This window comes from Nocardia sp. NPDC058499, assembly GCF_042719915.1.
GTDB lineage: Bacteria > Actinomycetota > Actinomycetes > Mycobacteriales > Mycobacteriaceae > Nocardia.
In genome coordinates this window covers 1-46,127 of the sequence record NZ_JBHXMZ010000017.1, presented here as the reverse complement: position 1 = coordinate 46,127, position 46,127 = coordinate 1, and the positions used below count along the sequence as shown (strand labels likewise).

General features: G+C 67.2%; 50 protein-coding genes. 23 read left to right on the top strand and 27 right to left on the bottom strand.

The features are described from left to right. Nucleotides 1–72: 72 nt before the first annotated feature. The 8 genes from ACFWPH_RS32240 to ACFWPH_RS32205 all read right to left on the bottom strand — a co-directional run bounded on the left by ACFWPH_RS32240 (nucleotide 73) and on the right by ACFWPH_RS32205 (nucleotide 14,325). Nucleotides 73–315: a phosphopantetheine-binding protein gene (locus ACFWPH_RS32240; RefSeq protein ID WP_280413931.1), complete on the bottom strand. Its 243-nt coding sequence runs from the start codon at nucleotides 313–315 to the stop codon at nucleotides 73–75. A 90-nt stretch (nucleotides 316–405) separates the two neighbouring features. Then, entirely contained in the window at nucleotides 406–1,242 is an 837-nt protein-coding gene (locus tag ACFWPH_RS32235) for a siderophore-interacting protein (RefSeq protein ID WP_378756072.1), read from the bottom strand. Then, nucleotides 1,242–2,546, bottom strand: coding sequence for an enterobactin transporter EntS (gene entS, locus ACFWPH_RS32230; protein WP_378756037.1), 1,305 nt, complete (start codon nucleotides 2,544–2,546; stop codon nucleotides 1,242–1,244). The genes ACFWPH_RS32235 and entS overlap by 1 nt, the downstream gene beginning before the upstream one ends. Next, the gene (locus ACFWPH_RS32225; RefSeq protein ID WP_378756036.1) at nucleotides 2,543–3,541 is read right to left on the bottom strand and encodes an ABC transporter substrate-binding protein; all 999 of its coding nucleotides are present in this window, start codon (nucleotides 3,539–3,541) and stop codon (nucleotides 2,543–2,545) included. The genes entS and ACFWPH_RS32225 overlap by 4 nt, the downstream gene beginning before the upstream one ends. 78 nt (nucleotides 3,542–3,619) lie before the next feature. After that, on the bottom strand, nucleotides 3,620–11,200 hold the full coding sequence (locus ACFWPH_RS32220) for an amino acid adenylation domain-containing protein (RefSeq protein ID WP_378756035.1): 7,581 nt from the start codon (nucleotides 11,198–11,200) through the stop codon (nucleotides 3,620–3,622). Nucleotides 11,201–11,350: 150 nt separating this feature from the next. Beyond that, on the bottom strand, nucleotides 11,351–12,139 hold the full coding sequence (locus tag ACFWPH_RS32215) for an ABC transporter ATP-binding protein (RefSeq protein ID WP_378756071.1): 789 nt from the start codon (nucleotides 12,137–12,139) through the stop codon (nucleotides 11,351–11,353). Between the two features lie 81 nt (nucleotides 12,140–12,220). Further along, the gene (locus tag ACFWPH_RS32210; protein ID WP_378756034.1) at nucleotides 12,221–13,297 is read right to left on the bottom strand and encodes a FecCD family ABC transporter permease; all 1,077 of its coding nucleotides are present in this window, start codon (nucleotides 13,295–13,297) and stop codon (nucleotides 12,221–12,223) included. 2 nt (nucleotides 13,298–13,299) lie between these two features. Then, a complete protein-coding gene (locus ACFWPH_RS32205; protein WP_378756033.1) occupies nucleotides 13,300–14,325 on the bottom strand; it encodes a FecCD family ABC transporter permease in 1,026 nt (341 codons plus the stop codon). 496 nt (nucleotides 14,326–14,821) lie between these two features. On the opposite strand from ACFWPH_RS32205, the gene ACFWPH_RS32200 reads away from it, so the two are divergent. Both ACFWPH_RS32200 and ACFWPH_RS32195 read left to right on the top strand, forming a co-directional pair. After that, complete coding sequence (locus tag ACFWPH_RS32200; RefSeq protein WP_378756031.1) at nucleotides 14,822–15,469, top strand: MspA family porin; 648 nt, start codon at nucleotides 14,822–14,824, stop codon at nucleotides 15,467–15,469. A 66-nt stretch (nucleotides 15,470–15,535) separates the two neighbouring features. Then, nucleotides 15,536–16,198 (top strand): MspA family porin, encoded by a 663-nt coding sequence (locus ACFWPH_RS32195; RefSeq protein ID WP_378756030.1) that lies wholly within the window; start codon nucleotides 15,536–15,538, stop codon nucleotides 16,196–16,198. A gap of 100 nt (nucleotides 16,199–16,298) precedes the next feature. Here ACFWPH_RS32195 and ACFWPH_RS32190 read toward each other — a convergent pair whose 3' ends face one another. From ACFWPH_RS32190 to ACFWPH_RS32175, 4 genes are all read right to left on the bottom strand, one after another. Continuing rightward, on the bottom strand, nucleotides 16,299–17,102 hold the full coding sequence (locus ACFWPH_RS32190; protein ID WP_378756029.1) for an ABC transporter permease: 804 nt from the start codon (nucleotides 17,100–17,102) through the stop codon (nucleotides 16,299–16,301). Further along, a complete protein-coding gene (locus ACFWPH_RS32185) occupies nucleotides 17,099–17,839 on the bottom strand; it encodes an ABC transporter ATP-binding protein (protein ID WP_378756028.1) in 741 nt (246 codons plus the stop codon). Before ACFWPH_RS32185 ends, ACFWPH_RS32190 begins: the two co-directional genes overlap by 4 nt. Before the next feature lie 15 nt (nucleotides 17,840–17,854). Continuing rightward, nucleotides 17,855–18,337 carry a hypothetical protein gene (locus ACFWPH_RS32180; protein ID WP_378756027.1) on the bottom strand — a complete coding sequence of 161 codons (483 nt, stop codon included), beginning with the start codon at nucleotides 18,335–18,337 and terminating at the stop codon, nucleotides 17,855–17,857. A 165-nt stretch (nucleotides 18,338–18,502) separates the two neighbouring features. Then, the gene (locus ACFWPH_RS32175) at nucleotides 18,503–19,153 is read right to left on the bottom strand and encodes a transcriptional regulator (RefSeq protein WP_378756026.1); all 651 of its coding nucleotides are present in this window, start codon (nucleotides 19,151–19,153) and stop codon (nucleotides 18,503–18,505) included. Nucleotides 19,154–19,230: 77 nt separating this feature from the next. On the opposite strand from ACFWPH_RS32175, the gene ACFWPH_RS32170 reads away from it, so the two are divergent. From ACFWPH_RS32170 to ACFWPH_RS32155, 4 genes are all read left to right on the top strand, one after another. Then, nucleotides 19,231–20,025: a class I SAM-dependent methyltransferase gene (locus tag ACFWPH_RS32170; protein WP_378756025.1), complete on the top strand. Its 795-nt coding sequence runs from the start codon at nucleotides 19,231–19,233 to the stop codon at nucleotides 20,023–20,025. Beyond that, a complete protein-coding gene (locus ACFWPH_RS32165) occupies nucleotides 20,022–20,381 on the top strand; it encodes a cupin domain-containing protein (RefSeq protein ID WP_378756024.1) in 360 nt (119 codons plus the stop codon). Before ACFWPH_RS32170 ends, ACFWPH_RS32165 begins: the two co-directional genes overlap by 4 nt. A 189-nt stretch (nucleotides 20,382–20,570) precedes the next feature. Further along, nucleotides 20,571–21,113, top strand: coding sequence for a YaeQ family protein (locus ACFWPH_RS32160; protein ID WP_378756022.1), 543 nt, complete (start codon nucleotides 20,571–20,573; stop codon nucleotides 21,111–21,113). 45 nt (nucleotides 21,114–21,158) lie between these two features. Beyond that, on the top strand, nucleotides 21,159–21,599 hold the full coding sequence (locus tag ACFWPH_RS32155) for an SgcJ/EcaC family oxidoreductase (RefSeq protein WP_378756020.1): 441 nt from the start codon (nucleotides 21,159–21,161) through the stop codon (nucleotides 21,597–21,599). 93 nt (nucleotides 21,600–21,692) lie between these two features. On the opposite strand, the gene ACFWPH_RS32150 is transcribed toward ACFWPH_RS32155, so the two are convergent. Further along, nucleotides 21,693–22,352, bottom strand: a complete 660-nt coding sequence (locus ACFWPH_RS32150; protein WP_378756019.1) for a response regulator — start codon at nucleotides 22,350–22,352, stop codon at nucleotides 21,693–21,695. After that, a complete protein-coding gene (locus ACFWPH_RS32145) occupies nucleotides 22,349–23,362 on the bottom strand; it encodes a histidine kinase (RefSeq protein WP_378756018.1) in 1,014 nt (337 codons plus the stop codon). Before ACFWPH_RS32145 ends, ACFWPH_RS32150 begins: the two co-directional genes overlap by 4 nt. Before the next feature lie 174 nt (nucleotides 23,363–23,536). Here ACFWPH_RS32145 and ACFWPH_RS32140 point away from each other — a divergent pair, with 174 nt between their 5' ends. From ACFWPH_RS32140 to ACFWPH_RS32130, 3 genes are read left to right on the top strand one after another with little or no spacing between them, the layout of a single operon-like run. After that, the gene (locus ACFWPH_RS32140) at nucleotides 23,537–23,812 is read left to right on the top strand and encodes a hypothetical protein (RefSeq protein ID WP_280414665.1); all 276 of its coding nucleotides are present in this window, start codon (nucleotides 23,537–23,539) and stop codon (nucleotides 23,810–23,812) included. After that, entirely contained in the window at nucleotides 23,809–24,306 is a 498-nt protein-coding gene (locus ACFWPH_RS32135; RefSeq protein ID WP_378756017.1) for a CBS domain-containing protein, read from the top strand. The genes ACFWPH_RS32140 and ACFWPH_RS32135 overlap by 4 nt, the downstream gene beginning before the upstream one ends. 28 nt (nucleotides 24,307–24,334) lie before the next feature. Beyond that, the gene (locus ACFWPH_RS32130) at nucleotides 24,335–25,618 is read left to right on the top strand and encodes an SLC13 family permease (protein WP_378756016.1); all 1,284 of its coding nucleotides are present in this window, start codon (nucleotides 24,335–24,337) and stop codon (nucleotides 25,616–25,618) included. Nucleotides 25,619–25,666: 48 nt separating this feature from the next. On the opposite strand, the gene ACFWPH_RS32125 is transcribed toward ACFWPH_RS32130, so the two are convergent. Together ACFWPH_RS32125 and ACFWPH_RS32120 are read right to left on the bottom strand one after the other, a co-directional pair. Then, on the bottom strand, nucleotides 25,667–26,815 hold the full coding sequence (locus tag ACFWPH_RS32125; RefSeq protein ID WP_378756015.1) for a serine hydrolase domain-containing protein: 1,149 nt from the start codon (nucleotides 26,813–26,815) through the stop codon (nucleotides 25,667–25,669). Beyond that, on the bottom strand, nucleotides 26,815–28,185 hold the full coding sequence (locus ACFWPH_RS32120; protein WP_378756013.1) for a flavin-containing monooxygenase: 1,371 nt from the start codon (nucleotides 28,183–28,185) through the stop codon (nucleotides 26,815–26,817). The genes ACFWPH_RS32125 and ACFWPH_RS32120 overlap by 1 nt, the downstream gene beginning before the upstream one ends. Nucleotides 28,186–28,301: 116 nt before the next feature. On the opposite strand from ACFWPH_RS32120, the gene ACFWPH_RS32115 reads away from it, so the two are divergent. The 4 genes from ACFWPH_RS32115 to ACFWPH_RS32100 all read left to right on the top strand — a co-directional run bounded on the left by ACFWPH_RS32115 (nucleotide 28,302) and on the right by ACFWPH_RS32100 (nucleotide 32,278). Next, nucleotides 28,302–28,967 carry a TetR/AcrR family transcriptional regulator gene (locus ACFWPH_RS32115; protein ID WP_378756011.1) on the top strand — a complete coding sequence of 222 codons (666 nt, stop codon included), beginning with the start codon at nucleotides 28,302–28,304 and terminating at the stop codon, nucleotides 28,965–28,967. Nucleotides 28,968–28,998: 31 nt separating this feature from the next. Beyond that, entirely contained in the window at nucleotides 28,999–30,153 is a 1,155-nt protein-coding gene (locus ACFWPH_RS32110) for a polysaccharide pyruvyl transferase family protein (protein ID WP_378756010.1), read from the top strand. A 196-nt stretch (nucleotides 30,154–30,349) separates the two neighbouring features. Then, nucleotides 30,350–31,333 (top strand): NAD-dependent epimerase/dehydratase family protein, encoded by a 984-nt coding sequence (locus ACFWPH_RS32105; RefSeq protein ID WP_378756009.1) that lies wholly within the window; start codon nucleotides 30,350–30,352, stop codon nucleotides 31,331–31,333. 12 nt (nucleotides 31,334–31,345) lie between these two features. Continuing rightward, nucleotides 31,346–32,278: a PfkB family carbohydrate kinase gene (locus ACFWPH_RS32100; protein WP_378756007.1), complete on the top strand. Its 933-nt coding sequence runs from the start codon at nucleotides 31,346–31,348 to the stop codon at nucleotides 32,276–32,278. Here the strand turns inward: ACFWPH_RS32100 and ACFWPH_RS32095 are convergent. From ACFWPH_RS32095 to ACFWPH_RS32085, 3 genes are all read right to left on the bottom strand, one after another. Further along, nucleotides 32,235–32,903: a nucleoside triphosphate hydrolase gene (locus ACFWPH_RS32095; RefSeq protein WP_378756006.1), complete on the bottom strand. Its 669-nt coding sequence runs from the start codon at nucleotides 32,901–32,903 to the stop codon at nucleotides 32,235–32,237. The two genes, ACFWPH_RS32100 and ACFWPH_RS32095, sit on opposite strands and share 44 nt — an antisense overlap. After that, entirely contained in the window at nucleotides 32,900–33,118 is a 219-nt protein-coding gene (locus tag ACFWPH_RS32090) for a MerR family transcriptional regulator (protein ID WP_378756005.1), read from the bottom strand. Before ACFWPH_RS32090 ends, ACFWPH_RS32095 begins: the two co-directional genes overlap by 4 nt. Before the next feature lie 622 nt (nucleotides 33,119–33,740). Beyond that, a complete protein-coding gene (locus ACFWPH_RS32085; RefSeq protein WP_378756004.1) occupies nucleotides 33,741–34,397 on the bottom strand; it encodes a TetR/AcrR family transcriptional regulator in 657 nt (218 codons plus the stop codon). Nucleotides 34,398–34,521: 124 nt separating this feature from the next. On the opposite strand from ACFWPH_RS32085, the gene ACFWPH_RS32080 reads away from it, so the two are divergent. Next, nucleotides 34,522–35,451 (top strand): zinc-binding dehydrogenase, encoded by a 930-nt coding sequence (locus tag ACFWPH_RS32080; RefSeq protein WP_378756003.1) that lies wholly within the window; start codon nucleotides 34,522–34,524, stop codon nucleotides 35,449–35,451. 33 nt (nucleotides 35,452–35,484) lie between these two features. Here the strand turns inward: ACFWPH_RS32080 and ACFWPH_RS32075 are convergent, their stop codons facing one another. After that, complete coding sequence (locus ACFWPH_RS32075) at nucleotides 35,485–36,405, bottom strand: MerR family transcriptional regulator (protein WP_378756002.1); 921 nt, start codon at nucleotides 36,403–36,405, stop codon at nucleotides 35,485–35,487. Nucleotides 36,406–36,475: 70 nt separating this feature from the next. Between ACFWPH_RS32075 and ACFWPH_RS32070 the strand changes: the two genes are divergently transcribed. Together ACFWPH_RS32070 and ACFWPH_RS32065 are read left to right on the top strand one after the other, a co-directional pair. After that, nucleotides 36,476–37,108, top strand: a complete 633-nt coding sequence (locus ACFWPH_RS32070) for a maleylpyruvate isomerase family mycothiol-dependent enzyme (RefSeq protein WP_378756001.1) — start codon at nucleotides 36,476–36,478, stop codon at nucleotides 37,106–37,108. A 10-nt stretch (nucleotides 37,109–37,118) separates the two neighbouring features. Continuing rightward, entirely contained in the window at nucleotides 37,119–37,667 is a 549-nt protein-coding gene (locus ACFWPH_RS32065) for a nitroreductase family deazaflavin-dependent oxidoreductase (RefSeq protein ID WP_378755999.1), read from the top strand. A 152-nt stretch (nucleotides 37,668–37,819) separates the two neighbouring features. Here the strand turns inward: ACFWPH_RS32065 and ACFWPH_RS32060 are convergent, their stop codons facing one another. Further along, the gene (locus ACFWPH_RS32060; RefSeq protein ID WP_378755998.1) at nucleotides 37,820–38,140 is read right to left on the bottom strand and encodes a hypothetical protein; all 321 of its coding nucleotides are present in this window, start codon (nucleotides 38,138–38,140) and stop codon (nucleotides 37,820–37,822) included. A gap of 184 nt (nucleotides 38,141–38,324) precedes the next feature. Here ACFWPH_RS32060 and ACFWPH_RS32055 point away from each other — a divergent pair, with 184 nt between their 5' ends. The 7 genes from ACFWPH_RS32055 to ACFWPH_RS32025 all read left to right on the top strand — a co-directional run bounded on the left by ACFWPH_RS32055 (nucleotide 38,325) and on the right by ACFWPH_RS32025 (nucleotide 42,198). After that, nucleotides 38,325–39,086 (top strand): helix-turn-helix transcriptional regulator, encoded by a 762-nt coding sequence (locus tag ACFWPH_RS32055; protein WP_378755997.1) that lies wholly within the window; start codon nucleotides 38,325–38,327, stop codon nucleotides 39,084–39,086. Between the two features lie 35 nt (nucleotides 39,087–39,121). Next, entirely contained in the window at nucleotides 39,122–39,430 is a 309-nt protein-coding gene (locus tag ACFWPH_RS32050) for a hypothetical protein (protein WP_378755996.1), read from the top strand. A gap of 495 nt (nucleotides 39,431–39,925) precedes the next feature. Beyond that, a complete protein-coding gene (locus ACFWPH_RS32045; RefSeq protein WP_378755995.1) occupies nucleotides 39,926–40,111 on the top strand; it encodes a hypothetical protein in 186 nt (61 codons plus the stop codon). A 2-nt stretch (nucleotides 40,112–40,113) separates the two neighbouring features. Next, the gene (locus ACFWPH_RS32040) at nucleotides 40,114–40,272 is read left to right on the top strand and encodes a hypothetical protein (RefSeq protein WP_378755994.1); all 159 of its coding nucleotides are present in this window, start codon (nucleotides 40,114–40,116) and stop codon (nucleotides 40,270–40,272) included. Between the two features lie 94 nt (nucleotides 40,273–40,366). Beyond that, nucleotides 40,367–40,786, top strand: a complete 420-nt coding sequence (locus tag ACFWPH_RS32035; RefSeq protein WP_378755993.1) for an RDD family protein — start codon at nucleotides 40,367–40,369, stop codon at nucleotides 40,784–40,786. Nucleotides 40,787–41,125: 339 nt separating this feature from the next. Further along, complete coding sequence (locus ACFWPH_RS32030; protein ID WP_348538049.1) at nucleotides 41,126–41,227, top strand: DUF397 domain-containing protein; 102 nt, start codon at nucleotides 41,126–41,128, stop codon at nucleotides 41,225–41,227. Between the two features lie 737 nt (nucleotides 41,228–41,964). Then, nucleotides 41,965–42,198: a hypothetical protein gene (locus ACFWPH_RS32025; protein WP_378755992.1), complete on the top strand. Its 234-nt coding sequence runs from the start codon at nucleotides 41,965–41,967 to the stop codon at nucleotides 42,196–42,198. 92 nt (nucleotides 42,199–42,290) lie between these two features. Here the strand turns inward: ACFWPH_RS32025 and ACFWPH_RS32020 are convergent, their stop codons facing one another. The 6 genes from ACFWPH_RS32020 to ACFWPH_RS31995 all read right to left on the bottom strand — a co-directional run bounded on the left by ACFWPH_RS32020 (nucleotide 42,291) and on the right by ACFWPH_RS31995 (nucleotide 46,015). Beyond that, nucleotides 42,291–42,674 carry a hypothetical protein gene (locus ACFWPH_RS32020; RefSeq protein ID WP_378755991.1) on the bottom strand — a complete coding sequence of 128 codons (384 nt, stop codon included), beginning with the start codon at nucleotides 42,672–42,674 and terminating at the stop codon, nucleotides 42,291–42,293. Between the two features lie 412 nt (nucleotides 42,675–43,086). Beyond that, on the bottom strand, nucleotides 43,087–43,368 hold the full coding sequence (locus ACFWPH_RS32015) for a hypothetical protein (protein WP_378755990.1): 282 nt from the start codon (nucleotides 43,366–43,368) through the stop codon (nucleotides 43,087–43,089). 17 nt (nucleotides 43,369–43,385) lie between these two features. Beyond that, nucleotides 43,386–44,879, bottom strand: a complete 1,494-nt coding sequence (locus ACFWPH_RS32010) for an ADP-ribosyltransferase (RefSeq protein WP_378755989.1) — start codon at nucleotides 44,877–44,879, stop codon at nucleotides 43,386–43,388. After that, entirely contained in the window at nucleotides 44,876–45,199 is a 324-nt protein-coding gene (locus tag ACFWPH_RS32005; RefSeq protein WP_378755988.1) for a WXG100 family type VII secretion target, read from the bottom strand. The genes ACFWPH_RS32010 and ACFWPH_RS32005 overlap by 4 nt, the downstream gene beginning before the upstream one ends. 19 nt (nucleotides 45,200–45,218) lie before the next feature. After that, nucleotides 45,219–45,557, bottom strand: a complete 339-nt coding sequence (locus ACFWPH_RS32000; protein WP_378755987.1) for a WXG100 family type VII secretion target — start codon at nucleotides 45,555–45,557, stop codon at nucleotides 45,219–45,221. A gap of 281 nt (nucleotides 45,558–45,838) precedes the next feature. After that, nucleotides 45,839–46,015 carry a hypothetical protein gene (locus ACFWPH_RS31995; RefSeq protein ID WP_378755986.1) on the bottom strand — a complete coding sequence of 59 codons (177 nt, stop codon included), beginning with the start codon at nucleotides 46,013–46,015 and terminating at the stop codon, nucleotides 45,839–45,841. Between the last annotated feature and the right edge of the window lie 112 nt (nucleotides 46,016–46,127).

Sequence of the window (46,127 nt, the reverse complement as noted above, 5' to 3'; positions counted from 1 at the left end):
GGGGGGAGACACGCGCCAGGGGGTCCTCCCGGTACCCACCCCGCCTCCTCCTTTCCTCTCCCCGGTGCCCGGTCACGGGCACAGCACCTCCAGCCAGGACTCCAATACGGGGTCCCCGGCCAGCATCATCGGATCGACGGTCTCATGACCCTCCGACCGCCATTTCTCCACCAGCTGCATGATGCGCACCGAATCCAGCCCGGCGTCGAGCAGATTGGTATCGGTGGACAGTTCCGCGGCAGGTACGCCCATCACTTCGGCGACATCCTGGATGAAGCGGTCGCGCCCGGTCACGGCCGCTGCGTCGTTCGTCATGCTGTGTCCTTTCGACATCATCGGGAGCGCTGCGTGGTTACGCTGCGCTGCCTCCTCCGCGCTCGACCCGATCGTGTCGGGTCCTCTTTCTTATTCCTCGCCGTCGAAATTCGCGATCCCGTGTTTCCAATAGCCCGCGATCAGGCAGTCCTTCGACCCGACACCGAGTTCGCTGCGGACCCATTTGCGGATCGGGCGCAGCTGCCCGGCCTCACCGGCCACCCACGCGTACACGTTCTGCCCGTCGGGCACGGTGACCGTGCGAATCGCCTTCTCCAGCAGATCCCCGGTCCCCGGGGCGGCCTCGCCGCGGTGCAGCCACTGGATCTCGAACCCGGCCGGCGCATCGATCTCGATTTCCTGGCTCGCGTCGGTGACCTCGACGAACACCCAGCCCTTGGTCTCGCGCGGCAACCGTTCCAGCCACCGGGCCATCGCGGGCAGCGCGGTGATATCCCCGGCGAACAGGTAGTTGTCGTAGCTTTCCGGCACCACCACACCGCCGGGCGGGCCGGCGATATGGATACGGTCCCCCGGTTCGGCGGCCAGTGCCCAGTCGGAGGCGAGCCCGCCGGGGTGCAGCGCGAATTCGATATCGAGTTCGCCCGCATCGGCGTCGTAGCGGCGCACCGTGTATTCCCGCGAGATCGGCCGCGGTGCGGGCCATTCCAGCGAGAGACCGTCTTTCACCGGCAGGCGCAGGGCGCCGTCGGTATCCGGGAAGACCACGCGGACGTGTTCGTCTGGCACATAGCTGTGGAATCCGGTGAGCTGCGGACCGCCGAAGGTGACCCGGAGCAGGCCCGCACCCACCTGTTGCGTGCGGATCACCTCGAGTTCCCGCAATTCGATCGGATAACCGACCTTGGCCCCGTGCGAGCCGGCCATGACCTCGGCGATCCGCTCACGGTAGGCACCGCGATCCATCACACACCGTCCTTTCCTTTGTCCGCGATTCCGGTGGGCTCCACCGGCGGTTTCACCGGTGGCCCGGCGGGTTTGCCGGGCGCGGTGAGCCGGGCCAGCGGCGCCAGGAACACCATGGTGGGTACGAGCAGTACGAGCACCGCACCGCCGTAGACCACCAGGGCGGCACCCGGTTCCACCAGACCGCCGATCACACCGGCCGCCATCGACCCGAGCGCTGTCCCGGTAACCGATTGCACCAGTTGCAGACTCGACAACCGGCCGCGCATATCCTCCGGCGAATGCTGCTGCAGTACCGCGTACCGCAGGATGTTGTTCACGGCCCGGGCGATACCGAACGCGGCCAAGCCCAGGAAACTCCACGCCACCTGCGGCCAGACACCGGCCATGATCAGGCCCAGCGGCATGAGCGCCAGCGAGACCAGCAGCGCGAGACCGTTGCGGCGGGAGCGGCCGATCCAGCCGCTGGTCAGCGATCCGAGTACCGCACCCGCCCCGGGCGCGGCGTAGAGCAGGCCCAGCGTCGCCGGACCGGCATTCAGCGCCTGATCCGAGAACGCCGGCAGCAACACCAGCGGTCCGCTCACGAGCATGGCGAGCAGCCCGCTCACCAATACCGCGCGGATCACGCGGTGGCGCATCGCGAAACCGATCCCCTGCCCCATTTCCACCAGCGGATTGCGCAGATCACGCGCCGGTGGCGGGGCGGCGCCGATGGCCCGGATCAGGCCCACGGTGGCCGCGGTCGCCGCGGCGGCGGCGAAAAACGCGAACGGGACACCGATCTGGGCGATCAGCACACCGGCAATGGCCGGGGTGATCATGGTGCCCAGATCCGAGGTCAGGGTGATCAATGCGCCGGCCGCCGGCATCTTCGCGCGCTCGACCAGCATCGGCACCAGCGCCATCATGGCCGAACCGCTCACCCCGCCCGCCAGGCCGTCCACGACGGCGGCGGCGTAGATCACCGCCAGCGTGGGACTGGTCAAGATCGCGTTGAGGCCCAGGGCCAGGAACGCCAGCCCCGCCGCGGTCCGCGACCACTGCATCACCGTGCGCCGGTCGAACCGGTCGGCGATCACCCCGCCGCCCAGGCTTCCGGCGAACAGGGCGACCGCCATGGTCGTCGACACTCCGGCCACGTGCAGGCTCGACCCGGTGAGTTCGTAGACCTGCACCGGCAGGGCCACCATCAGCAGCCCGATGCCGAGTACGGAGATCAGCCGCGCGCCGAAGGCACAGCGGAACCGCCGGCTCTCCCGCAACGGGGAGATATCGATGAGGAGGCCGGCGGTGGCGCTCACTTGAACTGCTCCTGGATCAGGTCGAGGGTGTTCATCACGCCGCGGTAGTCCGGCCGGTAGCTGGTGGCCGGCAGTTCGTAGACCTTCTTGTCCTTGAACGCGGGCAGCTGGGCGAACATCGGGTCCTCGGCCAGATCGGCTGCGCTCTTGGCACCGCTGAGCGGAACCACGATCACCACGGGCTGGTCCACGACCTTGGTCAGCAGCTCGGGGCTGAAGTTGAACCAGTCGGCCGAGGGGTTGATCTCCGGGTTACCGGCCTTGGCCACAACCTGCTCGTCGGCCTTGAAGCCCAGTTCGGCCAACAGCGTCGGCAGCGCGGCGTTCGGCAGGATCATCTTCGGCTTGCCGTCGGCGGCGGACTGGAAGTAGCCGATCTGCTGCTCGGGCGCCTTCACGGTCTCGGCGACCTGCTTGAACTTGTCGTCGTAGGCGGTGATCAGCTCGTTCACCTTGTCGCCCTTGTTGACCACATCGGCCAGCAACTTCAACTGCCCCTGCCAGTCGGTGACATCACCGGGCACCAGCACGGTCGGCGCAATGGCGCTCAACTGGTCGTAGGCGTCCACCGACTGTTTGGCCGGGAAACCCTGGCCGCCGCCGATGATCAGGTCGGGCTGCATCGAGGCGACGAACTCCACGTTCACGCTCTGCCCGATCGGCACGACCTGGGTGCCCTGTTCGGTCGCGTCATCCGCCCACGTCGGGGGGAACTTTCCGCTGCGGTCGGTGACGCCGAGAACCCGGGTATCCGCCGCGGCCACCGGCACATCGAGGTCGTAGAGGTAGCCGGCGAGGGCGCCGTTGAGCACCACGACCCGCTGCGGGTCGGCCGGCACCTCGACGGCGCCCTTCTCGGTCTGGATCGGCCGGGTCCCGGCTTCGGCGGCAGGCTCGGCATCGGAGCTACAGCCCGCGACCGCGACGACCGCGACGAACAGACCGACTACAGCATGTAGCCAGGCCGCGAAGCGGCTGTGGGATAACAGCGACATAGGTGTTTCACTTTCTTTCTCGAACTACCGGGGCACCGGATGGTGCCGCGGCAGAGTCTCTGGGGCCGGGCCGCACGGTCACGTCCGCAACGCCGGGTCGGTATCGAGCAGCGCGGCAACCTCGGCCCAGCCGTCGTCGGCGACGATCCCGAAATGGGTGTAGGGCAGGCGGCGCGGGATGATCCGGGCGCCGGCCGCCCGCCAGCCCGCCAGCTGGGCGGCGACGCGCGGGGCGTCCTGCTCCTCACCGGGGTCGGCGGCATAGAGCGCCATCGGGCCGGAGTACCGCGGTGCCGCCGATTTCGTGACCATCCGCAGCAGTTCGCCCGCGGCACCGCGGATGAGCGCGGCGAGATCCGGGGCGTCCTCTGGCAGTTCCGGAAGCAGCCGGTCCAGCCGGGCGGGATCGGCCAGCGCCCCGGCAGCCTGTTCGGCAAGATTGGCCAGCGGATGCGAATCGACCAGGCCCACGAACGCGACCTCCGCACCGGCCGCGGTGAGCGCGGCCGCCATAGCGTGCACGATATTGCCGCCGAGCGAATAGCCCAGCAGGTGATACGGGCCCTCCGGCTGGATTTCGCGCACGGTTTCCAGATAGCGGGCGGCCAGTTCGTCGATGGTCGCGGCCCCGGAATCCACACCACGCAGGGCAGGTAACTGCAGCCCGACCAGCCGCCGGTCGGCGCGCAGCCGCCGGGCCAGCGGGGCGAACTGCCAGGCGGTTCCGCCTACGGGATGCACACAGAACAGCGGCTCGGCCGCGCCGCGGTCGCGTAACCGCAGCACATGGTCGAGGCGGCGGCCCAGCATGGCGATCTCCTCGGACACCGGCTTCGTGGAGGCGGTCTCCGGTGTTGGGACCCCTGACGCGGCGGTCTCCCGCGCTGCGGTATTCGGCGCTGCGGTATTCGGCGCTGCGGTATTCGAAATAACGGAACCCGCGTCGGCGAACCCGTTTTCGCGCGCCGGTGTCGCACCTTCGATACGTGCTGTGAGGGCGCGGACGGTCGGCGCCTCGAAAACGTCGTCGACGACAACCCCGTATCCGGCGCGGCGCAACCGCCCGACCAACCGCACAGCGGTCAGGGAATGACCGCCGGCGGCGAAGAAATCGTCATCCGGCCCGATCGCCGCGATACCCAGCACCGCGGCCATGGCCGCGGTGATCGCACCGGCCACTCCCGGTAGGCCTGCCGGCTCACCGGAAACCGCCGTCGACGCATCCGGCGCCACGACCGGTACTCCCGGAGCCGCGGCCGCCATGTTCTGAGCCGCGGCCGGCATTCCCGGTGCCACGGCCGGAACGCCCGGATTCGCCGCGGAGACATCCGGACCTGCCGCCGGCATATCCGGATTCGCCGCCGCTGCACCCGTGGCAGCGGGGTCCACGACCGGCGCAACCGGCACGGCAGCATGGGACACGGCCGGTACACCCGCACCGGAAGACTGCGGCGACGCCGGTATACCCGCACCGGCAGCCGGGGCCGCCCCCGGTGCCCCTGGTGCGCCGTCCCGAGGCACGGCCGGCGCCTCCGGTGCGGCGGCCTGGGCTACGGCCGGCACGCCCGGTCCGCCGGCCTGGGTCGCGACCGGTGCGGCGGCCACGTCCACCGGGTATTCCGGCACAGGCAGCGCCTTGCGGTCCAGTTTGTCGCTGACGGTCATCGGAATCTCGTCGAGCTCCACGAACGCCGCGGGAATCATGTAGGAGGGCAGCACGTCACGAAGCGCGGCCCGCAGCTGCTCGGTGTCCACGGTGGCGCCGGAGCGGGCTCGCAGGTAGGCGACCAGACGTTGGTCGCCAGGAATATCCTCGCGCAGGATCACTGCGGCCTGGGCGATCTCGGGGCGGCGCAGGACCGCCGATTCGATATCGCCGAGTTCGATCCGCTGGCCGCGCAGTTTCACCTGGCTGTCGGTGCGGCCGATGTAGTCGAGTTCGCCGTCGGTGCCCCAGCGCACCAGATCACCGGTGCGGTACATGAGTTCACCGCTGCCGGCGGGGTCGGCGACGAAGGTGTGTGCCGTGCGCGCCGGTTCGTGCAGGTAGCCGCGGGCGAGTTGCACGCCGGTGAGGTAGAGCTCGCCGACCGTGCCGAACGGTACCGGCCGCAGCTTCTCGTCCAGCACGCGCACCCCGGCGCCGCCGGGTGGGCGGCCGATGGGGACCGTCTCCAGATCGGTGTCGTCGGTGACGTGATAGGTGATGCAGACCGCGGCCTCGGTGGGGCCGTAGAGGTTGTTCACCTCGGTGCCGGTGACTTCCCGGAACCGCTGCGCGGTCGCCGGGGGTAGTGGTTCGCCGCCGGTGAATACGCAACGCAGCGCGGAACACCCGGTGAGGTCGCTTTCCTCGGCCATGGTGGTGAGCATGGAGGAGGTCATCTGCACGGCGGTGACCTGCTCGTCGGCCATGAGTTCGGCCTGGTAGTAGGGGTCGCGGTGACCGTTGGGCCGGGCGAGCACGATCCGGGCACCCACCAGCAGCGGCAGGTAGATCTCCAGCAGCGAGGCGTCGAAGGTGGCCGGGGTGCGGTACAGCATCGTGTCACCCAGCCCGAACCGGTGCTGTTCCTGCAGCCAGGCGAAGGTGTTGACGATGGCCGCGTGGCTCACCGATACGCCCTTCGGCACACCGGTGGACCCGGAGGTGAACAGCAGATAGGCGGCGTTGTCCGGGCGCAGCGGCGCGAGCCGGTCCGCGTCGCTGAGCGCACCCGCCGCGAAAGGGGCGAGGTCGAGGGCGTCCGTGGCGACGACAGGTGCCCGTCCGGTCGCGAAATCGTCGGTGCTCGTGGTGAGGACCAGCGCCGGAGCCGCGGTCGCGAGAATCGTGTCCAGCCGTTCGGCGGGCTGCCCCGGGTCCACCGGAAGGTAGACCCCACCGGCGCGACTGATCGCGTGGGCGGCGACAACAGCCTCACCGCAGCGCCGCATCGCGACCACCACCACCGTTTCCGGGCCGATCCGCTGGGAAATCAGCCAGCGGGCCAGGCGATCGGCGCGTTCGTCGAACTCGCGATAGGAGATGGTGATCCCCTCGGCGGTGAGCGCCGGGGCGGCGGGATCGATCTCCGTGTGCGACGTCCAATCGGCCAGCGTCGCACCGTGACTGTCCGGATGCCGGGTGCCGTCGAGTAGGGCGCCCACGGTGGCCGCCGGATCGCCGGCCAGCGCGGTGAGCACGGCGCCCAGCCGCGCCGCCATCCGCTGTCCGTGCGCTTCCTCGATCGCGCCCGGCGCGTAGTGCAGCATGAGCCGGAACCGGTCGCCGGGCAGCGCCGTCACGGTCACCGGATAGTGGGTGAGGCTGTGCACGGCGACGTCGGCCACGCCTACCTCGTGCGTTTCCTTCGGCGCCACACCGGTTTTGGGGAAGTTCTCGTAGACGACCAGCGTATCGAAGAGCCGCCCGACCCCCGCGGCACGTTCCACGGTCGCCAGGCCCAGATAGCCCTGGTTCTGTAGCCCCAGCGTGGTCTGCTGGAAGGCGGCGAACTGCTCGGCGACCGGCCGCCCGGTATCGAGGGTCATCCGCACCGGAACCGTATTGCTGAACAACCCGACCATGCCGCCCACCCCGGGCAGCTCGGCGGGCCGGCCCGACACCACCGCACCGAACACCACATCGGTCCGGCCGAGCTGTTCGGCCAGCACCATCGACCAGGCGCCCTGCAGCAGGGTGTTCATCGTGAGCCCGTGGGCCCGGCCGACGGATTCGAGCGCGGCTGCGGTGTCTTCGGCGAGCGGCACCGGCAACCCGATCGCGGCCGAACGCGGTCCGGGTGCACCGATCAGGCTCGGCGCCTCCAGCCCCGCCAGATAATCGCCCCAGCGGCGGGTCTCCGCGACCGTATCGCGGGCGGCGAGCCACGCCAGATAGGTGCCGTAGTAGCCGGGTTCGGGCAGTTCCTCACCGTGATAGCGGGCGAGCATCTCGCGCAGCACGATCGGGATCGACCAGCCGTCGGCCAGCAGGTGGTGGGCGGTGAGCACCAGCCGGTGCACGGTATCGGAGAGCCGGATCAGCAGTGCGCGCAGCAGCGGCGGATCGCCGATATCGAACAGTTCCGCGCCCGCGGCCTGCTCCAGCGCCAGCGCGCGGTCCGCGGCGTCCGGCAGATCGCGCAGATCCTCGACCCGCCATGCGACCCGCGGCTCGCGGGGGATCACCTGGATCGGTTGATCGACCTGGTCGTAGTGGAAGGCGGCACCCAGGTTGGGGTGCCGGTGCAGTACTTCGGTGAAGGCGGACGCCAGCCGGCCGGGGCCCACCGGGCCGGACAGTTCGAAACGTGCCGTCAGGGTGTAGACGTCCGCGGCGCCGTCGCGTAACGCATGGAACAGCAACCCTTCCTGCAACGGTGACAGCGGCAGCACATCGGCGACCGGCCCGTGCACGGCGGCGAGTTCCGCAAGACCCTGCGGCGGCAGCGCGATCGTGACGGTTTCCGCACGCGGCGCGGGCTCCGGGCCGGTATCCGCCGAAACCGCGACGGGTTCTGCGGCGGCCGCCAGGTCGGCGAGACCCCGGCGGGTCAGCAGATCCTGCGGTGCCAGGACGAAACCGCGCTCGCGCAGTTTCGCGCAGACACCGATCGCGGTAATGCTGTCGCCGCCGGCGCCGAAGAAATCGTCGTCGATATCGACGGTCTCGCTCTCGCGGCCGAGCAGTTCGGCCACCACCTCGGCGATCGCCTGTTCGGCCGGTGTCGCCGGCGCCCGCCCACCGGTGGTTTCCACCGGATCGGGTAGCGCCGGCCGGTCCACCTTGCCGTTCACGGTCCACGGGAGTTCGCCGAGCACCTCGATCCGGGTGGGGACCATGGGGTCGGGTAGCGAATCGGCCAGCCGGTTACGCAGCCGGGCGCCCAGATCCGCGGCGCCGTCACGTACCTGCGCCGCGGCTTCGCCGGTAGCGACCACGTAACCGATCAGGCTCGGCCGCCCCGCGAGCTCGCGGATATCCGCGGCCGCTGCGACGACCTCGGGCAGTCCGCTCAATGCGGCTTCCACCTCACCGATTTCGATCCGGTGCCCGCGGATCTTGATCTGCGCGTCCGCCCGGCCCGCATAGAAGTAGCCCTGTCCCGGCATCCAGCGCGCCAGATCGCCGGTGCGGTACATCCGGGCGCCGGGCGGGCCGAACGGGTCGGCGACGAAACGGTCTGCGCTCAGCCCGGGCCGGCCCAGATAGCCCTGCGCGATCCCGGCCCCCGCCAGGTACAGCTCACCGGGCCGCCCGTCCGCAACCACCTGTAAACCGTTGTCCAGCAGGTAGGCCCGCACACCGGGCAGCGGCACCCCGATATGCGGATCGGTGCCGCGCACGGGTGCGCCGATGGCGTCGACCGTGGCCTCGGTGGGCCCGTAGAGGTTGACCGCGGTGATCCCGGCGGTCTGCACCTGCTGCCAGAGGTCCGGTGGGCAGGCCTCACCGCCGAGGACCAGCAGCTGCGGGGGCACCTCGGCCAGCCCGTGCGCGAACAGGGCGGCGGCCAGCGTGGGGGTGCCGTCGGCGACCTCGATTCCGTCCGCGCCGAAAGCGGCCACCAGCGCGGCGGGGTCGCGGCGGACCGCGCTGTCGTACAGGTGGATCCGGTGCCCGTCGAGCAGCCACAGCAGCGGGTCGAGCGCGGCGTCGAAGGCGAACGAGGTGGTGTGGGCGATGGCCAGCCGGTGGCCGCCGGCCCGCTCGACGGTTTCGGCGTAGATACCGGACCGATGCCCGGCGACCAGCTGTGCGAGGGCGGTGTGGTCGATCACCACGCCCTTGGGGGTGCCGGTGGATCCGGAGGTGTAGAGCACGTAGGCGGCGTGGTCGCCGCGGACGGCAGCATCGGCCGGCCGGCTGTCCGGGTAGTCCTGTACCGCCGCGCGAACCTCGTCACCGTCCACTGCGACTGTGCGGCAATCGAGTTCGTTTACCAGCGCGTTGTCGGTGAGGACCAGCACCGGGGAGGAGTCGTCGATCATCGTCTGCAGCCGCGCCGCCGGATGTTCCGGGTCCAGCGGTAGATAGGTCGCGCCCGCCCGCCAGACGGCCAGCAGCGCCACCACCAGATCCGCCGTGCGCGGGAGTGCGACACCCACCCGGTCGCCCGGGCGCACGCCCTGGTCGCGCAGATACCGGACCAGCCGATAGACCTGCGCGCCCAGTTCGGCACCGGTATATCGCCGCGCGCCGGCGACCAGCACGGTATCGCCGGCGTATTCGGCGACCATCCGGTCCAGCGCCGCCGGAACCAGCTCGGTGCCGGCGGCGGCCGCCGGCCCGCGACGCTGTGCCAGCAGCCGGGCGCGGTCGTCGCGGTCGAGCAGCTCCAGCGCGCCGACCTGCACCTTGTCCAGTTCGGTGAACGCCTCGATGACCCGGACCAGCCCGGCCATGCGGCGATAGGCGGTCTCCGGATCGTTGGTGCGGGCATCGCATTCGAAGTTCAGCAGTACGGATTTATCGGGCAGCGGGGTCGCGACCAGGCCCAGATCTTCCGGCGGCCCGCCCGCCACATTGCGCAGCACCCCCTTGGCGCCGTCGAAGTCGAGCGCGAAATCGAAAACCTTCAGGTTGATCCCGACCCCGTGCAACAGCTCGCCGGCACCGAATCCGCTCAGGTCCCGGGCCAGATCGGCACCGCTGTAGCGCTGGTGTTTACGCATCTCGCGCAGCGATTCCGCCACGCGGACGCCCAATTCGCCCACTGTCTCGTGTGCGTGCACGGCCAGCCGCAGCGGCAGCACGTTCACCGCCATCGACGGTGTACTCAGCGCGACCCGCCCGACGCGGCCCATCATCAGCATCGAGAGCACGACATCGGAGCTGCCCAGCTGCCGTTGGATATACGCGGCGTAGCAGGCGATCAGCCCGTCCGCCCAGGTGATCCGGTAACGCTCGGTGCACTGGCGCAGCCGGTCCAGGGTGGCGACCGGCAGGATCGCCTCGGCACGGATCGTGCGTTCCACCGCGCCGCCGAGCGCGGTACCGCGCCCGTCCAGCGTGGGTGCGGGGCTGAGCTGGTCGCGCCAATACTGCTGGTCGGCGGTGAAATGTTCGCTCTCGCGGTAGGCCTGCTCGTCGGCCACCAGGTCGGCGATGGTGCCGAAGGTGGCCTTGGGGGGTTCGGTGCCCCGGCGCAGTGCGGTGTAGTGCGCGGCCACGCGGCGCGACAGCAGGGCCGCACTGTAGCCGTCGACGATCAGATGGTGGTAGAGCTGCACACACCACACTTCGCATTCGGTGAGCCGGATCAGCGTGTAGTTGTACAGCCGCCGATCGACCATTCCCCGGCAGCGTTGGGCGGCCTCGTGCCGTTCGAGGGCAACGGCCTCATGGGCCAGGGATACCGGGTCGGCCGCACCCCGCAGGTCGATCATCGGACGCAGGACGGCGGGTTCGTTGCTCACGAATTGCCGGGGGCCCGAATCGGTATCGCGGAACCGCAGCCGCATGTTCTCGGCCTCGGCGACGGTCGACGCAATGGCCTCGGCCAGCGCGTCGATATCGATCGGCTCCGAGCCCGATATTTCGAGGACCTCGCCGACCAGGTAGCGGCCGGATTCCGGATCGAACTGCTGCGCATTCCAGATTCCCAGCTGGGGGCCGGTGAGCGGTAGTCCGGTACCGCTGATCGTCGACGCGTTCTGCACTGCCGCCGGCACGGCAACTCCCTTCGCTGTGAACCACTTTCGCCTGCCGTGCCACCGGTGGGAACACCGCGGCACAACACACGACCACAGTTGAGGTTAGCCTAACCTTTACTAAAGTGAAACATCTTGACTGTAGTCGGACTTTGCGCACGGCCCCGGTGATCAGCCCACCCGGACCGCCTTTTCCCCCAGCGGAACCACCAGCGGCGTGCCCGTTTCCGGATCGTCGATCACCCGGCAGCCCAGGTCGAAGACCTTCTGCACCAGTTCCGCGGTGACGATCTCCCGCGGCGGCCCGGCCGCGACCACCGCACCGTCGCGCATGGCGATCAGATGATCGGCATAACGGAACGCGTGATTGAGATCGTGCAGCACCGCGACCACGGTCCGGCCGGTATCCCGGTTGAGTTCCCGGCACAGGTCGAGCAGCTGGATCTGGTGCGCGATATCGAGGAAGGTGGTGGGCTCGTCGAGCAGCACGATCGGCGTCTCCTGGGCCAGCACCATCGCGATCCACACCCGCTGCCGTTGCCCACCGGACAATTCGTCGACCAGCCGCCCGGACAGATCGGTCACCCCGGTGGCGGCCATCGCCGCGGCCACCGCCTCTTCGTCGTGACGCGACCACTGCCGGACCAGCGACTGGTGCGGATACCGGCCGCGGGCCACCAGATCGGCGACCCGGATCCCCTCCGGCGCGGTCGAACTCTGCGGGAGCAACCCGATACTGCGGGCCACCTCTTTCGCCGGATAGGAACCGATCGCCTTACCGTCCAGCAGTACCGCGCCGGATTCGGGCGCCAGCAGCCGCGACAACGCCCGCAGCAGCGTCGATTTACCGCAGGCGTTCGGCCCGATGATCGCGGTGAAGGTGCCGTCGGGGATATCGACGGTGAGTTCGTCGCTGATCACCCGGTTGCGGTAGCCCAACCGCAGCCGGTCGGCCCGCAGCCGGGCGTCCGTGGCGGCGGGCGGTGTGACGGCCTGCTGCGCAGATTCGCTGCGCTCGAGTTTTTCGTCCACGAAGATTCCTCAGTTCCGTCGAGCCTCGACCACCAGCAGATAAGCCAGGTATGCACCACCGACCGACGCCGTCACCACACCGACCGGCACGGAGGTCGGCGCGAATACGCGGCGCGAGATCCAATCACAGACCGCCAGCAGCAACGCCCCCATCGCCGCCGCCGGAAGCAGCGCCGTGGTCGGCGTCCGGGCCAATCGGCGGCCCAGCTGCGGGGCCGCCAGCGCCACGAAGGCGATCGGTCCCGCGACGGCCGTGCCGACAGCGGTGAACGCGACACTGAGGATGGTGAGCAGCAACCGCGCCCGGCCCACCCGGATCCCCAGCGCCTGCGCCGCATCGTCCCCCAGTTCCAGAATCGGCAACTGATGCGCCGCGGGCACCACCGCGACAGCGAGCACGGCCAGCACCACCAGCGCCGGCGTGATCTCGGCCCAGGTCAGCCCGTCCAGCGTGCCCACCCCCCAGGCCGCGGCCGACATGGCGGTATCGAGGTCGGCGCGCAGGATGAGCCAGGTGTTGGCCGCAGCCAGCATCGAGCCGATACCGATACCGACGATCACCAGCCGGAATCCCTTGATGTTCTGGCGGAAGGCGAGCAGGAAGATCGCCAGCGCGGTGACCAGCCCACCGCCGATCGCACCGGCCGCGGTGGCGTAGTACCCGCCACCGGCCAGGATGACCAGCAATGCGCCCGTGTACGCACCATTGTTGAAGCCGACGATATCGGGGCTGCCCAGCGGGTTTCGGGTCACCGACTGCAGGATCGCGCCGCTGATTCCGAGCGCCGCGCCGAGCACCAGTGCCATCAGTACCCGCGGGAACCGCCACTCCAGCACCACGAGTTCGTCGGTGCCGACCCCGCTGCCCAGCAGCGCCTGCAGCACCCGGTCGGGCGGGATATCGAAATCCCCGGTACCCAGCGCCAGTAGCGAAACGACGCAGGCGGCGACGAGCAGTACCGCCGACACCACCACGCTGCGTACGCCGAACCGGGCCGTGAGGCGGCGCAGCCGCAGCACGCGGACCGTGCGGCCGAAGTCGACACTCGCGACGGCGCCGATCCGCGGTTTTTCACGCAGAGTCACGACTACCTCATCTCCGAACGACGGGCGAGCCAGATGAGTACCGGCGCCCCCAGGAAGGCCGTGACCACACCCGCCGCGATCTCGTCCGGCGGAATGGCGATGCGGCCGAGCACGTCGGCGAAGAGCACCAGCGTCGGCGCGAGGAGCAGCGAATAGGCGACGATCCAGCGATAGTCGGGACCGACGATCCAGCGGGCGATATGCGGTACCGCCAGGCCGACGAAGGTGATCGGCCCGACCGCCGCGGTCGCCGTACCGCACAGCAGGATCAGCGCCAGGGCGGTGAACGCGCGGGTCCGTGTCACATGTACGCCGAGTGCACGCGCCATATCGTCGCCGAGTGCCACGGCATTGAGCGAGCGGGCGGCGACGGCGGCGAACACGATCCCGATGAGGATGAAGGGGGTCGCACCGGCGAGGACGTCGTAGCCGCGGCCGGTCAGCGCACCGGCGTCCCACTGCCGCATCTCTTCGAAGGCGCTCGAATTCAGCAGGATCAGCCCCTTGGTGATACCGGTGAGCACGGCTGTCACCGCGACGCCGGCCAGGGTGAGGCGAATCGGGTCGGTGCCACCGCGACCGACGGTCCCCAGCCGGTACACCACCACCGACACTACCGCCGCGCCGGCGAATCCGAACCAGACGTAGGAGGCGATACCACTGGCGCCCAGATACGCCACCGCGACCGCAATCGCGAAGGCCGCACCCGCATTGATCCCGAGCAGCCCGGGGTCGGCCAGCGGGTTGCGCGTCAGCCCCTGCATGAGGCATCCGGCGATCCCGAGCGCACTACCCGCGAGCAGGCCCAACAGGGTGCGTGGTAGCCGGTATTCGCTGATGATCAGGTCGTCCGGCGAGCCGCCGGGCTGCCACAGCGCAGTAATGATCTCCGTGATCGGAATATGCTTGACCCCCACCACCAGGCTGAGTACGCAGGCAAGTATCAGAAAGGCGGCGGCAAGTAACCAGCCCATCCACCTGCGGACCGAGACCCGGGTGTGGTATTCATAGGACGAACCGGCCGTCATGACGCGGTGCTACAGGAACTGTGCATCGAATCCGTCCCTTCCCGGCGTATATGAGATACGTCACGGTCATAGCTCACAAATTTTGTTAACCAACCTTTATAGTGAGCGCAGGCTAACCTAACCTGAACAGGCTTAGCAACAGACTGTGCCGAGGAGCGAAAGGATGACGGGATGCACTCCGCTGCCGGCTGTATCGCCTCCCCATCCGCTCCGTCCCGGCGCGTGACCACCGGCCATACCTGGCCGGGTTGTCAGAGATACACAGGGATGAGGGAATTGATGGCGCAGTATTTCGTCACCTGATCGCCCAGGCTGAGACGATCCGAACCGCCGGTGGGCATTCCGTACCCACCGGATTTCACCTGCGAGTGCGCAGCAACCGGACATGACCCGCGTTTTCGCGCGTCCCGATCCGGGATTCCGTGCTGCCGCTTTCGCCGGCTCCCGCGGCTGCGGCCGCATCCGGCGACATTCGCTAGACCATGAGGGACACACGATGAACATCAAAGGGATTGCTGCCGGCGCGGCGATGACGGCGGCGGCGGTACTCGGCGTTGCCGGTGGAACGGCAACCGCGGACACCTTCGTGCCGCTGCCGGGCGGCGAGAAGGCCGGCCCGAACGGGAAGGTTGCCCGCGTCAACGAGAGCGCGCTGATCTCGCCGTCCATGTCGGCCAACGGCGCGGGCCGGGTGGCCTGGGTGAGCGGACAGATTCACGCGGACGTCACGCAGACCCCCGAGGGCGACCCGGGACCGTGGAAGGGCCCGACCAACTCGCCGGGTACCAACAACTCCTCCACCCACGGCTCCTCGCGGCTGAGCACCGGCTACATCGTCGGCTGCCAGGTCAGCATCGCCGAGAACGCCTTCCAGGCCGGTATCGGTGGCACCCTGAGCACCTCGTCCCTGGGCGGCAGCGGATCCCTGAGTGTGAAGCTCGGACCGGGCGAAGTGAAGTTCGTCCACATCGAGGGCGTCGACATCAAGAAGCCCGGTCCGTACTGGATCGACTACAAGGATGTCGAGATGAACATCGAGGGCTGCGGCGGCTTCGCCCAGGCCCGGTCCTACACGGTTCTCGAGATCATCGGTGACCACTACTCCAAGTCCACCCTGTACGGAGCCCCGTTCAGCATCGGCTGACGCTCGTCACCACTGGTCGATCAATCCGTCGCTGAACGGAATATCTCTTCCGAGAGGGAAAATCTCATGTCTGTAGTGAAGAAGAGCGCCGTGCGCATCGCGAGCGTCGCTGCCGCGGCCGCCGCCGCTGTCGGTCTGTTCTCGACCGGCGCCGCCAACGCCGATACGTTCGTGCCGCTGCCCGGCGCCGAACTCCACCACACCCTGCCCAACGGGCTCGGCGTCACCGCGCGGATCGCCCACGAATCCGCGCTGATCAACCCCTCCATGGGTTCCACTCCGCTGCACCGCAACGCCTGGGTCTCGGCAAGCGCGCAGGTCGAGGTGCACGGTAAGCACAACGGCACCAAGATCACCCCGGGTTATGTCGTGGGCTGCCAGGTCGATATCAGCGGCGGTGGCGCCAACGGCGGTGCCGACGCGACCACCAACGGGGACACCGTCACGGGCAAGCTCAGCACCGGCGGCAACCTCACCCTGGGCCCCGGCCAGGCCACCTCGTTCCTGCTCCTCGATATCGAGAAGCCGGACGTGTACGGCAACGAAGGCCATACGTTCGCCACCAAGTTCACCGGCCCCAGCGGCTCGGTGACCTGGTCCGACAGCACCATCGCCCTCAACGGATGCGGTGGCTACGCCCAGGCCCGCGCATTCGTGCGAGTCGAGGTGGCCACCGATAACGGCACCTCCGAGTTCCGTGTCTGGGGCCAGCCCTTCAGCCTCGGCTGATCGAGCACGGTCCGCAGAATCGACGTAGCCCCGGCCTTTTCGGCCGGGGCTACCGTCGTCCCGCGGCCGGGCTGCGAGCGTATGCCGCCGCCCGGGCGGTTCAGCGGGTCCGCCCGCGCGACCGGTGCGCGGCCGCCCGCAGCACCGCGGACAGCAGGAAGAGCACGAGGGCGACGGCCAGGAAATAGATGAGCGAACCGGCCGGCCCGAAACGCGGGAGGAAAGCCATTTCCTGCCCGGTCGCCGCCACCCCGTTGAGGAACGGCGCATACGCCTGCAGGGCATAACCGTTGGGCAGCAGGCTGATCGAATTCTCGGCCAGATGCACCCAGAACAGCACCACCGCCACGGCTGCCGCGGGAGCGCGTACCAGCGAGCCGACGGCAATACCGATCCCACAGGCGATGAACGCGTAGAGCGGCACCGCCCACAGGAACCGGATGCCCGCCGGGCTGCCGATATCGACCGCGCCGTAGACGTGCGGGAAGCGCAGCGGCAGGACCGTCATGATCAGCGCTACCAGTATCAGCGTGACCAGCGCGGCGACGGCGCCGTAGAAAATCCAGCGCGCCAGCGCCGCTGTCCAGGACCGGGGGAACAGGAAGGCGGCGAGATCACTGGTGCGGCCCTGCTGCGCGGCGGCATGGGCGTAGGCCGCGGTCACGGTCAGTACCGAAACCGCCAGCGTGATCACCCAGTACACCGAGTTCGTGGTGGGTACCGACATCACCTCCAACTGCCCGGGAACTGTCGCGAATCTTTCGGCGACCGCGGCGATTCCGAAGGTGACCAGCAGCGGCAGCACCAGCGCCAGCGGTACCGCGGCCGTCCAGAGGAAACCGCGTCCGGCTGTACGCGTCCATTCGGCGGTGATACCTCGGCAGATCAGGGCCGCGGTGTTCACGGCCGCCCGCCGATCCGCTGCGGTTCGGCGGGCAGACCGGCGATCCGGAGGTAGATGTCCTCGAGCGCCGCCTCACCGGGGCGGCGTGATTGCAGCAGTCCGGTGAGTGTGTCGTCGGCGAGTACGCGGCCGCTGCCGAGAACCACCACCCGGTCGGCGGTGCGTTCGACCTCGTCGAGGGTATGTGTGGTGACCAGGATGCAGGTGCCGGCGTCGGCCAGCTCGCGCAGTAACCGGCGCAGCCAGAGAATGCCCGCGATATCCAGTCCGTTGAACGGTTCGTCGAGCAGTAGTGTCCGCGGCGCCGGCAGCAGGGCCGCGGCGATCCCGGCGCGTTGCAGCATGCCGAGCGAATAGTGACCGAGGCGCCGGTCGGCCACCTCGGTGAGGTGAACGGTGTCCAGTACCTCGTTCACCCGTCCGCGCGGATTACCGCGGGCGCGGGCGATCCAGCGCAAGTGCCGCCGGGCGGTATGGCGTGGATCGAACGCCCGGTAGTCGAGATGCATCCCGAGGGTCGCCGGGGTTTCGCGGTGCGCGCGCACCGGCTGTCCGTCGACCCGCACCGTCCCCGCGGCCGGTGCGATGATCCCGCAGATACCACGGAGCAGGGTGGTCTTTCCGGTGCCGTTGAGTCCGAGCAGGCAGGTGAGCGCACCGTCGGGGACGGTCATCGACTCGACCTCCAGGACGGTCCTGCCCGGGAAACCCACGGCGAGGTCACGGAGTTCGATCATCGCCCGCGACCCCGGTCAGAACGTGCACGGGATGGACAACCCCACCGCGTCCACGCCCGCGCACAGCGAGCTGTTGGCAAGTTTCCACGTACCGTCGATGCGCTTCCAGGTGACCTCCACGGCCAGCGCCGGCCGGCCCGAGGAGCTGGTGCGCAGCATCGCGGTGTGCTCGGTGGCGGTATGGGTTTCTGGGCCGGTCACTTCACTGGATCCGAGTGGGGCACGGAAGAGTCCCAGGCGGTAGACGGTGCGCGGGACGACCACCGCGTCCATCCCACCTTCCAGATTGGCTGCCTTGGCCTCGTCGGATGCGGAGGTGGCGACCAGGAACCGGATCTGTGCGTTCAGTTCCGCCAGGGTGGGAACGTCGCTGGTGATCCGGTATTCGCCGGGTTCGGCGGAGGCGGCCGGGGCCGACAGCAGCGCGGAACCCGTCAGGATCGCCACGACCGCGACCACGGCGGCCGCGGCGCGGGCAGCGATACGGTGAGTCTTCATTTATTTACCTCTGGAGATGATGCAGTGACAACCGATGAGGTCGGCTAAAGTACCTGTTGACACCAGCAAGTTAGCGTAGCCTAATTGATTGGGTCAATACTCATTTAAATGAGCAGTGCACAAGCTGGCGGCACACGCCGGGAAGGAGGCGAGACGATGCCCGATTCAGTTCGCGCTCGGTATGCGGCTGCTCAACCGCAGGGTGATACCGCACTCACCGGCGGCGTCCGGCGTGATATCTACGTCGTACTGCGCCGCCAGAGCCGCCGAGTACCGTTCCAGAACCCGCTCGATCAGACCCTGCTGGATACCGATCACGATCTCCGGTGCGCCCCGCGCGATACGCCGCAGCGGGCAGTTGCACATCCGGATCTCGTGCACCCCGAAACTCGATACCGTGGAAGCGATCTGGAATCCCAGCCGGTTCAGCGTCGTCGCCACCACGGTGACCGGATCGGGCACCTCGTCGTCCGGCGCCGCGATACCCGTCAGGCCGTCGGCCCAGGCCCGGCCGGCCGCGGCCCCGGCGGCGCGGCGCAGCTCCGGTGTGTCACCGAGCTGGGCCAGCAACGCGTCCAGCACCATCGCCATCGGGTCGGTTCCCACCGCGATATAGCCCTTACGCGGCCGACCGACCGTCGCCGACGGCAACCAGGTGCCTTCGACCAGGCCGTCGTCGATCAGCGCGTTCAAATGGAAACGCGCGGTGGTGATGTGGATACCGAGCGTGCGCGCGATCACCGGCGCGTCCAGCGGTTCCAGCGAATCCCGGACGAGCGCCAGAACCCTGTCGCGCTGCTTCCGCGCCCCGGCCATCGCACTCCTCCTCACACCACCCGATCACTCCCCCGCAATGAATTGTAGAACCGCCGACCCGGCAGCCAGGAGCCCGCATGAACACTCCACTCCCCTACGAACAGCGCGATTCCGCGCATCTACCCGGCCACTGGTTACTGGCCCGGCTCGGTAAACGCATTCTGCGCCCCGGCGGGCGCGAACTCACCGAACGGATGCTCGACGACGCCCGGCTGACCGGCGCCGATGTCGTCGAACTCGCCCCCGGGCTCGGGAAGACCGCCACCGAGATCCTGCGCCGGCGTCCGGCGAGCTACCGGGGTGTGGAGGCCGACGACGCCGCGGCCCTGCTGACATCCGCCGCGATCGGTGACGCCGGCACGGTGGTCCGGGGCGATGCGGCGGCCACCGGCCTGGACTCCGGATCCGCCGACGCGGTGGTCGGCGAAGCCATGCTCACCATGCAGACCGATCCGCACAAATCCGCGATCATCGCCGAAGCGTTCCGGGTCCTGCGCCCCGGCGGCCGCTATGCCGTCCACGAAATGGCGCTGGCACCCGACGATCTGCCCGACAGCGTGAAAACCGATATCCGTAAAGCGCTCGCCCGCTCGATCAAGGTCAATGCCCGGCCGCTGACCCGGGAGGAATGGGTCGCGCTGCTGGTCGCGGGCGGGTTCGAGATCGAAACCGTGGGTTTCGCCGCCATGGCGCTGCTGCGCCCGCGCCGTGTCCTGGCCGACGAGGGCCTACTGGGCACCGCCCGGATCGTGCGCAATGTCCTGCGCGACAAACCCGCCCGCACCCGCGTGCTCGATATGCGCGCCACCTTCAACCGCCACCGCGACCATCTCACCGCCATCGAAATCATCGCCAGGAAGCCACACGCATGACCGAGACGACCACCAGCCCCGTAGCCACCGGCACCACCGACTGGACACCCCGCGACGGCGCCGCACCGCACGCCCGGCGACTGCTGAGCGGTAGCGGCCTCACCATGGTCCGGATCAGTTTCCGCCGCGGTCAGATCCTGGACGAACACCGCGCCCCCGGTCCGATTTTCGTCCAATGTGTCAGCGGCGATATCGAATTGGACGTCGACACCCCGGCCGGCCGGGAAACCCACCGGCTCGCGGCGGGATCGATGCTCCATATCGAGGGAGGCCTGATGCACCGGCTCACCGCGGCCGACGATTCGGTGGTGCAGGTCGTCTTGCACCGCAACGTACCCGGTCCTGCCCCTTCCTGACACACGCCCCATGGCCGGGCCCTCGGAACGCTTCCGTGGGCCCGGATCGCCCACCGGAGGCTCCGAATTCGGACTCCCCACGGCCACTGCCGGAGCGTACGGGGGCCCGCCGGTGCGTGGCGCGGACCGTGAGTGCCGGGCCATACGCATGGCCACATCGGCCGGCCCGGGTATTAGGCTGACCTGCCTATGGCTATCGGCGCGACTCTGCACACCTTCGCAGTCCAGCTCTCCGACGTCGATCGCGGCGTCTATCAGGAGTTGGAGTTGCGCCTGGCCCGGCATCCGTCGGAAACCGCGGAATTCCTGGTCACCCGGCTGCTGGCGTACTGCCTCGAATACGAGGACGGGATCGCGTTCAGCGACGGCGGCGTGTCCTCGACCGATGAACCCGCCGTGCTGGTCCGCGATCTCACCGGGCAGATCACCGCATGGATCGAGGTCGGCGCCCCCGATGCCGAACGGGTCCATCGCGGCAGCAAACTCGCCGGCCGGGTCGCCGTCTACACCCATCGCGACCCCGCGAAGGTCCTCGCGGGGCTGGCCGGGAAACGGATCCACCGGGCGGAGTCCATCCCGCTCTACAGCCTCGACCGCAGCTTCGTCGACGCGGCGGCCGCCGCCCTGGAACGCCGCAATACGGCCACGCTGTCGGTGCTGGAACGACAGCTCTACCTCGAACTCAACGGCACCGATCTCGCCGGCCCGATCGACGAGCACCGGCTCCCCTGACCCCGCTGTTGACATCAAGTCCACTTCAGGTTTCAGAGTTGTCGTATGCATCCGGACGACGAACAGACCATCAGGGCGACGCTCGCGACCCATACCGCGCTGTGGACGAGCCACGACATGGACGAATGGGGCACCTACTTCACCGAGGACTCGGATTTCATCACGCATCGCGGAATCTGGTGGCGCACCCGCCAGGAGAATATCGACGGCCACAAGGACGTCCCCGAGCCGGTGTTACGGCAGAAGAAGAACTACACCCAGCAGGTGCTGGATATCGCCGCGCTCACGCCCGAGGTCGCCCTGGTCCACACCCGCTGGAGCTGGCCTGAGCATCGGTTACCGGGTGCGGAAGCGACCGAGGACCGCACCGGCCTGATCACCTTGATCATGGTGAAACGCCAGGGCCGATGGCTCATCAGGGCCGCGCACAATACGCGGACCAACGGCCTCGACGACTTCACCCCGGGCCGCGGAACCGGCGCGTAGCGAGCGCGAACACCGGGCGTCCGGGCCGCCCAGGGTGTGGCCGGTCCGCCGCCGAATCGCCCGTATAGGAAGACGCCCGGCGCGATCCGGCGATCAGGGTTCGATGAGACCCGCGCGGATGGCGTAGCGGGTGAGGGCGAGGCGGTCGCGCAGGCCCAATTTCTGCAGGATGTTGGCGCGGTGGCGGTCCACGGTTTTCACACTGATCACCAGATCCGAGGCGATCTCGCGCGACGAGTACCCCTCGGCGACGAGTTTGACGATCTCCTCCTCGCGCGGTGTGAGCAGTGTCTGCGGAACCGGTTCGTCGCGTTCCGCGCGTTGCAGCCATTCGCGGATCAGGGAATTCACGGCGCCGGGATACAGGTAGGGCTCGCCGCGCAGAGTGGCGCGGCAGGCTTCGAGCAGATCGCGGTCGGCGACGGATTTCAGCACGTAGCCGGAGGCGCCGACCCGCAGGGATTCGAAGAAATACTGTTCGTTGTCGTACATCGACAACATCAGGATCCGCACGCCGGGTGTGATGCGGTTGATCTCGCGGGCGGCCTGGATACCGGTGAGCCGGGGCATGGCGATATCCAGGATCGCGAGATCGATGGGTACGGCTCCGGCCTGCTGGACGGCCTCGTGTCCGTTGGCGGCTTCGGCGACCACGGTGAGATCCGGTTCGGCGTCGAGGATCATCCGCAGCCCCGACCGGACCAGTGCGTGATCGTCGGCGAGCAGGATGCGGGCCGGTGCCGGTGCTGTCATGGCGCACTCCCTTCCCCGCGGTGCGGGATGGTCAGACAGACCACCGTGCCGTGTCCGGGTGGTGAATCGATGGTGAGGGTGGCGCTCACGAGCAGCGCGCGTTCGCGCATCCCGCGGATCCCGGCACCGTCCTCGGCGACCCCGCCGCGACCGTCGTCGGTGACTCGCAGTATCAGCGCCTCCTCGCCGACGCGCAGGCTCAGCCCCACCCGGCCGGCATCGGCGTGGCGTGCGATATTGGTCAGACTCTCCTGCGCCACTCGGTAGCAGACCAGTTCGATATCCGGCGGCAGCCGCGGCAGGTTCCGGTCGACCTCGCGATGCACCCCGATCCCCGCGGTGGAGGAGAATTCACTGCACAACGCGCTGAGCGCACTGGACAGCCCGAGATCGTCGAGGACATCGGGGCGCAGCCGCCGGGCGATCCCGCGGACCTCGTCCAGGCAGCCGCGCACCGTCTCCTGGGCACCGTGCAGCACATCGACCACATCGGTGGGTGCGCGGTCGGCGGCCCGTTTCATCGACAGCAACGCCACCGTGAGACTCTGCCCGATCTCGTCGTGCAGTTCGCGGGCGATACGCTGCCGTTCGCCTTCCTGAGCGGCCAGGGCGGAGGCGCTGGCCGTTGCCCGCTCGGTTTCGAGCCGGTCGACCATGGCGTTGAACGAATCGATCAGATGGGCCAGATCGCCGTTGCCCCGGCCGTCGACGCGGCCGCTGCGGCGCAACGGGTCGACCCGCCGCATGGAGGCGATGAGTTCGTCCAGCGGCGCCAGGCTCGTCCGCAGCAGGAAGGCGTTGGCCGCGAGGATGACCGCGAGGCCCACCGCCAGCACCGGTATCTCGGTCAACCGCACCCGAGACGACACCGTCGCCGGTGACAGTGCGAGCACCAGCGTGCCCAGCGTGAACACCAGTCCGTTGATGAGGAAGATCCGCCGGAACAGCGCATCCGCCGGGGTCCGGGTGTGCCGCCGGAACAGGCCGATACCACTTCCCGGACGGTCCATGACCTCAGTCTGGCCGCTGACCGCCGGGGTGTCCATGAGGCCGGGCACCCATTTTCCGGGCGGGGATCTACACAGCGCCGGCCACCACAGATGGGTGCCGATACCGATGGTCGGCGGCACCCTCGCTCGCGAAAACTGAGAGCGCAGACAAATGGTGGCGGGAGGAGCGTTCGGGTGCATATCGACCGCAGCACCGTGCCGGGCCAGGGCACCGTGCACCATCTGCGGACCCGCAGCGGTGACCGGTTCGCGCTGGTCACCGGCGCCGACGGCGGGAAACATATACTGGTCTATCACGGCGCCGGCGACGAACCCGTCCAGTCGGTCGCCCTGGGGACCGACGAAGCCGACCAGTTCGCCGATCTCCTGCACAGCGCACCGCTACCCGACCGGGTGGCTCGGCTGGAGCGGCTGGTGGACCGGCTCACGGGCGACAGGTTCCGGCCATGACCACGCTTTCCCCGCACGCGCGACGGGACCCTCCGATGCAAGCTCACGATATCGCCGTCCACCTGCCGACCGTCCGGCCCGGCGACCCCGTCGCGAAAGCCATGCGCCTGATGGTCGTGAACCGGCTGCCCGGCATGATCGTGGTGGACGAGGTGGATCGGCCGGTGGCCGTCCTACCGGGCACGCAGGTGCTGCGGCTGGCAATTCCCAGTTCCTATCAGAACGATCCGGCTCTCGTGCGCACCATCGACGAGCTGAATGCCGAACTGTTCTGGCGCGAACCGGGTCATCTCACCGTCGGGGACTGTCTCCCGCAGCACGCGCCGCGGCCCGCGGTCGTCCGGCGTGACGCGACCCTGCTGGAGATCGCGGCGCTGATGGCACAGCGGCACAGCCCCCTGGTTGCTGTGGTGGACCGCTCGCACGCCCTCATCGGCGGAATCACCCTCGAACGATTGCTGATCAGCCTGGCCGTCGCCGGGCCCGAGGACTGAATCCCGCCGGGCCGAGGCGAGGTAGCCGATGAATCAGATCCTGGCGGTAGCCATTTTCGTCGGAGCGTTCTGGTTCATCGCGACCGAACGCGCCGACAAAGTCAAGGTCGTGCTGATCGCGGCGGCGGCCATGACCGTGCTCGGGCTGGTGCCGGGTGAGGACGTCTTCTACAACGCGCACGCCGGGATCGACTGGAATGTCATCTTCCTGCTGCTGGGCATGATGCTGATCGTCGGCGTCGTCAAACACACCGGCCTGTTCGACTTCCTGGCGATCTGGGCCGCGAAACGCTCCCGCGGCAGCCCGTTCCGGCTGATGGTGATGTTGATGATCATCACCGCGGTCGCCTCCCCGCTCCTCGACAATGTCACCATCATCATGCTGGTCGCGCCGGTGACCATCGTGGTGTGCGGGCGGCTGGGTTTCGCCGCGCAGCCGTTCCTCATCGCCGAGGTCCTCGCCGCCAATATCGGCGGCGCCGCCACCCTGGTCGGCGACCCACCCAATATCATCATCGGCAGCCGGGCGGGCCTGAGTTTCAACGATTTCCTGATCCATATGGCACCCGCGGTGACGGTGATCTTCGTACTGTTCGTGCTGTTCACCCGCTGGCTGTTCCGTGCGCATCTGCGGGAGCCCTCGAAGCACATCACCACGGTGATGACGTTGCAGGAGCGCCGCGCCATCACCGACCCGCGGCTGCTCACCCGCTCGATGCTCGTACTCGCCGGGGTGGTGATCGGATTCGGCCTGCATTCGTGGCTGCATGTGGCGCCGTCGATCATCGCGCTGCTCGGCGCCGGCGCCATGGTGCTGATCTCCGGGCTCGATATCCGCGATATCCTGCGCGAGGTCGAATGGGGGACGCTGGTCTTCTTCATGGGCCTGTTCGTGATGGTGGCCGGTCTCGTGCACACCGGTGTCATCGGCCTGCTCGGTGATGCCGCCGTCGCCGCCTTCGGCGACAACCCGCTCCTGGCCTCGGGCGTCCTGGTTTTCGGGTCCGCGGTGGTGGCCGCGTTCATCGACAACATCCCGTACACGACCACCATGGCGCCGGTGGTCGAAGGACTGGTCGAACAGACACCCGACCCGAAGCAGGGGCAGGCGCTGTGGTGGTCGTTCGCGTTCGGCGCGGATTTCAGCGGAAACGGCACCGCGGTGGCCGCGAGCGCGAACGTGGTCGCGCTCGGAATCGCCCAGCGAGCGGGGCATGCGATCACGTTCTGGCAGTTCACCCGCTACGGCATCGTCGTCACCGCGCTCAGCAGCGTGCTCGCCTGGGCATATATCGTGCTCCGCTATTTCTGACCACCGGCAGCGGCCGCGTGCACCTCGCGAGCCGCTCCCGGGCACCGGTCAGCGCCGGCCACCTGCCGTATCGAAAACCGCCTTCAGATAGCGGTCGCATCGATCGGAACCGATCAGCCCGGTCGCCATCCGATTCATCGTGTAGGCGAAGGTGATCCGCCGGTCCAGGTCGTTGACGACCATCGCACCGCCGTAACCGGACCACCAGCACACCCGCAAGTCCGGCACGTACGGCGCGGTCTGCGGATGCGGCAGGCCGTAGCCGATACCGAAACGCAGCGGGGTCAGCAGTGCCATATCGACACCGTCGGCCTGCTCCCGGAAGATGAGGTCGAGGGTGTCCGGTGACAGGTAGCGCCGCCCGTCCAGCACTCCCCCACACGAGATCAGCGACTGCACCCGGGCCACCGACCGCGCGTTACCGTGGCCGTTGACCCCGCCGATTTCCGCTGCCCGCCACGCCGGGGTCGCGGTTTCGGCAATATCGAGCAGTGGGCTGGTGAGGGTTTTGACGAGCACGCTGTCGCGGTCGAGTGCCGCCATATCGAACTGAGTCGCCGCCGGCGGTATCAGGGTCGCGATGCGGCCGGCCTTCTCGGGGCCGGTGCCGATGGAGAAGTCGGCATTCAACGGCCCAGCCAGTTCCGCGGCGAAGAACTGCCCGAGCGAGATCCCGGTGATGCGGCGCACCAGTTCGCCGATCAGATGGCCGTAGTTCAATGCGTGATAGCCCGAGGCAGTCCCCGGTTCCCACCACGGGGCCTGCGCTGCCAGCCGGGCGGCCGCGGCCTCGGCGTCGTAGATATCGGCCAGCTCGATCGGTGGTTCCCAGCCCGATACACCCGAGGTGTGCGACAGCAGATGCCTGACCTCGATCTCGGATTTCCCGTTGGCTGCGAACTCCGGCCAGTAGTGGGCCACGCGTTCATGAACATCCAGGTCGCCACGATCGACCAGCAGCAGCGCGCACAACGCGGTCATGGTCTTGGTGACCGAGAAGACGTTCACCAAGGTGTCGGCTTCCCACGGTCTGGTACGTGCAGGATCGGCGTAGCCGCCCCACAGGTCGAGCACCGGCTCCCCGTCGACGGTTACGCACAAGGCCGCACCGAGCTCGGCCTGCGATTCGAGCTGTTCGTCGAACACCGCACGCACCTGCGCGAATTCGTCACGGCAGAACCCAGCGGAGCCGCTCATCACCGAACGCCCTGCATCGCAGCGGCAGCCACGGGTAGTGAGTTGCCCGCGGCGGCAGCACGGGCTGCACCGGCCTCGAGCTCCTTCGTCAACCGCTGGACATAGGGCAGGAACTCGACCTGGATGGTGTGCCGCGGCGAATCGTAATACCGCCCGCGGCGCCGGGATTCCTGCTCACGTAGTTGCTGGTCGACCTCCGCACGCGGCGGCAGGTGGTAACGCCCGGTCAGGTAGGCGGCGACGAATTTGCTCTGCTGTTCGGCGAAATTGACCAAGGTCGGCAACGGCTGCGCCAAGCCGAGGAAGAAGAGGTTGTCGATATCCGGTTTCATCATCATCGCGAACAACGGAAACCGATTCTCCGTATCCGGGAGCAATGTGGGATCGGCGAAGAACGGGAAGCTGATGTGATAGCCGGTGGCGCACAGCACGACGTCGATCTGTTCACTACTACCGTCGGCGAAATGGACGCGGTCACCGTCCAATTCGGTGATCGCCGGTTTGAACTCGATATCGCCACAGCCGGCGCGGTGCAGAAATTCCTCACTCGCCGAAGGATGCGCCTCCAACGGTTCGTGGTCCGGAGCCGGCAGCCCGTAGTTCTGCATCTCACCACGGAATTTGCGCACGGCCCGCTGCCGCAGTTTCAGGCCGAGCTTCGCCGGGATCCAGGAGGGCATCGAACGCCTGTCACTTGCTTGGCCTTTCACATATTTCGGCAGTACCCAGACACCGCGCCGCGCGGAGACGAACAGCTTCTCGGCGAGGAACCGCTGCGACAGCTCGGAGGCGATATCCAGGCCGGAATTGCCCATACCCACCACGACGATCCGCTTACCGCGCATATCGATGGGGTCGAAGGGATCGTTGTAGGCGTGGCTGTGCATGAGTACGCCGTCGAATTCGCCCGGATAGTCGGGGAATCGGGGGTCCCAGTGGTGACCGTTGCAGACGATGAGCGCATCGTAGATCTCGGTGTCGCCGGCGCTCGTCGTCACCGTCCACAGGCCGTCCGCGGCGCGTTCGGCGCCGGTGATCAGTGTGTTGAAACGAATCCGGTCGCGCAGGCCGAAGTGGTCGACGTAATCCTTGAAGTACTGCAGCAGCTGCGAATGATGCGGGAAGTCCGGCCAATCCGCGGGGGCCGGGAAATCCTCGAATTGCAGCCGGTACTTCGACGTATCGATATGCAAACTCTGATAGCAGGCCGACATCCCGTTGGGGTTCTTGAAATACCAGTTACCGCCGACCTCGTCGGATGCTTCGTAGCAATCGAACGGGATCCCGTATTCGGCGAGACGTTTGGCGGTGGTGATCCCCGAGGGACCGGCGCCGATAACGCACACCTTGGGCAGTTCCGGTGAACTCATGCACAACTCCTGTCCGGCCGCGATCAACGGCGCCCCACCGCCGTGACCTGAACCACAACGTAACACTCGCTGGACACACCGTCCAGTGAGTGATTGCACCGTCTAGGATGGCGCTCATGCCGACCGAACCGCCCGCAGTCCGCCGCGGCACGCTGCGCGAGGAACAGAAGCGCTCGACCACGGCACGTATCGTCGACGCCGCACGCGACCTCTTCGAAACCCGGGGCTATTCCGCGGTGCGCGTCGACGACATCGCCGCCGCAGCCGGATGCAGCAGAGCCACCTTCTACCTGCATTTCACTGGCAAACCGGAGGTGCTGCGCGCGATCGCCAACGGGGGCACCCAGGCGGGAGTCCGCTTCGTCTACGCCGACCTCGACCGAGTTCTCACCACCGGATCGCGGGAAGAATTCGCGGTCTGGATGGGCCGGGCCATCGATTGGTTCTTCGAGAACAAGGACATGCTGCCCGCCTGGGACGAGGCCACCGCCCTCGAACCGGAGTTCCGCAAGGCCGTCCGCGAGGGCATCATGACACTCGCCGACAGCATGCCGGATTTCCTCGCCCGCTGGCCCGCCGCACGCCGGGACGAGGCGCGGTTGCGTATCGAACTACTGGTCGCGCAGCTGGAACGGTTCTTCACACGCTGGGCCATGCAGGGCACCATCGAGGTCTCCGCGGAGCAGGCCGCCGAGGTGCTCACCGGTATCTGGTACCCGGCTCTGCAAGCACCGGAGCGCGATCAGCCCACCGAGCCGCCCGGACTTGCCGGGATACCATGACCGGACGCCTCCTCGGTCGATCGGAGCCGCCATGCACCCACCGCCGCTCTACTATCTGGCCGGTCCGGCGGGCCACCCGAACTACGGGGACGAGCTCATCACCGCCGGTTGGCTGAGGTACCTCGCCGACACCGCGCCCGAGGCGCAGGTGTGGGTCGATACGCATTCCCCCGGCCCCGCGCAGGTACTGCTCGGCGATCTGCATCCGCGGGTGCGTTTCACCGATACGCTGTGGCGGCTGTGCTGGGAGGCGCCGTCGGACGACCCGTGGCAGGTGGCGTCCTGGGTGCGCCGGGCGGTAGGCGACCCCGGTCTGGCGCCGCGGTGGGATCGCGGTATCGCGCTGCTGCGGCGCGCCGACGTCATCCATCTGCTCGGCGGTGGCTATATCAACCGGATCTGGCCACGACATATCGGGCTGCTCGCCGGGGCCGCGGCGGCCGCCCGCGCCTCCGGTGCCCGCTGCGCGGCGACCGGCCTCGGCTTGTTCCCGGAGCCGGATGGCGCCGCGGAGCTGGTGCGGGCCACCGCCGCCGAATTCGCGATCGCCGACGTCCGCGACCGGCCATCCGCGGAACTGCTCGGCACCACTCCCGGCATCGACGACGCGTTCCTGGCGCAGCCGAAACTCCGGACACACGAGGACGACGACCCGCCCGAGGTGATGCTGTGCCTACAGGGGGATCAGGTCGATATCGGTCTCGACGCACTGGCTTCGGCCGTATTGCGGATTCTGCGCGCCTGGGAGGTTCCGCCCGAACGGATCGGTGTGGTCGAGGCGATCCCGGGCGAGGACCGGAAGGTATTCGATCTCATCGAACACCAGCTGCCCGGCGCCCGCTTCTACCCCTTCGTCGACATCTGGGAGCACGGGTTACCGATCACGGCCGGGCAGTCCTGGCTGACCACCCGGTTCCATATGCATCTGGTCGCGGCGACGGCGGGCGCCACCGGGGTGGCGATCCCGGTCAGTAGCGATTTCTATGCCACCAAACATCGGTCGCTGATCGAGCTCGGGTCGGGCTGGACGATGCTCGACGACCTCCATCAGGTGCCGCAGCGCCCCGCGGGCACCGGCTTCGACGCTACCGTCGTCGAGGGGGCAGGCCGGGCGAAGCTCGCGCTTGCCCGAGCTGTCTACGCCCCCACAGCGCCGGCCGACGACATCGCCGCTCCCCCGCCGTGATCGTTTCGGCCGCGGTATGACCATCCGCCCACCGCACGAACGCCGCATGAGGCATGCCGACCGCAGCCCGGTACCGACGGCAAGTCCATCATTGCCCTCACATCGTCGAACGGCCCCGGGCCCTTGCGGTGAACCTGTTGCCATACCGGGCGAGGACCGGACCACTCGCCGACAGGCCCCGCACTAGGGTGGCGCTATGCGGGTTCTGGTCATCGGAGGAACGCTGTTTCTGGGTCGGCGTGTTGTCGAACGCCTGCATGCGCGCGGCGATCACGTCCTGCTGATCCACCGGAGCCATAGTGAACCTGCGGACTGGTTACCGGTCGAGCACTTACTCAGCGATCGACACGATCTCGCACAGCATCGCGACCGAATCCGTGATTTCGCCCCGGACGCCGTAATCGACAGCTTCGCACTGACCGCTGCGGGTGTCGATGCGGTCCTGCCCTTCCTACCCGAAGTGCCAACGGTGGTGCTGTCCAGCCAGGATGTCTACCAGGCCCATGCGGCGCTGCTGGCCGGCCGGTGCGATTCGCCGGTGCCGCTGACCGAGGATTCGGAGCTGCGGCGCAACCGTTACCCGTACCGTGGCGCGGATCTGCCGGAGGTCCCCGACGACTACAGCAAACGCGATGTCGAAGACCGCTGGCTCGCGCGCGGCGCGGTGGTGTTGCGGCTACCGCTGATCTACGGACCGCACGACCGGCAGCACCGGGAAGACCTGATACTCCGCAGGTTACGAGCCGGTCGCACCCGGATCCCGATCGGCGCGGGAAACCTCCTCTGGACCCGCGGATATGTCGACGACCTGGCGACCGGTGTCCTCGCCGCCCTGGACCACCGGACAGCAGACGGACTGCCCGTCAACCTGGGTGAAACGCAGACCGTGCCGATCCGCACCTGGCTGGAGCAGATCCTCGACGCCGCCGGCTCGACCGCGGAACTGGTCACGGTCCCCGACTCCGTCCTGCCGCCGGACCTGGCCCTGACGGGCGCACCGGCCCAGCATTTGCTGATCTCCGTGGCCCGCGCGCAGGACCTTCTCGGCTGGGCACCGGCCGATCCACTCCAACGGGTAGGCGAGTCCGTGCGCTGGCATATCGAAAACCCACCGTCCGACGCCGGCTGGACCGATGCGGACACCGCCGCGGACGACGCAGCGCTGGCCGCGGCCGGCTGACCGGAGAGCGATATGAACCCGGGCAGCACACCAGCCGTCCCGAAAATCGGCTTGTTCGCGGGCATTTCGACCGTGGATATCGCCTACCTCGTCGACAGCTATCCGGCGGAGGACACGAAAACCCAAGCTCTCGACCAGTTCATCGGTGCGGGCGGGCCCGCCACCAACGCCGCAGTTGCTTATGCCGCGCTCGGTGGCGCTTCCACTCTCGTGACCGCGGTGGGAAGCCACCGGCTCGGCGACCTGATCCGCAACGACCTGTCCGCGCACGGCGTGCGGGTCGTCGATGTCCGCGCCGGTAGTGACCACCAGCCTCCGGTGTCGTCCATCGTGGTTGCGGAATCGGCGGCCACCCGCACGATCGTCTCTCTCGACGGGGCCCGGATCGCCGTCGAGTTCGACCACCGTCTCGCCGATCGGCTCACCGGTGTGAATGTCGTGCTGGTCGACGGGCACTATCCGGCGTTGGCCGCGGGACTCTGCGAACTGGCCCGCGCGCTCGGCATTCCGGCCGTTCTGGACGCGGGCCGGTTCAAGGACTCCCATGTCGCCCTGCTCCCGCATATCCGGTCGGCGATATGCTCCGCCGCCTTCGCACCACCAGGTATCGCTGCAGGAGATACCGATGCCGTGCTCACGTACCTGCGCACCGCCGGCGTCGAGAACATCGCGATAACCAACGGCGACGAACCGATCATCGGACTGACCGGTGACCGCGAATTCCGCATCGATATCTCGGAAACCCGTGCCGTGGACACGCTGGGTGCGGGCGATATCCTGCACGGCGCGTTCTGCTACTTCACCGGCACCGGCCACGATTTCGTGCGCTCCCTGACACTGGCGTCGGAGGTGGCGAGCTTCTCCTGCCGATTCTTCGGCACCCGGGAATGGTGCACTCGCCTCAGCGAGCTCCCCGGACGAGGTACCCCGCGCCCCGAGGCGTGAGCACGAGATCGGCCCGCGCACGCGTTCCGGCGACGAGTGCGGCATTGGGCACGTCGTTGTGCGCTATCCGTGCGTGTGCGATCTCGGGCGTCTTCCCTCCGGCGAGGTGCCGCTCATAGAGCCGCTGTTCGATCGTCTCGGTCCCGGCATCGAGATACCAGCATTCGTCGAGGTACGAACGCACATCCCGCCAGCCCGGTTCGTCCAGCAGCAAATAGTTCCCCTCGACCACGACGATCCGCTGCCGCCGGAATACCACACCGTCCGGCACCGGGTCGTGGATCCCGCGATCGTAGACCGGCCATCCGACCTCGGCGCCCACCGGTGTCGAACGCAGCTCGCGCAGCTTCGCGGTGAATCGACCGATATCGAAAGTACCCGGCTGTCCTTTGTTTTCGAGCTCACCCGCATCGGAGAGGTCCCGGCTGGTCCGGTGAAAGCCGTCCATCGGCGCGACACCGGCGAATTCCTCGTCCGGCGAATTCAATGCTGCGCAGAGTGCGAACGCAAGCGTGGACTTTCCCGCACCCGGCGGTCCGGCCAGCCCCACGAAATACCTCCGATCCGGGCTGTCGGTAGCCGCCCGCACCCGGCGCGCCAGCTCGTCGAGGGAGACCACGTTCACCGCTGTCCGCCGCCGCACGCCGCGAGCAACCGCAGGAGAGCGGTATCCGGCCACTGCTGAACACCGCCGAGAGCATTCGGTGTGAACATGCGATGTCCACCGCTCTGCGCAGCGAGGATTCCTTCGTCGCAGTAGAAACGGATGGTGCGCACCGGTAGGCCGGTGCGGTGGGGAGCTTCCCCGAAGCTCACCGCATTCGACGAGATGTAGGACACAACTCTTGGGACCTCCGCCCGACTGGAATTCCTACGCTACCGGAAACGGTCGAGCACAGGAGGTCTGCCGATGAACGACACCGACACCACCGAAGGACTCACTCGGACCGCCGTCGCCGCAGAACGCGCCGACCTACCGCAAGACCAGACCGAGGAACAGTGGGACCACTCGTCCTTGTGCGAAGTCGGCGAGTGCGCGACAACAGCTATGGCCGTTCGGCGAGGAGCTCGCCGGCCCGGCTCCGGCAATCGCGGTCGGCCCGCCGGAATACTGGTTCCTTGTCATCGAACACCTCGCTTGTGTCGAGTACCGAGACCCCGACCACGGAATCATGTTCGAAACGTCAAGCGGTACATAGCGGGCGAGTAGGCAGGGTGTGCGCCGGGGCGGCCTTCGAGCGGGGGCGCAGGCCCATCCGAAACTGCCCGGGAGCGCCTACCCTCGGAGCAGTTCTACGACAGGAGCACTTGTTCTCCCCTCACCCCGGCGAACTGCGCCGCCATCGGGTGCCGTCCAGTTCAGTCGCGAACATCCTCGCATACCCGGTTATTCAGTGTCGTCGCCGACGTTGGTCTCACACAGGGTCGCCGAACGTGACGCGAGTTCCGGTTCCCTCGTCCCTCACGCTCCGGCTTCCCCCCGCGGGGGCACCGTCATGGTGAGTGCTTCGAGTACGGCGGCGAGGGCGGCACGGGTATGACTCGTCAGGGAGGCCGGACCCGTATACCCGGGCTCGGCACTCCAGGTGTCGAGGGCACAGTGGAAGGCGGCGACGGCGATATCGAGGGCCAGGCGGGGGCGGCTATCGGCGCCGGGGTCGATATCGAATCGCTCCCGCAGGATCTCCAGCGCGGCCCGTACGGTGCGGGCACAGAACTCGAGGTTGCTCGCGGCCATCGACGGCGTGGACTGTGCGAGTCGGTGGCTGCGCACGGCGCGGCCGGCCCAGCCGTCCCGGGGCATCCGGTCCAGCGCCGCGAGCAGGCTTTCCTCGAGTGTTCGCGAGAGCGGTCCGGGTTCCGGTTCACGATCGGACAGTTCCGTGAGGTAGGCCGACCACAGGTCGCGCAGCGGCGCCATGGCCACGTCCTCTTTGCTGGCGAAGGTCCGGAAGAAGGTTCGTTTGGACACCTCGACGCGATCGCAGAGTTCGTCGAGCGTGACGCTGTCGAAACCGCGTTCGGTGAACAGTTCCAGCGCTGTGTCGATCAGCGTCTCGCGCGTGCGCTGTTTCTTTCGCTCACGCAGCGGCAACCGCTCGCTCACCACATCGGCCATACCCACACGATAGCTCTACTGCCTCCGGTTGACTATTGCCCCTTGACATCATTTGCCACTGAGTGGCACTTTCAAGTCGGCAGATACCCCACTGTCACGCCCCGCATTCGAAAGGCACCGCCACATGTACGCATTGGTCGTCGACCGGTCCGCACCCTCCGGACTACGCCTCGGCGAAGCCCCCGACCCCGAACCCGCACCGAACCAGGCAGTAGTGCGTGTAACCGCCACCTCACTCAACAGCGGCGAAATCCGGCACGGCCTTGCCGACGCCGCCGACGGTGCCGTTCTCGGCTGGGAGGCGGCCGGGATCGTGGAACGAGCCGCCGCCGACGGCTCCGGCCCACCGGCCGGAACACCGGTGGTCACTCTCGGCCCGGCCGGCGCCTGGGCGGAACAACGTGCGGTCGACACCGATCTGATCGGCACGGCTCCCGCACACGCCGATCACGGCGCCATCAGCACGATCCCGGTCGCCGGAACCACCGCATTACGCTCACTGCACCGGCTCGGCCCGATCCTCGGACGCCGAGTCCTGATCACCGGCGCAACCGGCGGCACCGGCCGCTATGCCGTCCAGCTCGCCCACCGCGGTGGCGCACACGTCGTCGCGGCGACCGCCGGCCCGGACACCCATACACCCGGCCTGCACAAACTCGGAGCGGCCGAAGTCGTCACCGGACCCACCGACCTTTCCGAGCCGGTCGACGGCGTGATCGATCTGGTCGGCGGCCGGCAACTCGTGGACGCATACCAGCGCCTCTCCGAAGGCGGCACGCTGGTGGCAGTGGGCCATGCGGCAGGCGCCGCGGAAACCTTTCCGTACGGGGCGTTTCTCGGCGACCAGGGCGGTCACGACCGGTCGATCACTACCTTCTTCCTCCTCGCCTGCACCGGCCTGGACCGTGATTTCGGCTGGCTGGCCACCCAGGTGGCAACCGGCGCCCTGGATCCGAACATCACCTGGCGCGGGTCGTGGTCGGAGGCAGATACCGCAGTCCAGGCTCTGCTGTCACGCCGCCTACACGGCAAAGCCGTGCTCGAGCTGCACTGAACGTCCGGCGCGCTCCCGCGGCCTGCCGCACCGTCAGCCGCTACTCGGCCCCAGCGAATGCAGGAGTGCGGTGTCCAGCCACTGCTGAACACCGCCCGTGGTGTGAGCAGTGCCGAGCGCTTCGGCCGTCAGCGTCCAATAGCGTGCCGACAGGCGGTCGTTGATCGTGGTACCGCGGGCCAGCTCGCGCCGGAAACCCTCGGTATCGCGGCGCCCGCGGGCCGTCGCGTGCGCGGCGACGTACAGGTCCAGTTCCGGCCCCGGATCCGGCGGGTCGTCGGCGACCAGCCGCTCCGCCGCAGCGGTGTGCGCGGGTGCGAGGGCGGCGAGAAACGCTCGCCGGTCCCGGATCGCCGATTCCCCGGCGCCCCAGATCTGCCGGGAGATCACTCGGGCAAGCTCGGGCGAGCGCGCCAGCTGCCCGAGTTCGGCGAAGAGGAGAACGTGACGCGGCGACGGCGCCGCGGGAACCCGTGGAATATCCATTTCGACGAATCCGTCGAACTCCGAAGCCGGCATGACCGCCAGGTTCCGGCGCCAGAAGTCGATGAGGGTGGTGCGGGCCGCACCACGCTCGGCAACTGCTGCCAGTTTCCTGAGCGTCAGCGGATCGCCGGCCTGTTCGATCGCGACCAGCACCGCATGCCGCCAGGACAGCGCAGCGAGATCGGCCTCCACCGCGGCGCGCTCGACCGCGACCACCTCCGGGACAGCACGCGAACCCGTGAGCACGTCGGCGATTGCGACCAGCCCGAGACCTATTGCCCGCAGTTCCCGCACCAGAACCAACCGGTCGAGCGTCTCCGGTGTGAACATTCGATGCCCGCCGCTCGTGCGCTGCGCCGCCAGAATCCCCTCGTCGCAATAGAAGCGGATGGTGCGCACCGGGACGCCGGTGCGCCGGGATGCTTCCCCGATACTCACCACATTCGACGGATAAGTGATGTAGGCCACAATTAGTTGAACCTCCACCCGACTGGAATTCCTACGCTACCGGAAACGATCCAGCACAGGAGGTCCGCCGATGCACGTCACCACCGAAGAACTCGCTTGGACGGCCGTCGCCGTCGAACGCACCAGCCTGGCCGGCCTACTGCAAAACCTGACCGAAGAACAGTGGGACCACCCGTCCTTGTGCGAAGGCTGGCGGGTCCGCGATGTGGTCGCCCATATCCTGCTCACCTCGCAGGCGAAACTCCCCTGGCTGCTGTGGCAGACGGCGCTCGCGGGCGGAAGCATCACCCGGATGAATTTCGGCACCGCCCGCCGCTACGCCGACCGCAACTCCGCACAGGATCTGCTCACCGAACTCCGCGCAATCGCCACCCTCCGCCACCAGCCGATCGCCACCAACGCTGTGGACCGCCTGATGGATCTACTGGTACACGGCCACGACATCGCAACTCCCTTGGGAATCCCCCGCGAAATGCCGATCGACGCCGCCCGCTGGTCCGCCGACCGGGTTTGGCAGATGGGCTGGCCTTTCCACGCCCGCCGCACACTCGCCGGCCACCGCTTGACCACTACCGACACGGACTGGTCCGTAGGTTCGGGGACACCGGTCACCGCCCCGATCGCCGACCTGCTGCTGCTCGTCACCGGCCGGAAATCGGTAGCAAACCTGCGAAGGGTGTCCAACGGACCCGGAGGTTCCTAAACTGATCCAAATGTCGAGCACCGAAGGTTCATTGCCGTATTTCTTCCCCAAATGGATCGATCGGCTCGGCTTCCGGTACATGAACCCATGGATGCGACGACTCGCGCCCTCACTGCCGGGCTACGCCGTGGTGGAACATATCGGCCGGAAATCCGGTAACCGGTACGAAGCTCCGGTCCGCGTCTTCCGGAAGGGCGATGTGATGGCGGTACTCTTGCTACACGGCGAAACCGATCGGGCCCGGAACGTAATCGCCGCGGGCCGAGCCACGTTGCGCCACCGCAGAACCACTGAACCGCTGCGCGACCCCCGGATTCTCCGCCCCCGTGAGGCGACACCGGATGTGCCACGCCTCGCACGCCTGGTCAACCGGATCGCGGGAATCCTTGTGTTCCGCACCGACGACGACACCGCCCGAACCCATCAGTTCGAACGGGACAACCTCGACGAACTCGTCACGGCGGCCGAAGCAGAGCACGGGCCGATCAGCGACGAAGAGATCAAGGCGCTGCGGGGCCAACTCCGCAACGCTCGCCCCGGGGACGCCGGCACCGTGTGAGCGGATACGCCGCTCACGACCGAACAGGTACAACTATCCATTTCCACGACCAGGTTTCCGAGCAGGTATCCTCCCAACTTATGCCCTGAACAGCACGACGGTGACACCCACGAGCCCGATCACAAGCACGACCAGAGCGATATCGGCGCCCGTCACCGGTGATTGTCCAGTTCAGCCAGCGGCCAGCGAAAGCCGCGCGGGTAGGTCTGCATCGGAGTGACGAGCGCGGCGAGTTCAGTGATCACATGACGCACCGAATCTGCGTGCTCGAAACCAGGGACGATCACTGCGGTGGCGTCGTGCTCGTATATGTGCTGGGCGATCACCAGCGCCGAAACCAGCGGACCGGTATCGAGGATCACGCTGTACACCACCCGATACCCGCGCTGTTCGGCAAGCGCGTGGATATCGGCGCCGCGGCCTATGACATCCCTTCGGACCATTCCGATCGCCTTCGGCAGTTCGCCGGCCATATCACTCCCCTTGTCCCGTGTGTCGGCATGGTGTGCACCCGCCGCCGGGGCTATCGGGTTCAACCCGGCGGCGGGGCTGCGTCCACATTCGCTGACCATCCGGCCGCGATACGACGACTGAGAAGGCGTCAATCAGTACATATTTCAGGCGACATTAAGGCGTCCAAACGCTAAAGTGCAACGTATGGCTACCACACCGAATACAGCTCTGCGCGCGGCGCGCAATGCCAGACTGATGAGTCAGGACGACCTTGCCCGTGCGCTGCGTGAAGCCGGATGCTCCAGTGCCACAAAGCGACTCGTTCAACGCTGGGAAGCGGGCCGAACACTCAACCCGCGCCCGTCACATGCCCGCGCATTGGAAAAAGTGATGGGGCTACCGATCGAGACACTCGGTTTCGGCGCGGTCATGGCCGGCCGCAGCCTATCCGGCCCCGACGGAAGCCAAGAGGTGGAATCCGCTATCAGTGAGGTGGGGCCGGGCCAGAGCGCGATGCCCGCCGGTGGAACCCATTCCCGGCTTCCTGGCTCGTACTCCGGCGTGTGGCTTTCCCGGTACGAGTACTACTCCAGTGGGCGGGACGCGACGTTCACGGCCGCCCACTATGTCGTCATCCTGCAGCACGACGACCGGCTGACCGTTCGCAGCCTGCCGGGATCATCCCCATCATCCTTGGAGATGGATCTGACTGTAGACGGCCATGTGACAACCGGGACATGGAGCGAACTCACCGCGCCAGGTGGCTACTACCGGGGAGCCCGCTATCACGGTTCGATCCAACTGCTGATCGAACTGACGGGCACCCGGATGGCCGGGAAATGGGTCGGGTTCGGCAAGGATTTCGAAGTGAACACCGGACCATGGGAGTTGGTGTTGCAGAACTCCTCGACCTCGAAAGCAACTATCGACGCCTACAACAAATCGCCGGAGCTGGACACCCGGTGACAGCTGGATGCCCGACTGGTTGAAATGCTCGAACGATGACCGACCACGATCCGACCGAACTGAACCTCGAAATCGCTCGCAACATCTACCCGGTCGGCCAACAAGTGACCGGCACGGTCGCAGATATCCCCAAGCCAGGCGTAATAGGTTTGTTTGTCGACTTGGGCACGGGCACGCCGCCGTGGGGATTCGTCGATGTACTCCATCTTCCAGACACCCCGGAGCAATGGCCGGCCGTCGGCACGATCACCGAGTTCGAGGTCGTCCATCACACCCATGAAGGACACCAAGTCAGACCCTTCCACTCGATCCCACCTACCGTGCGAGTCCTCGGCCGCCGCTAAGAGAGCAGCGACTACGTGCGATGAAACGCTCTCTATCGGGTGACGGATAGCTGATCAGCCGTTCGCGTCGTTCCGAAACGAACGCGAATCACTGACGCTCGCGACGCGGCTCGGTGTTACCGCCTGACTCCCGCGCCGGCCCGGCCCTGCACGCTGGAAAATCTCGTCACCGTGCAAAAGATGGTCGATGTCACGCCGACGATCGGCCCGGCACATCCTCGGCGTCGGTGTTTCATCGTGACGCGCAGAGCACATGGGAGCATTCGAAGCCTCACCGAGCCGCCGGTTCGGCGCGCGGACGGGCCGGCGCCTATGCCCCGCCCCGTGAGACTGATTCGTCCGAGTGCCAACTGGTATCGTCCGATCAGTTGGCTCAGCAAGAACAGGGAGGGGGGCCGGGTGACGAGACCACTTCAGGTCGATATTGATGCACTTGCGAAAACTGTTGCTGGACTGAGGAATTCGCAACATATACTCGAAGGCGCATTCAGGGCGATGGCCGATGTGGGGGCCGCGAGCATCGGCACCCAGACACTCGACGACGCCGCCGACAGTTTCCAGCGACGATGGCATTTCGGGGTGCAGCGCATCGGCGAACTCTCCCGGACCACCGCCGACGGTGTGGATCAATGCCTCGCCGCCTACCACGCGATTTCCCGGAACTGTTCCAGATCGAGGTGACAGTGCCTTCAACGGACGGCGCATCGATCGCCGTAGTGGAACTGTCGACGGCCGACCCCGAAACCGGGCCACAGTACCGCGGGATGGTTCTCGATATGGCGGCGTCGGTGACCTTCCCGCAGCCGCCACCGGACAGCAGGAGTTCCAGTCTTGCGCTCTGACGAAACACAACAACGAAACATCGCCGCAGTTCACGGCACCGGATTCGGGGCGGAGGGCTCAGCAGTGGACCTGGACAAGCGCGCTCCGAACCCTATGAGACATAAAGTACGCGCCGCCGGCAGTACCGACCCGAAGAAGACCACAGACGATCTCATGGCGGGCGACTGGGCGTCGCCTCACGCCTCGAAGGCACTGAGGTACACGCTGGTCACGATCGGATTCCTCCTGGATATGCTGTTGCATTTCGCAGTGGGCTTCGCAATGTGGCACAATTTCGGCAATTCCCCAGAACCACCATGGAACCCGATAATGTCGGGTGTGCTCGCCGGGGTCGCCGCCTCGTTCATCCACCGAATATTCGTCCAGCGAATAATCCGGACCACGCTCGGTAAGGGTTTGTTCGGCCTCCGGTTGCGGCAGAATGACGGCACCTATCCGACGCTGGGTCAGTTGATCAAGCAGTGGTTCATCGGCATTGTCGCCACGCTGGAGGCTGTCACCACCTTCGGTTGACACGGATTCCGACGGTGGGTTTCACGGTAGAATCCCGTTCATTACGACATGTCTGCGTGCTCTGAACCGCCGAATATCGCCCGGCGCGCGGCGCGCAACGCCAGACTGATGAGTCAGGATGACCTTGTCGACGGCGACATCACGCACGCATCCGCTCGATGCCGCGCCTATTCTGTGGATCGTGGCCGTCGGAGACCTAGTCCAGAAATCTGGTGCTCGCTGCCTTGAAGGAGTGGAACCGATGCCCAACCTATCCACCGCAAACTGGTTCAAAAGCAGCCGCAGCTCTCACAGCACAACTGCGTAGAGGTCGCGTTCCTCGGCGGTGGGACGGTCGGCGTGCGCGATTCGAAGAACGCAGCCGGACCGGCGCTGACCTTCGGCCCGGCCGAATGGGACGGATTTGTTTCGGCCCTCGCCACCGGAATGCTCCGGCACTGACGGACGCCGCGGCCGGCCGCACGATCAACCGACCGGGCGGCCAAACCGCGAAAGCTTCCAATAGTTCATGAGCGGTTTTGCGACCCGGTTCATGCCCTACTCGGGTGGGAGCAGATACTGGCCGTTCGGGGTGAGTACGTCGTGGCGGAGTACTACTGGAGGTATTTTTCCGATGAAGAAGAGCTTGTCAGGACCGGTGTAGTGCACCGTCTGTACGGGGTTTCCGCCATCCATAAAGAGATACACTCCCTCTGAGGTTCCCTCAGTCCACGCGACATCATTGGTGAGTCCCTCCCAACATACAGAGGCCGGGCCTGCCCAGGACACAAGCTTTTCGGTGGTGGCGTGTTCGGAAACCTCAATCATTCGGTCCCAGTTCCCACGCCAACCCGCGACTGCCGCGATGGCGTCCAACGTGGTCGGCTCCGCCCCGGTTGCCGCTCGATGCGCCTCGATATTGAAAGGTTCGTGCGGCCCCAGCACTTCCCGCGTATTCCACAGATCGAAGGCAGGGCCGTTGCAAGGCGATTCGGGTCTCGGATTCGTTCCGGGTGCTTCGCGGACCAACGAGCAGCCACTCGTAAGCATTGAAATGCAGGTTACGGCCGCCACAAGCGCATATGATGCTTTCATCTCCTACCCTACTTCTTCCAACGGAGCAGACGCGTCATACTTCGGTCATGGGGTTCGAGACACTGCGGGGGCACTCTCGCAGGGGATGTTCGGGCGGAACCTACGTGAGATCGTCCATCCGCGTCACCGACAGGCCCCCGCCTCGCCGACGCAGCGGCCATTCCCTGCGCAACCCCGGATCCCGCAGCGCGTCGATCATGCCGACCCTGTGGGCTCTCGGGACACTCCTGGGCGGAGTGATCCTCCTGCTGGCGGTGCTGACGCTCACCCATCTGGATACTCCGGCCGGTGCCCTGGCGCAGATCGGCCGGACTGACCAGTTCGCCGCGTCACCGTGAATGGGATCCCGGACTGGAAGAGAACTTTCATACTCATCCGGACTTCGACACACCCGAGTGTCGTATCCGGGCGAGCACCTTGGCCCGGCCGGTCATCGCGCGCCCTCGTCTCGTGGTATGGCGTGGCCATAGTTCAGGTCGTAGAGCCGCACCCCGGCAGGGTCATACCAGCCGTCGTCGCGGCGGGAGAGCAGGATGTTGCCGTCGCCGTCGTACCAGTGATCGGCGTCGTAGGTCCATTTCTGTTTCTCCGGGGTGAGGTATTCGTTGGCGCGGGCTTCGAGTACAGCCCTCGTTTCGGAGTCGAGTTCGGGCGCCAGGGTCGGGTCGGCTACCCGGGCCGCGCGCTGCGCGTTGAGTTCGGCGTTGAACTGGTCGAATATTGCCTGGTTGCGGACGTATTCGTCGCTGTTGAAGTAGTCGTCGCCGGTCAGCACCGGCGGCTTTTTCTTGCGGCCGGTGAATCGTTCGAACACAGCGGGGACTCCTTAGATTTCGGTCACCTGAATGATGGTGCGCCGTCCGGAAGCGTGATCCTGTTGTGCACCTTGAACCCGGTCCCGGACGGAAACATCACTTCACCGTCATGTGCGGCAAGTTCCCCGGTCGGCTTGCCGGTCCTGCTCACAATCTGGAGCTCGGTGTTCTTGGACGCAACGAATTCCTCTTCGAGGCCCTTGGGGTCACGGGTGGCGTGAGGAAGCGCGCCGCGCTGTCGATGCCGTAGCCGCATTCGCGACGGCGATCCGGCTGCAATACGAGGCCGAATACATCGACCCCAGCACCTGAAACATCCCCATGAACAGCGCGAAGGCCGCCGCAGCATACATGCTGCGGCGGCTTTCTGCATCCCGCCCCGGCGAGGCTGCCCGACCTACACCCTCAAACTCACCGATCCCGCGGCGGTGGCGGGTCGAACGTGCGGCGTTCGTGGTCCGCGTAGCCGGGGGCGTCGGGATCGTATTCGGTGCCGGCCAAGTCGTCGGAGAATTTGCCGCCGAACCCTGCGACGGGGCCGGGGGCGTCGGCGACCTTGGAGCGGACGTTGCGATCCCATTCGTCGAACTGGGCGATGGCGGCGGCTTTTTCTTCATCGCTGAGCACGCGGCCGCCGTCCGCGATCACCTCGGCTTCGGTCCGGAACAGCTTTCCGGCGATCCATTCGGCCATCAGGGTAACCCTTTCTTCTAGACTTCGACCAGCCGGAGCACGGTGCGGCCGGATACGGGATCGGTGAATCGCTGTACACAATTGAACTGCGTTCCCGACGCAAAAAGCACTTCCATCTCTTCCGGCGACTTCGACAATGATGAGACGTCCTTGCCGGTTTTGGAAATGATCTGCATTTCCACGCTACTCGCTTCCGGCCACAGTGTGTTCGCGCCGGCGGGGTTCTTGCTGGTCGAGGTGAACGCAGCTTCGGTGACAGTTTTACCTTCCTGATACTGGTCGAGTATGTGGGGAGGCAGGTTCGTGTGTCGTGTTACCGGGCCTTCGTGATTCGGCAGCTTGCCCAAGGCTTCGTTGAGTGCGTCGATCCGTGCTTGCTGCGCGGGGTCAGGATCGACCAGCGGGTTGCGTAGGACCTGGTTGATGTCTTTGAACCCCATGCCCGTGTACGAGTTGATGGCAATGTGCTCGTCTTCGGTGAGTAGGTCCTTCGGCCGCGGTCGGTGTGCTGGCGGTTTCCCGGTGCTGGCCTTCTGCGGTTTCAGTGCGGCCAGCTGTTTCAACGTCGGTTGATGAGTGGCAGCCTGGTGGGTGGTTTTGACCCCTTTGGCCAGCTTCATCGATTTGAACGTGGTGATCAGGTTGCGGATCGGTCCGGCGAATTTCCGCACGGCGTTGGTGGCGCGCGCTGTCGCTACTGCGGCCCCGAATCCTGCGGTGACAATAGTCAACCCGACACCGATCAGGGCCTCGGTGCCCATGTCGATGGCGAGCTGTTTGAGCTGTTCACCGAGCTTGGTGCGCATGTCTTCCAGCCCGGCGCGGTGATCCTCGGCGGCCGCGGCGATTTCCCCCATCATGCCGGTGACAGCGGCGGCCGCGGTCGACATCGCACGCAGATCCTCGTCGATGAAGACGGCTTCCGAGGTGGTCACGGTGGCGAACATGTCGGCGAGGCGGCTGAGCTCGGCCGAGAACCCGGCTACTGCGGGATCGGCGGCCATCTCCGACCAGATGCGGTGTGCGTTGCCGAGTTTTCCGGTGTCGCCGTCGGGGATGATGATGTCGATTTCGTCGAGCAGGTCGATTGCGGCCGACAGACCTTCGGTGATCAGGCCTTGCCCGGGTCCGCCGGCAGACGGTAGCGGCGGCCGTTTCGACAGCGTGATTTCTTCGGGATCGGGCGGGCGGTGCGGGGCCGGCCACGGGTTGTCGATCACCGAGGCGTGATCGGCGAGCGCGTGGTTGTGGCCCATTTCGGTGAGCAGGACCGCATACCCGCGAGCCGCTTCGGCCAGCAGCACGGCGGTGTCGATGGCCTCGTCGGCGCGGGCGTCGTAGTCGAGGGCCCAGGCTTTCGCGTCGTCATAGCTGCCGGTCATGTGCGCGCAGTCGGCGAGTGCCTGCCAGCGGGTGTCGAACGCCTTACCGAACGCCACCGCGCCGCGGCCCAGCACGGCCGCGGCCTCGTAGTAGGTGTAGGTGTCTACGTCGATAACGTCGGTGCTCACTGCCCGCCCTCCGGAGCGGGCCCGCGGCCGAGCATGGAGACGTTGGTTTGCGCGGCATTGGTGTAGTTGGTATACGCAGTTTTCGCGGCTTCTTGCATGCGGATGAGGCCGTCTTGCATGTCTTGCATGCCGGTGAGCCAGTCGCGGTGCGCGGTGTCGTATGCGGTGGCGGCCTCACCGGTCCAACCGGCGCGCAGTGTCGCGGCGCGGCCGTCGATCTGGGCCAGTGAGTCCTGGACGAACCCGATCAGGTTACGCAGCCGGTCGGCGGTGGCCTGCAGTTCGGCCAGGTCGACGGTATAGCCGTCGATGGTGCTCACGTGGTATTCCCCCTATTCTTCAGATGTTGAGCGAGCTGGGGGCGGCGGCAGCTGCGGCGGCTGCCACCGTCCCGGATAGATCGTCGTCGGTGCCGGTGAATTCGAGGCCGTTGACACCGAGCACTTCGGCCATATCGCCGAGTGCCTCGAGTACGTTCAATGCCCCGGTGCGAGCCTCCTCCCAGCCACCGCCATAGGCGGTCGCGGCCCGCGACCGCCACGATCCTTGTAGGGCAGTCATGTGGTTGTCCACGTCTTTGACGGCGTTGATCAACGTGGTCGCCATGGAAGCGAAGAACTGGGCGGCATCGGCCATTGCGCCCGGGTCCACGGTGATCGGCTCACCTGGTGTGCTCACTTGTCTCTCCCTGCTTTCACGATGTGTCACCCGTTCCTGAGTGTCGGGCGACGCGGCCGGCGGTCATCTCCTTCGAGAGGGCGCCGATCTCGCGGCTGTGGCCGCGGTGGCGGCGCGCGCGGCAGCCGGGATCGGCGCGCACAACGCCAAAGCCTGCTCGAGGTGGTCAGTTTCGGCGAGGTGCATGCGGCGGAGGCTGGCGCACCACCTCGGCCATAGCGGCCTCACCGAGCGTGGCCAGCCGGTCGGCGCGATGCTGTGACATCCGATACCCCTTCGGGTTAGAGATTGAGTGAGCTGGGCTGTGGTTCGGTAGCGGCGAGTTCGTCGCGTAATGATTCTTCGACTTCGGCGAACTGGACCGATTGCACCCCGGGCAGTTCGGCCATACCTTCCAGTGCCGAGCGCAGTTGCACCGCACCGGCGCTGGCCTCGTGCCAGCCGTCGGTGAACGACACCGCGGCGGGCCCGGACCACTAGAGCCTGTTTCATAAGCGCCCGAGTTGTGGGGCGGAACCCGTTGTCCGGGTGGAGAAGTTGGTGATGTGGCGAGGTCTCCGGTAACTGGTT

Excerpts from the sequence above, each read along its gene's own strand:
- ACFWPH_RS32240 (WP_280413931.1), bottom strand. The coding sequence starts at position 315 with ATGACGAACGACGCAGCGGCCGTGACCGGGCGCGACCGCTTCATCCAG.
- ACFWPH_RS32235 (WP_378756072.1), bottom strand. The coding sequence starts at position 1,242 with ATGGATCGCGGTGCCTACCGTGAGCGGATCGCCGAGGTCATGGCCGGC.
- ACFWPH_RS32225 (WP_378756036.1), bottom strand. The coding sequence starts at position 3,541 with ATGTCGCTGTTATCCCACAGCCGCTTCGCGGCCTGGCTACATGCTGTA.
- ACFWPH_RS32205 (WP_378756033.1), bottom strand. The coding sequence starts at position 14,325 with ATGACGGCCGGTTCGTCCTATGAATACCACACCCGGGTCTCGGTCCGC.
- ACFWPH_RS32200 (WP_378756031.1), top strand. The coding sequence starts at position 14,822 with ATGAACATCAAAGGGATTGCTGCCGGCGCGGCGATGACGGCGGCGGCG.
- ACFWPH_RS32195 (WP_378756030.1), top strand. The coding sequence starts at position 15,536 with ATGTCTGTAGTGAAGAAGAGCGCCGTGCGCATCGCGAGCGTCGCTGCC.
- ACFWPH_RS32185 (WP_378756028.1), bottom strand. The coding sequence starts at position 17,839 with ATGATCGAACTCCGTGACCTCGCCGTGGGTTTCCCGGGCAGGACCGTC.
- ACFWPH_RS32180 (WP_378756027.1), bottom strand. The coding sequence starts at position 18,337 with ATGAAGACTCACCGTATCGCTGCCCGCGCCGCGGCCGCCGTGGTCGCG.
- ACFWPH_RS32175 (WP_378756026.1), bottom strand. The coding sequence starts at position 19,153 with ATGGCCGGGGCGCGGAAGCAGCGCGACAGGGTTCTGGCGCTCGTCCGG.
- ACFWPH_RS32170 (WP_378756025.1), top strand. The coding sequence starts at position 19,231 with ATGAACACTCCACTCCCCTACGAACAGCGCGATTCCGCGCATCTACCC.
- ACFWPH_RS32165 (WP_378756024.1), top strand. The coding sequence starts at position 20,022 with ATGACCGAGACGACCACCAGCCCCGTAGCCACCGGCACCACCGACTGG.
- ACFWPH_RS32160 (WP_378756022.1), top strand. The coding sequence starts at position 20,571 with ATGGCTATCGGCGCGACTCTGCACACCTTCGCAGTCCAGCTCTCCGAC.
- ACFWPH_RS32155 (WP_378756020.1), top strand. The coding sequence starts at position 21,159 with ATGCATCCGGACGACGAACAGACCATCAGGGCGACGCTCGCGACCCAT.
- ACFWPH_RS32150 (WP_378756019.1), bottom strand. The coding sequence starts at position 22,352 with ATGACAGCACCGGCACCGGCCCGCATCCTGCTCGCCGACGATCACGCA.
- ACFWPH_RS32145 (WP_378756018.1), bottom strand. The coding sequence starts at position 23,362 with ATGGACCGTCCGGGAAGTGGTATCGGCCTGTTCCGGCGGCACACCCGG.
- ACFWPH_RS32135 (WP_378756017.1), top strand. The coding sequence starts at position 23,809 with ATGACCACGCTTTCCCCGCACGCGCGACGGGACCCTCCGATGCAAGCT.
- ACFWPH_RS32130 (WP_378756016.1), top strand. The coding sequence starts at position 24,335 with ATGAATCAGATCCTGGCGGTAGCCATTTTCGTCGGAGCGTTCTGGTTC.
- ACFWPH_RS32125 (WP_378756015.1), bottom strand. The coding sequence starts at position 26,815 with ATGAGCGGCTCCGCTGGGTTCTGCCGTGACGAATTCGCGCAGGTGCGT.
- ACFWPH_RS32120 (WP_378756013.1), bottom strand. The coding sequence starts at position 28,185 with ATGAGTTCACCGGAACTGCCCAAGGTGTGCGTTATCGGCGCCGGTCCC.
- ACFWPH_RS32115 (WP_378756011.1), top strand. The coding sequence starts at position 28,302 with ATGCCGACCGAACCGCCCGCAGTCCGCCGCGGCACGCTGCGCGAGGAA.
- ACFWPH_RS32110 (WP_378756010.1), top strand. The coding sequence starts at position 28,999 with ATGCACCCACCGCCGCTCTACTATCTGGCCGGTCCGGCGGGCCACCCG.
- ACFWPH_RS32105 (WP_378756009.1), top strand. The coding sequence starts at position 30,350 with ATGCGGGTTCTGGTCATCGGAGGAACGCTGTTTCTGGGTCGGCGTGTT.
- ACFWPH_RS32100 (WP_378756007.1), top strand. The coding sequence starts at position 31,346 with ATGAACCCGGGCAGCACACCAGCCGTCCCGAAAATCGGCTTGTTCGCG.
- ACFWPH_RS32085 (WP_378756004.1), bottom strand. The coding sequence starts at position 34,397 with ATGGCCGATGTGGTGAGCGAGCGGTTGCCGCTGCGTGAGCGAAAGAAA.
- ACFWPH_RS32080 (WP_378756003.1), top strand. The coding sequence starts at position 34,522 with ATGTACGCATTGGTCGTCGACCGGTCCGCACCCTCCGGACTACGCCTC.
- ACFWPH_RS32070 (WP_378756001.1), top strand. The coding sequence starts at position 36,476 with ATGCACGTCACCACCGAAGAACTCGCTTGGACGGCCGTCGCCGTCGAA.
- ACFWPH_RS32065 (WP_378755999.1), top strand. The coding sequence starts at position 37,119 with ATGTCGAGCACCGAAGGTTCATTGCCGTATTTCTTCCCCAAATGGATC.
- ACFWPH_RS32060 (WP_378755998.1), bottom strand. The coding sequence starts at position 38,140 with ATGGCCGGCGAACTGCCGAAGGCGATCGGAATGGTCCGAAGGGATGTC.
- ACFWPH_RS32055 (WP_378755997.1), top strand. The coding sequence starts at position 38,325 with ATGGCTACCACACCGAATACAGCTCTGCGCGCGGCGCGCAATGCCAGA.
- ACFWPH_RS32050 (WP_378755996.1), top strand. The coding sequence starts at position 39,122 with ATGACCGACCACGATCCGACCGAACTGAACCTCGAAATCGCTCGCAAC.
- ACFWPH_RS32045 (WP_378755995.1), top strand. The coding sequence starts at position 39,926 with ATGGCCGATGTGGGGGCCGCGAGCATCGGCACCCAGACACTCGACGAC.
- ACFWPH_RS32035 (WP_378755993.1), top strand. The coding sequence starts at position 40,367 with ATGAGACATAAAGTACGCGCCGCCGGCAGTACCGACCCGAAGAAGACC.
- ACFWPH_RS32015 (WP_378755990.1), bottom strand. The coding sequence starts at position 43,368 with ATGGCCGAATGGATCGCCGGAAAGCTGTTCCGGACCGAAGCCGAGGTG.